Raw genomic sequence first — 57,671 nt, 5'->3', positions numbered from 1 at the left:
TTGTTCTCTGTTTATCATATTCCCGTTGTCCATGACTATGTGATGACGCACTTCGCCGTGCATCGTCTTTATTATTTGATTCTGCTAATCACGTCCTTTATGATGTGGTGGCAGATTACAGTTCCAGTTCCAGAGTGGGCTAGACTGACAGACTTGAAGCGAATGGCGTATGTATTCGCGAATGGCATGCTGCTTACACCTGCATGCGCGCTTATTATTTTCGCCAAAACGTCAATGTATGCGATTTATAGCGATCCCAACGTTTGGGTAACCGCGATGGGCTATTGCGTATCGGGTGATCCGACAAGGCTGCTGGACAGCTTTAGCGGACCGCAATTTTTCAATTTGATGGATGTCGTTGAGGACCAGCAGCTTGGCGGTATTGTGATGAAGTTCGTACAGGAAATTATGTACGGGGTAATTCTCGTCTATATTTTCAAGCAATGGTTCAAACGTGAGCATACAGAGGATGATTTGCCGAATACGAATACCGGTACGGCTTAGAACGTACTAATCATTTTGTTAATCATAGGTGGGGTAACGTTGAACAGTTATAATATTATGCCGACAATTAGTACTTTCTTCATCGTGCTGAGTGCCGTTCTAGTAGGGGTAGGATGGAGTCTTGCCATTAAACGCAGGCTGGAAGAGCATCAAAAGGTGATGTTCTATGCAGCGGTATCTGCGACGATCTTCTTCATCGTGTACGTGTCGCGGACGATATTCGTAGGCAATACATCATGGGGCGGGCCGGACGGCTTGAAGCCTTATTATCTGGTTTTCTTATTATTCCATATCGTGCTTGCTACGGTAGCTGCCGTATTCGGCATTACGACGCTAACGCTTGGTTACAAGAAGAAGTTTGCGAAGCATCGCAAATGGGGCAAGGTAACCTCGATGATTTGGTTTGTTACGGCAATTACAGGCACAATGGTTTATGTGCTGCTGTACCTCATGTACCCAGGTGGCCATACGAAGCCGGTTATTGATGCGATTTTTGGATAAGCCATAATGGGATATACCATAGAAGCTATGCATGCGAAAGAGTTATCTTTCGAGTGCATAGCTTTTTTTGTAATTAAGACTTTATATGTTTCACGCGATAAAGTATCTTCTATTTCTACGAGAAACGGATACCCTCCTCTTGCTGAGGATGGCGTAGCCGTTTCTTCTTGTTGGTAAGGGTTGACAACTGTGTATACAGTGAATATACTGTGTATAAGGATATATACAGTATAGAGAGTGAGCATTGAAAGGAGCGAGTGCAGTGGGATTATGGAAAGGCGCTTGGTTTCTAGCGAAGCATGAGCTTGTGAGAGACGGCTGGAAGAGCCTGTTCACGTTATTGTTTATCGGATATTTATTGTTATTTACGGTTCCGATGATGCATAGCGTCCTGAGTGGGGATAGCAACGAAATGATGAATTGGGCGACGGACTTTTTATATCTTACATTCTTGCCTATCCTTGGTTTTGTTATTAATCAAACGATGATGCGTTACTGGAAAGAAAACTCGTATACAAGAAAGATGGCATTATGGCGGATATTGCCGATCTCATCGAGGCAAATCGCGCTTGGCCGAATTATACAGTTGAGTGTCGTTTTGTTCTGTGCCCAGCTTGTATATTTTATCTTGCAGTTCGTATTCGTGCGAAGCATGGGAGCGGATATTTCGGTCATCACCTTTATCCAATACGCTGTGTTTTGGTTCGGTTACTCGCTTACCGTATCCCTTATTTATGTATACTGGGAGATCGGTCATTCAGGTAAAGTATATTTCTTCTCCAATCTCATCTATATTGCAATATTGCTAGCTGTCACCATATGCTTTACAACATTTAATGGCGGGACTATGGTTGCTGCTTCACTACACGCTATAGATGACGGCAGCTGGTGGATGCCGATCATAGCCATTGCTGTCAGTGTGGTAGCCATCTTGATTGGGGTCAATCGGATTGAGAGTCGATTGGAGAACCGCAGCTATCGTGCATAATTAATCGGGAATGGAAGAAGGTGAAGGTTATGCGGCTGCCAATACAGATTAATGATCAAAGTGCTGAGCCGCTTTACCATCAAATTGAAGTTCAACTGAGAGCTTTAATTGTAAGCGGACAGTTGGCGGAGGGTGTGCTGCTTCCGTCCATACGAGAGCTTGCGCAAACAGTCAAATGCAGCGTCATTACGGTGAAGCGCGTATATAACGATTTGGAAGCAGAGGGATTGCTTCGAACGAGGCAAGGAACAGGGACATACGTAGCACAGGTAGGCGATCAAGAGCGAGACCGGCACAGGCTTGCTGCAGTTGTTGAGGCATTGGAGCAGGCGGTCGTTGCCGCAAAGCGCGTGCAGTGTACGGAGGAAGAGCTGAGGATGATATTCCAGGAAGCAATAACGAAACATTACGAGTAACGGAGGGACATATTGATGAATGAGACGTTGGCTATTCAACTAGACGGTGTGGAGCAGAGCCGTTCGAACTTCAAGCTAGGTCCACTTCATATGAGTATTCCAAAAGGATATATTACGGCAATTGTGGGGCCGAACGGCTGTGGCAAAAGCTCGACGTTCCGCCTGATGCTTGATCTGGATAAACCGGATAAAGGGACAATCGAGCTGCTTGGCTGCAAAGTTAATCAAGGAATAGACACGGAGCTGAAGAAACGGATCGGGTATTTGCATGATCAATCCTCCTCCCATGAGAACAATATGACCGGAGCTGCGAAAGCCGAGTTCCACCGGTTCTGGTACGATGACTGGGATATTAATCGTTACCGCGAGCTGCTGCACGCCCTTGAGGTAGAGGATCATCTCATGCTTGGCAAAATGTCAAAAGGGATGCGGCGCAAATTTGAATTTGCGCTGGCGCTGGCGCATGGACCAGAGCTGCTCCTTCTGGATGAGCCTTCGTCTGGACTCGATCCGCTTGCCTGGAAAACGATGATCGAGCTGCTCCACCGTTACATGGATAGAGGAGATCGTACGATTCTGATGACTTCTCATATCATTGAAGAGGTAAAACGGCTTGCCGATTACATTGTTTTTATGGCGCAGGGCAGGGTGCTTGGGATGTATGAGAAGGATGAGCTGTTCAGCAGCTGGTTTACCTTGTTCGTTAGTGGAGCGGAGCTATCTTCGAAGAAAGCAGCCGAGCTGCCCGGTCAATGCGGAGTTGAGCATGCTGGTGCGACAACCTTTCGGATTACGACGAACAAAGCGGCCGAAGCTGAGGAATGGTGCGCCGCAGAGGGGTACCAGATTGTCAGCAGGCAGGCGCTGGAGCTTGATGAGATCATGAGTGCGTTGTTGCAGCAGGACAGAATGTATACAAGAAAGAACTAATAGAGGAGGAAGAATACAATGCAACCATTAAGAGTAGAAAAAGTCGTTAAACAATACGGGGATAAAACAGCGGTCAACGGCATCAGCTTCGAGGTAAGCGAAGGAGAGATTTATGGCTTGCTTGGCGCGAACGGAGCCGGCAAAACGACAACGATGCGGATGGTGCTAGGCCTCATCTACCCGGACGAAGGAAACATCCTGTACAACGGGAAAGCCTACAGCAAGGAGCAGCTTCGCAATCTTGGTTATTTGCCGGAGGAGAGAGGCTTGTATCCAAAGGTGCGCATTAGCGACCAGCTGATCTACTTGGGTCAGCTGCGGGGCATGTCCAAGAATGATGCGGATCAAAGCTTGAAGAAATGGTTAGATCGCTTTGATGTACCTGAGTATTATAACAAACGGGTGGAAGAGCTATCTAAAGGAAATCAGCAGAAGATTGGATTCATTGCAAGCGTGATCCACTCTCCCCAAATTGTTATTTTGGATGAAGCCTTCAGCGGTCTCGATCCGGTCAACGTGGAGCTGTTGAAATCAACGGTCAAAGAGCTGCGGGATTCAGGCAGCAGCATCCTGTTCTCGACGCATCGGATGGAGCATGTCGAGGAGCTATGCCGGAATATTACGATACTGCATCGCTCGAATGTCGTACTGAAAGGCAATTTGAAAGACATCAAAAAACAATTCCCCAAAGAGCGCGTTATTCTCAACACCGATAAGGAAGTGTCCGGTCTTGAGAGCATAAACGGTGTCACGCAGGTGACCCGTCATGAGAATGGCTACGAGGTAGGTATCGCAAATGAAGCGGCAGGTATGGACATCCTTCATCATGCGCTCAAGCAGTCAACGATTACGAGGTTTGAGGTCAAAGAACCGACATTAAACGAAATTTTTATAAAAACAGTAGGTGGTGATAACCATGAATAGTTTTTGGACCGTTGTTGGCTTTACGTTGAAAAATAAGTTCAGAGGCAAAGCATTTGTGATTACAACGCTTATCATTGCTCTCATTATTACTATCGGTATTAACCTGCCTTATATTTTCTCTCAATTCAGCAGTGGCGATAAAGTAACGAGCATCGGTTATGTTCAATCAGCGCAATCGGAAGGCTCGGCGACGGGCGACCAGCTCAAAGCTTACTTCGAAGCGCAGGAGAAGCCAGGCGTAAAGCTCGTTCCATATGAAGACAAAGGCTCCGAAGCCGAGAATGAGAAGCAGCTGAAGCAAGCGATTACAGATAAAGACATTAAAGGCTACTTGGCATTCGGCGAAATAACAGATAGCGGTTTTCCGGAAATAACGTATAAATCAGAGAAAATGCTCGCGTTCGAGCTCACAAGCTCCATTCAAAGCGGTTTACAAGTCATTCGCCAAGGAACCGTTCTAAAGGATGCAGGTTTAAGCTCCGAGCAGATGGCTTTGCTGAATGCGCCGATTGAGATTGCATCGGTACAAATTTCGGCAACGGAAGGTGCAGGCAGCCTCGGCGAAGGCAAAACACCGGAAGAGCAAGCCGTTAACATGGGACTCGTGTACTTCATCGTCATTCTGTTGTTCATGGCCATTATGATTACGGGCCAAATGATTGCGTCTGAAATTACGGCAGAAAAAAGCTCGCGTGTAATGGAGCTGCTCATTACGAGCGTATCTCCGCTTAAGCAAATGTTCGGCAAAATCGTCGGCATGTTTTTAGTTGGATTGATTCAAATCACGGTTTATGTACTTGTTATCATCATCAATATAAAATTGCCGCACAATAACGAAATGCTTGTGAAATTCAACATCGATCTATCGCAGATTGATCCGATGCTTCTTATGTACTCCGTGCTGTTCTATTTGACAGGTTATTTCCTGTTTGCAACCTTGTTCGCTGCTGTAGGTTCAATCGTCAGCCGTACCGAGGATCTAGGTCAAGCGGTATTGCCAATCACGATGCTATCGCTGGCTGGCTTCTACATCGCGATCTTTAGTATCTCAAGCCCGGACAGCATGCTGGTTCAGATATCATCGTTCATCCCATTCTTCTCGCCGTTCGTTATGCTGCTAAGATTGGGCTTGACCGATCCGCCAATGTGGCAGGTGCTTGGCTCGATCGGACTTCTGCTCGTAACGATTTACGCATCGGTATGGGTTTCCGCCAAAATCTATCGCACAGGCGTACTGATGTACGGCAAGCGTCCTACGTTTAAAGAGCTTCGCAAGGCGATGAAGGCTTATAAGATTTAAATGGTTGGGAATGAAATGTGAGCAACGGTTATAACTGAGACAGATGTAAGTAATAGCTGAGACAAATTACAATACATGTTTGAGACAAAATAAGACCCTTGATTTGTCAGAAATGCTGATAAATTAAGGGTTTTTCTTTTTCGGGCAATTGCTACTTTTTCCAGCAAACTATAGGCAGTGAAAGCCACTAGACCTCAAGGCGCACTGGGTTTTTTAAGTACAATGGTCAAAAGAGCCTAATCACTTATAAAAAGAGAGCGTCAGCATTTATTGTACTATCTACTTGATGGGGGCATATCAATTGCAGAGAGCCCCTTCGCTACATGTTTGAGTTTCATATCTATCCTCTCAACATCATCCGAATCGAAACCACGATTAGAAACACGGCTAAGATCTTTAGCAGCAGTTTGGCGGGTAAGCGTCGGGCTAGTCTAGCGCCGATCTGACCGCCAATAATAGCACCTGGAGCTAAACCAAGTACCATGAACCAGTCAATATTCAATAAGAAGGCGTGCGTTGACGTGCTTACGATAGCGGAAAGAAAAATTTGAAGCATCGATGTCGCGACAGCAATATGGGGCGAAAATCCGAGCAGCAGCGTCATCGTCGGAACCATAAGGCTGCCGCCGCCTACCCCAAACAGGCTTGCCATGAACCCCACCATAAAACTAATGACAATACCCGTAGGCATGTGATAAGCATAATCGAATCGCTCACCGCTGTTATCGATTAAACTGCGATTCACCGTTGGTTTGAAAGGCCAAAGGATTGGCTTATTCGGCTTATATAGGAGGATCAGAGCGATTATGATTAAGAAAAAACCGAAACTAACGAAAAACATTTTCCCTTCGATATGCTCTACAAACAACGCGCCAATAACCGATCCAGGAATCGAGGCGGCAGCGAACCGAGTCGCTGCCTGATAATCAATTCTCTTCTGCTTGGCATACACGTAAGTGCTTGAGATGGAATTAAACAAAAGCATCGCCATTGACGTACCCGCTAAATGAGAGGGGGGCATATCGGGAAATATAAAGGCCAATAAAGGTACGACGATGAATCCTCCGCCGAGACCGACCAATGAACCGGATATTCCCGCTAGCAGCCCGATTCCTAATAAAAGTATGAAAGTTGCCACATCGTATGTCCTTTCAGCTTATATGATCCAACGCTTATTCATTCTTTCCAGAAAAACCGGCCTGCAAATAGATACGTTCTAAGCCAATTTCGCTGTTCTTCTGACAAACGAACGTCTTCGTTCAGTCTAGACAGGATGGCTTCGGACGAAAGCTTCTGAACCAGTTGTATGGCAATTTTATCCACGCCAGCATCCAATGAGAGGATCTCGGCAGACCCAGAATCAGGGGTCCATTGTTTCCAAGCGGGGAGTCCTTCGCCATTTGGATTGCCATTTTTCAAGAAGCATTTTAAATAACTTTGCATAACTGTAGTAAGCGCCTTGCGTCCGGATTCGTTATGCTCGGTGTACATACCCGCAAAAAAACTTTGTACCGAAAAATCGCCCGTATAGAAGGGGATATCTGCGCCATGAGAAGCACCCAAAAGAAAACGGAAGGAAGGATCAATAACGCCTTCTTGCAACCCCCAGCCAAATCGGTATGCGAATATCGGAATTTGAGGGAGCATGACCGCTAATTTCTCAGCAACATCCTCTACATTGAATGCTCCATATATCTCGCTTCCATATTGAACGGCCATATCATAAAGCATCTTTTGTTCCGAATTGCCAATTAATTTCCCCTGCATCACTTGTGGCATGAAATGAGAGTCCGACAAAGCAAATGTGGAAAATTCACTGGCCGTGCTCCCAAGAACGATCGGAATGTTAAGATTCGTTCGGTTTGTAACATTGTCAAACCCCCCAATCGGAATGACAAAACCATCTTCGAACAAGTGTGGAAATGCAGTCATTCGAAGGCCGGTGTCTCCGATTAATTCAGCAAAGTGAATGGCTTGCTGACGATGCAGGTAATCGGAGATCGTATGTGCAGATTGCTTTGAAGTCCAATGGAGAGCCTCATCGCGATTAGTTGCTTCACCCGACTTGACGAGCAAAGACGTTAGGATATCGTTTGCTTTGGTTTCGCCTTGTTCTATTGAAGCGGTCGTGCAGCCTCCGCTCATTACATACAGCTTATGGAACAGTCCTTCACCTAGCGGAGATAGAAAAGCAGCCAATGCATTTCTCGCACCGGCGGACTGGCCTGCCAACGTTACATTTCCGGGATTGCCGCCAAAGGAAACGATGTTTTTTTGCACCCACTTCAAAGCATGTAAAATATCAAGGAGACCGTAGTTGCCCGAGTCATCCAAGGGATCTCCAGTCAGAAGTGCTTGATGTCGGAAAAACCCCATCGCACCTAGACGGTAGTTCACCGTGACAACGATACTGTTGGTCTCACGCGCTAATATGCTGCCCTGAAAATCCTTGCCCGAACCACCTATATTACCGCCCCCATGCAAAAATACGAACACGGGCAAATTCTCTTCTACATGAACTGGTCGCCAAATGTTTAAATATAAGCAGTCCTCGTTCCCATTAGGAGCACCTAGAACAAGCTGAACGCTGCTATGATTAAAATCATGTACGGACAATACGCCCGACCATGATTCAACCTCACGCGGCGCTTTCCACCTGAGGTTCTCCACTGGAGGCTTCGCATACGGAATCCCCAGCCAAGCGATTGCCCCGGTTTCTGGCAGACGCAGACCTTTAAGCTGACCGTTAGAAATAGTAATCGTTTCGTCCATTGTTTCATTTGCACTCATAACATGCCCCTCGTTTCTACTCCGTATGATCGCTAAGCTATCTAATCTTGCAAACGTTCTTTTCTTCATTATAAGGATTTGTTAAAATAAATAAAAATATATTGTTTTGTATAATATATATAACCTATTGGTTATGAAAGAGGTGGATTTTCGATGGATTTGCTTTCCCTGCGGTGCTTTCAAATCGTTGCTCGGCTGGAGAACATGACCAAAGCCGCCGAAATGCTGCAGGTCTCTCAGCCTGCAATCAGCAAATTGATAGGTAATCTTGAAAAAGAATTAACGATAAGATTGTTTGATCGCACAGGAAAATACATTCGATTAAATGAATACGGGAAGCGTTTTCTTGCGAAGGTCGATTTGGCCTTGCAAACGTTAGAGGATGGAAAAACGGAGCTCCTCGACATGGCTGAAAGGCCGACAGGAACCGTCGTAATCTTCATCCAGGTCGGATCCTATTTGCTTTCGGATATGATTGCACGATTTCGGCAGAAGTACCCGGAAGCTGAGTTCAAACTGCTTCAGCATGAGAATCACCGCAGTAATCAGGTCTTTGATCTTTGTATTTCCTCTTCTCCGTTCAGAATACCGGGAACGGAGTCTGTTCCAGTATTAACGGAAGAAATCATGCTTGCGGTCCCGAGCGGCCACAGGCTTGCAAACCGTAAAAGCATTCGTCTATCCGAGCTCTCGACAGACAGCTTTATTAGTTTAAAGCTCGGCAAGCAACTGCGCGAAACAACGGATTCCCTCTGTCGTGCAGCCGGATTTACGCCTCGAATCATTTATGAATGCGATGAGCCTTCGATGGTTCGAAGCTTAGTCCGTTCAGGGCTAGGCGTTTCTTTTATTCCAGCAGTTACTTGGGGCGGTTCTCAAGGCTCTTCCGTTGTTCTTCTTTCGATTGAAGAGCCAGTTAGTAGCCGAACGATTGAGATTTCATGGTATACGAACCGGTATATGACGAAAATTGCCCATAAGTTCAGAGGGTTTATTCAAGAATATTTCAAGGAGAGCACAACAAACAACTCCCTCTAGAGCTCTAGAGGGAGTTGTTGCTACAGGAGATAACGTTACTCCAAAATTTCCGGATGAGCCCATTGGACGGGAGTCACCTTGCCCGCATGCGAGCCGGCATCGATTACAATAGCCGAACCGCTAATGTAACGCGCCAAATCTGAGGCTAAGAACAAAGCCAAATGACCGATTTCTTTCGGGTCGCCAAGCTTGCCGCTTGGCGACAGTATTTTCGCGTATTGAGCAACGACTTCCTCGGGGGCTTGTCCCCAGATGGAGGTTCGGAACGTTCCCGGACAAATCGCATTGATGGAGATGTTGTACGGCGCGTAATCGAGGGCGGCACTCTTCGTAAGTCCGACTACGCCATGTTTAGCGGAAGCATAAGTAGCCATGGAACTGTTGCCTAGTATTCCAGCTTGGGAAGCAACGTTTATAATGAATCCCCCGGTCGACTTGGACTTCAGAATGGCTTCGACGGCGAACTTCATCCCGAGGAAGACGCCTCGCAAGTCGATAGCCATTAATCGATCGAACTCAGCCACCGAAAATTCATGCGTAGGCCTGCTTTCGGCAGCTATTCCGGCATTATTCACGAGACCGTCCAATCGGCCGTAAGTCGCGACGGCGAAATCGACGAGTTCTTTGACTTCATCTTCTTTGCTTACATCCGTTTTGAAGAAGACCGCATCTCCGCCCGCTGCTCTTATCTCCTCAGCGACCTTCGCTCCCTTGTCAGCGTTGATATCGGATACGACGACCTTCATGCCGTTCTCGGCATAACTCCACGCGATTGCTTTGCCGAGGCCGTCGGCAGCGCCTGTAACAATGGCAACTTTACCTTTTACGCTGGAAAAATCCGTCATTTCATGTCCTCCTGTTCATTCTGCAGCTCCTCCGTTTTCGCAACGGGGATTTTCTTAAGTTCTTGATTTAAATGATCAATTGCTTCTTCGGACAGAAGCCCGTCTCCGAAATGCAGGATCTTACAAAGGGGAACACCCATGGCACTCTTCAACTGCTGACTATCCTCAAAGACGGGTAAGGTCTTTTGGATGTTTGCTCTACATTCGGGATTCTCCCATAACATGCCAAGTTGTACGTCCAGATCATAGGCTTTGATATCTTCATTCAGAATGACACCTTTTTCCGATACGATGAAATCACCGGTATTCCTCCTCTATAGAACGTTTACCTGTCAACTCCACCTTAAAATAATCCGGTTAGTTTCTCTAACGTTTTTACGACTTTATTGATGGAATTTATACGACTTTTTATTAAAGAGATATGGTCGTCATAACGACAGCTAAAAAGTCGGCTAAGTGTTAGTCCGCGTATAATCCGAGATGGTATCGTGAAAAGGGAAAGAAACTACAGCGGAAATGATACAGGAGGTTACTAAATATGCTGGAAGCAGTGTCTTTGCGAACGGAATATCTGGAAAATCCATTGGGGTTGGATTCGGTCAAGCCGCGTCTGGGCTGGAAGCTTCAAAGCAACGCGGAGAATGTGCTACAATGCGCATATCATTTGCAAGCATCTGAAACCTTAAGTTTCGTTGACGTGACGTGGGACAGCGGAAAGATGGAGACGAGCCAGTCACAGCATGTTTTGTACGCCGGTCCTGAATTGAAATCGATGCAGCGCCTATATTGGCGGGTAAAGGTGTGGAGCAACAAGGGAGAGGAATCACCGTTTAGCGAGCCAGTGTACTTCGAATCCGGGCTGTTGCACAGAGCGGATTGGATGGCTCGCTGGATTGAACCGGAGAAAGAGATCGACATTGACGTCTATAAGCCGGCTCCATATATAAGGAAAGAGTTCGATGTGAAGAAGGGACTCGTTTCGGCAAGAGCCTACCTTACGGCGAGGGGTCTTTACAGCTTCTATTTGAACGGAATTGAAGGAACGGACCATTTGTTTACGCCGGGATTCACTTCTTATCATAAACGGCAGCAGGTCCAAGCTTACGATGTGACGAGCCTTCTACGCGAAGGTATGAATGCGCTGGGGGTTATTCTAGGGGACGGTTGGTGGAGAGGCACGACCGGCGGGGCAAGCCTGAAAAACAACTTCGGCTATAAAGTAGCCTTGTTAGGACAATTGGTATTGACCTACGAAGACGGAAGTCGCGAGATCATCGCCAGCGACGATTCCTTCAAGACGTCCCGCGGACCTTTGCTGAAGACGGACATGAAGGCGGGAGAGGCCTACGACGCCACGATCGATATCGATGGATGGAACAAGACCGGGTATGACGATTCCACATGGGAACATGTTTCCGTCACGGAGGATGGATATGACAATTTAATCGGGACGAACAGCGTGCCGGTACGCACGAAAGAACGTTTCACGCCTAAAGTGCTGCGGACGCCGAACGGGGAAACGGTATTGGACTTCGGGCAAAATATTGCCGGGTGGGTCGATATGAAGGTTCAAGGAGAGACGGGGACAAAGGTCGTTCTCGTCCATGGAGAGGCGTTGGACAAGCATGGAAACTTCACGTTGCAAAACCTTGCGGATCATGGACAATTGGAGGATTTCCAAGAAGTCCAATACATTTTGGCAGGCAACGGAGCTGAAAGCTACCGTCCGCGGTTTGCCATTTTCGGCTTCCGTTATGTCCTGCTGAAAAATTATCCAGGTACAATCGACCCGCATAACTTTACAGCAGTTGCGGTCTATTCCGATATGGAAGAGACGGGCAGGTTTACTTGCTCGAATCCGTCGCTCAATCAGCTCGTGTCCAACTCCATATGGAGTCAGAAGGGCAACTTTATGGAGGTTCCAACCGACTGCCCGACACGGGAGAGGGCGGGATGGACGGGGGATGCGCAGGTTTATGCCAGAACGTCGTCCGATTTCATGAATGTGTATCCTTTCTTCGAGAAGTGGATGGCCGATCTGGCAGTCGAGCAGTTCTCCGACGGATCGGTGCCAAGCACGGTACCTACTGTAATCGGATACCACAACTTAGCCGAATACGAGCGACTTTCCAAGACGAGCACCAATCCGATGATGGCGTTTCGCAAGCCGGGAGTGGCCAGCATGCTCGACGGTTCTTCGGGTTGGGGAGATGCGGCCGTCATTATCCCGTGGACCATGTACCTTTGCTATGGGGACAAGTCGATTCTGGAGAAACAGTTCGGATCCGCGAAGGCGTGGGTGGATTATATGGCCGCAAGCGCGAAAGTATCCAATCTACGATTTAAGGATACGCCGGTATATCAAAACGATACCGACGGGGAGCTTGACGCGAATTACGTCTGGGATACGAAGTTCCATTGGGGAGAATGGCTGGAAACCGACACGGAATTTACGGATCTGGCTGCGCTTTTGACGAAAACCGGCGGATGCTTCCCAGACGTATCGACGGCTTATTTTGCCTATTCGACCAGACTGCTTGCCGAAATGGCGCAGGTGCTTGGAGACGCCGAGGAGGAAACGAAATACAGGGAGCTCTACGGCAAAATCAAGCGTGTGTACAATCGGTATTTTATTAAAGAAGACGGTCAAATTGTGGAAGGCAGGCAAGCGCCGAACGTTCGTACGCTTGCATTTGATTTAGCGGATGACGATAAAAAACAAGCGGTTGCGGACAGCTTGGCGCATTTGGTCACGGAGCAAGATTATCATCTGAACACGGGATTCCTGTCGACGCCGTTCATTCTCCAAGTGCTGTCCGATTACGGTCATGCGGATATTGCTTTCAAGCTTTTGGAGCAACAATCGTGCCCATCGTGGCTGTATGCCGTCAGCAAGGGAGCAACGACGATCTGGGAAAGCTGGAGAGGAATGAAAGAGGACGGCGAGTTCTCGGGCTCGCTCAACCATTATTCGTACGGAGCCGTATGCGATTTCCTCTTCGCGGGCATAGCGGGAATCCGTCCGGTTTGGGAGGATCCGGGCTATAAGCACTTTATATTGAAACCGTTGCATGGAGGAACGCTTACGCAGGCGTCCGCTACGTTCGAATCCCTCTATGGGACTATTGGGTCGGGCTGGGAGAAGACGGGACAAGGGATCGTCTATCGATTCGAGGTGCCGGCCAATACGACGGCGACGATCATGCTTCCGGGCAATGAAGACGATCTGAAGAACGGATTCGAGAATTTCCCGGATGCGCGCTGCGAAGATGGACGAATCCTCTTTACGGTGGGAAGCGGCGAGCATCGCTTTGCCGTATCGTTGAAGGGAGATGGGTTGTAATGGTCAAACCGCTTCGATTATCGAGTCGGGTAGTATGGAGTTGGGTTATGGCAATATGTATCTTAAAGCGCTCGTGTCTGCGGCGATCAGTTACGGCGTGCAGGCCGTTATCCTGGAAACCCATACCAACTGGGTAGAGGATTCTCCGATCAAGTCCTTGCAGCTTAGCGCAAAATTCATGAATGAAAACACCGAGTAATTGAAGTATTGAACATCAAACAATTAAGGGCTTAATGGAACGCTTGGACGCATCGATTTGAAGCAATTTAATCGAAGCGCCGCTCGAAGCGTCATTCATTAGGCCCTATCTATTTCTATATACGAATGATTGAATAATTCGCTAAAGCGATACCAAAAGTCGTGAAAGAGGTATCAAAAAAGTCGTCAAAGCGTTAGTTAATTTCCAAATAAAGCGCTATCATAAATGTGAAAATGGACATAAACGAGGGGGATTTAAATGAAAAAGAAGCTGAAATTTATTGGTCTTACACTAGCAGCGACCATGTCGATGGGGTTAATCAGCGCGTGCGCGTCTAACAACGATAATAACGTTGCATCCAACACCGCATCAAGCACTCCATCGAGTACCGGCCAGCAGGATAGTGCGGCTCCGAACGAAGCAACGAAAGATCCTTTCGAATTAACGCTTGCATTGCCGATCATTGGAGCAACGCCGGCGGATCTACCGTTGGTTCAAGAAGAAATAAGCAAAATCACAAAAGAGAAAATAAACACAACCGTCAAAATTTTGCCGATTAGCATCGGGGCATGGAATCAACAAATGAATTTGATGTCATCCAGCGGCGAGAATCTGGACTTGTTGTTCGAATTCGGCCAAGGCTACAGCGCCGATATGGCGGCAGGCAAAATTATTCCGCTGGACGGTCTCTTGGACCAATACGGCGCCGGCATCAAACAAGCGATTGGAGCCGAATATTTGGCAAGCGCAAAGCTTAATGGAGAAACCTACGGCGTACCTGTGTACAAGGACTATACAACTGGAACAAATTCGATTCTTATGGATAAAGCATTGGTGGACAAACATAAGATCGATGTAACCTCCATTAAAGAATTCAATGACCTGGATCAAGTATTTAAGACGATTAAAGAAAACGAGCCTGGTATTGTACCGTTTTCGGTAGGCTTAGCCGTTCCTGCGGATAAGTATGGCGATTATGACAGACTGGGCAATCGATTTGGCGTGTTGCCTGGCTTCGATAACGGGCTTAAGGTTGAAAATATATTTGAGTCCAAAGCGTACGAAGACTATCTGAATACGATGCACAGCTGGTTTAAGGCTGGATATATTAACAAAGATGCAGCTACAAGCCAAGTCTCCGGTATGGAAATGGTGAAAGCGGGCAAAGCCTTTGCTTACTTCGATGGCCTCAAGGTCGGAGGAGCGGAAGTGCAAAGCGCAGCAGCAGGCAAAGAACTTATCGCTGTACCGATATCGGAGAACACCTATGCGACAACATCGGATGCAACGGCGGGATTGTGGGCAATCTCCAACAATTCCAGAAATCCTGAAAGAACGATGATGTTCTTGGACCTCATGTACAGCGATAAGAATCTTTCCAATTTGTTCGTATGGGGTATTGAAGGTAAGCACTATGTGGAGGTGTCGGATAATACGATTGATTATCCGAAAGGCATCGATGGGACTACGGTAGGATATACCATACAAACCTGGATGGCCCCTAACCCATCCATTGCCTATCTACGTGCATCTGACTTACCGGGAGCATGGGAATTGACGGCAGAAGCGAATAAAAACGCGATCAAATCAAAAGCGCTTGGCTTCGCATTCAACTCGGAACCGGTTAAGAACGAAATTACCGCGCTCCAAAATGTCATCGAACAATATAGAAAAGCGCTGGAGTCGGGAACGTTCGATCCGGCAGACAAACTTCCAGAGCTTAGAGAAAAGCTTAAGGCGTCCGGGATTGATAAAGTCATCGCGGAAAAGCAAAAGCAGCTGGACGAGTGGGCGGCGTCGAATAAATAATAAAGGCAAGAGGATACAACTGCTAAGGCATTGCAGGGCTTAATGTTAAGCGCTTGGGCGCATCGATCTGAAGCAACTTGATCGGATCGATGCGTCGCTCGAAGCGTTATTCATTAAGCCTTGTCTATTCTCACCCTTCTAATTGTGCAAGTCGCCAATACGGCATAAAAAAAGTCGGCAAAGTGTTAGTCGACTCCTGAGTAAAGCGTTAGTATAGAGGTGAAAGCTAACGCAAACGAGGGGGAAATGCAATGAAAAAGAAGTTGAAGTTTGTCAGTTTGACACTTGCAGCGATAATGTCGATGGGGCTGATCAGCGCATGCTCGTCTAATAACGACAATAATGCTGCATCGAACACACCGTCGGGTACGGGCAAGGAGGCAAACGCTAGTCCTAACGAAGCAACGAAAGATCCATTCGAAATAACACTAGCATTGCCGATCATAGGAGCAACGCCGGCGGATCTTCCGTTGGTTCAAGAAGAAATGAGCAAAATCACGAGAGAGAAGATTAACGCAACCGTCAAAATTTTGCCGATCAGCATTGGCACATGGACACAACAAATGAATTTGATGTCATCCAGCGGCGAGAAGCTGGACCTGATGTTCGAATTTGGACAGGGCTACAGCGCCGATACGGCGGCAGGAAAAATTATTCCGCTGGACGATCTCTTGGATCAATACGGCACGGGCATCAAAGGGGCAATTGGTCCAGATTATATGGCAAGCGCCAAGCTTAATGGAGAAACGTACGGCGTTCCTGTGTATAAGGACTATACAACCGGAACAAATTCGATTCTCATGGACAAAGCGCTAGTGGACAAACATAAGATCGATGTAACCTCAATTAAAGGACTTAATGACCTGGATCTGGCATTTCAGACAATAAAGGAAAACGAGCCCGGTATTGTGCCGTTTGCGGTAGGCTTAGTCGTTCCTGCGGATAAGTATGGCGATTATGACAGACTGGGCAATCGATTTGGCGTGTTGCCTGGCTTCGACAATGGACTTAAGGTTGAAAATATATTTGAGTCCAAAGCGTACGAAGACTATTTGAATACGATGCACAACTGGTTTAAGGCTGGATATATTAACAAAGATGCTGCAACAAGCCAAATCTCCGGTATGGAAATGGTGAAAGCGGGCAAAGCCTTTGCTTACTTCGATGGCCTTAAGGTCGGAGGAGCGGAAGTGCAAAGCGCGGCAGCAGGCAAAGAACTTATCGCTGTACCGATTTCGGCGAATACCTATGCGACAACATCGGATGCAACGGCGGGATTGTGGGCAATTTCCAACAATTCCAAAAATCCTGAAAGAACGATGATGTTCCTGGAACTCATGTATACGGATAAAGAGCTTGCTAATTTGTTCTTATGGGGAATTGAAGGCAAGCACTATGTGAAGGAATCGGATAACATCATTAAATATCCGGAAGGAATCTCAGCGACTACGGTAGGATACACGATTCAAACCTGGATGGTACCTAACCAATCCATCGGTTACATCCGGACAACTGACCTGCCGAATGTATGGGAATTAACGGCCGAAGCGAATAAAAACGCAATCAAATCGAAAGCGCTTGGCTTCGCATTCAATTCGGAGCCGGTTAAGAACGAAATTACCGCGCTTCAAAATGTCATCGAACAATATAGAAAAGCGCTGGAGTCGGGAACGTTCGATCCGGCAGACAAGCTGGAAGAGCTCAGAGACAAGCTTAAGGCGTCTGGGATTGATAAAGTCATCGCGGAAAAGCAAAAGCAGTTGGACGAGTGGGCGGCAACGAATAAATAATAAAGGCAAGAAGATTCGACCACTAAGACATTGCAGGGCTTAATGGGACGCTTGGACGCATCGATCTGAAGCAATTGAACGGATCGATGCGTCGCTCGGAGCGTCATTCATTAGGCCCTGTATCCTTTTCTGTACATGATTTTTAACAAAGAAGGGATATGAATGGGCTGCAGATCATCGACTTGAATGAAAACTGGATGTTTACTCCAACGGATCGCTCCGCTTATGCGATTGATCCTATCTATGAGGGGAAACCCGTTGCATTGCCTCATTCCTGGAATCATTCGGACGGGCAAGGGGAGCAAGAACAATATTTCCGGGGACAATGCTGGTACCAGCATAACCTGCAAATCTCTTCGGAACTTCTGGCTAAACGACTGTTCCTCGAGATTGGCGCAGCGGGGAATAGGGCAACGGTCTATGTCAACGGCCAACTAGCCGGAGAAAGCCGATGCGGGTATGCCATGTTCCGGGTCCGGCTTAATCGCTATTTGAAGGCAGGAGAAAACCTGATTTCTGTTGCCGTGGACAATCGACATGCACCCGATGTATTCCCCTTAATGGCCGACTTTACTTTTTACGGCGGTTTATATCGTGAAGTTAAGCTTCTCGCGATGGAGGATGTTTACTTTGACGTAGAGGATCTTAGTCGAGATGGCGTCTACTTGACTCCCAAGAAGATTGACAATGATTCATTCGAACTCGAGATTCGCGGGACACTGGTCAATGAATCGCCCAAGAAGATCAATGGAGTCCTTAAAGCTCAACTGCTGAGTCAGGATGGAAATATTGCATTTGAATTCAGTAGGAAGCTTGAGGTCGAGGCCGCAACCGAGTTTAACATTGTGGAAACCGAAACCGTTCGTAATCCCTTTCTGTGGGATGGAGTCGACCATCCGTATCTGTATAACGCCTGCATTTCGTTCACCTTGGACGGTCGCGTTTACGATTTGCGACATATAGAGATCGGGTTTAGGACCGTTGAAGTCACGCCGGATCGAGGCGTGCTTCTAAACGGAAAGCCGCTCAAGCTTAAAGGGGTTAGCCGTCATCAGGATTATGCCGGCGTAGGCAACGCCGTTACGAAAGAGCAGATGGAAGAGGATATGGCCATCATCCGGGACATGGGGGCGAACAGCATTCGTCTTGCCCATTACCAGCATGATGATTATTTTTACAAGTTATGCGATAGAAGCGGGATGTTGGTATGGGCTGAAATTCCGTTTATCAGCACCCCTTCTTCCCAAGACCCGGAAAACCGAAATGCAAAGGAACAATTGGAAAGGCTCATCAAGCAAGCCTATAATCATTGTTCGATATATTGCTGGGGCGTGCAAAACGAGATCACGATTGCCGTTGAAAACGAGCAAACCTATGAAACGATCAGGCAGCTCCATGCGATGGCGAAGCAGCTCGATCCCAATCGTTTGTCCGCGCAAGCCAACATCTATTCGGTTGAAAACGATAATTTGATCCATGATTTAACCGATATGGTCGGATATAACTTATATTACGGCTGGTATTACGGTGAATTGAATGGTTTAGGCAGCCGTCTGGACGAGTTTCATCGCGTTAATCCCCAAGTGCCTGTTCTCGTATCGGAGTATGGTGTCGATGCGAATCCGAGATTCCAATCCGATTCTCCGAAAGTGAAAGATTATTCGGAACAATATCAGATCGTATTCCATCATAATGCGATTAAAACGATACAAGATCGATCATTTATTATGGGCGGATATGTGTGGAATATGTTCGATTTCGGCAGCGCGAGCAGAAATGAAGGCGGTGATCGGGGAAAAAACATGAAGGGGCTCGTTACGCTGGACCGAAAATTAAAAAAAGATGCCTACTATTTATATAAGGCATATTGGTCCAAAGAACCGTTTGTTCACTTAGCCGGCCGTCGATTCGTCAATCGACACGAAGCAAATAACGACCTCCTTATTATGTCCAACTTATCCCGTCTGAAGGTTTACAATAACGATGTATGGCTTGACGAAATCAAGACGGTGGAGCCCGTTAATCGGTTGCGGGCCGTCACGTTGGCTTTGGGAGAGAATCGAATCAGGGTTGAGGGCATCGACGAGAATGGGAATATCTATACCGACGAAATGACCCTTCATTATGTGACGGAAATAGACAAGAGTTATACCTTAGTTGCACCGGAACAAAACAATCATGTCGTGAATTGGTTCGAGAAGTTTGATCTCTCCAATGTTCAAGAGGTCAATCTCCGCGACGGCTTTTATTCGACCTTCGATACGGTGGAAGAGCTTTGCCTTAACGAAGAGGCCAAAGCGGTATTCGAGAAATACTTCGGGAATATGGCCGACAATCCTCAATTTGCTGCGATGAAGGCCGTTATGTCGATTGAAAAACTGTCGAAAATATCCATGTTGAAGATTCCCAAAGAACTGCTTTCCGTTATTAACAAGGAACTGAACATCATTAAGAAATAAAAGAGGGGGAATTAGCGATGGCATCATTCAAAAATCCTGTTATCCCGGGCTTTCATCCCGATCCCAGCGTTTGCAGGGTAGGAGAAGATTACTATCTGGTCACGAGCTCCTTCGATTATTTTCCGGGCATTCCGATCTTTCATAGCAAGGATCTGGTCAATTGGCGTCAGTTGGGGCATGTGTTGACGCGCGAGAGTCAGCTTCCGCTTAAGGGAATGCTCCCGCAAGGATATTCGCAAGGGATTTATGCGCCAACGATTCGTTACCGCGACGGGCGCTTCTACGTCATTACGACGAACATTTCCATTCATAAAAGTTTCTACGTGTGGGCGGAAAGTCCGGAAGGGCCTTGGTCCGAGCCGATCTATCTTGAAGGATGGGGCGGCGTAGATCCGTCCTTGCTATTCGATGAGGATGGCAGCGTGTATTTGACGGGCACCGCTAACTTTTATGGGGAGAGCGCAGGCATTTACCAAGCGGAGATCGATATCGCAAGCGGGACCTTGTTGAGCGAGCGGCGCCTGATATGGGAAGGTACGGGTGGAAGCCATCCCGAAGGTCCGCATTTGTATCGGATTAACGGGTGGTATTATCTCATGGTGGCAGAGGGCGGAACGGAATACGGTCATATGGAAACGATCGCGCGGAGCCGCAGTCCGTACGGTCCTTTCGAGAGCAATCCGGCGAATCCGATTCTCTCCAATCGAAGCACGCCTAAGCCGATTCAGGGGACGGGGCATGCCGATCTCGTTCAAGCGGCGGACGGCAGCTGGTGGTGCGTGTTTCTAGGCATCCGGCCGGTCGCCAACGCGAAACGCCATATTCTGGGACGGGAGACGAATTTGGCGCCCGTCGCTTGGAACGAAGAAGGATGGCCGGTCGTCGGCAATGACGGCAGAGCCGAGCTTGAGCACGATGCCAGAAGCTTGCCGCTGGGAGCTCCTGCCGAGTGGGTAAGCCGGGATGATTTTGATTCGGACAAGCTGGGTTCGGCTTGGAATTTCTACCGGAACCCCGTCCCGGAGTCGTGGTCCCTGACGGACCGGCCGGGATGGTTGACGCTCAGGGGGCAGGCTTGCACCTTGAACGACAAAGAATCGCCGGCGTTTGTTGGCCGCAGACAGCAGCATCTCAATTGCGAGATCAAGACGCTGATCGATTTTGAACCGTCAGTAGAAGGCGAAGAGGCCGGACTTACCGTATTCATGAACGAGAAATTCCATTACGAGATTGCCAAGGCGTTGAAGGACGGCAAGTCTAAGCTTATCTTTAGGCGCCGCGTTGGAAGCATAACGATTATCGAAGCGGAAGTGGATTACGACGAAGCGACGGTTATTCTCGGCGTTCAAGCGAACGAAGTATTATATACGTTCACGTATGAGGCTCCCGGCAAGGAACCCGTGGTGATCGGCAAGGGAGAGACGGCTTTCCTTTCCAAGGAAGTCGCGGGCAGCTTTGCCGGCGTGTTCTTTGCGATGTATGCGACCGGGAATGGGAGAAACGTGCATGAACCGGCTCGTTTCGACTATTTCAACTATGCCCCTTTGGAAGATAAGCCTATGGATTTTTTCACGATTATGTCATTAGCTTAACGAGTAACATCGATTCCCGCTCTTCATGAGCGGGAATTTTTTTTGGTTTGCCGGAAGGACGTCTCGGCTCGGGAAGTCGTGAAACCGTTAGTGGATTAGTCGCGATAACGTTAGTTGGCCTTAAGGGAATTGAATATCATGAATGAGAGAGGATAGACATCACTTGAGAGGAGCAATTCCATATGACAAATCGTTTTCCCGACGATTTCTATTGGGGGGCCTCGACGGCCGCCCATCAGGTAGAAGGAAACAATACCCATTCCGATTTTTGGCTCATGGAAAATTTGGAGGGCTCGATTTTTAAGGAGCGTTCGGGCAGCGCCGTAGACCATTATCGGCTGTTCAAGGAAGACATTGCGCTGCTCTCCTCGTTCGGATTGAATTCGTACCGATTCTCCATCGAGTGGGCGAGGATTGAACCGGAAGAAGGACGTTTCGATCCGGCAGCCATCGAACATTATCGGGACGTATTGTTGGCATGCAAAAGCTCGAATGTAACGCCGATTGTCACGTTGCACCATTTCACGACACCGCAATGGCTTATTCGCGCGGGTGGCTGGGAGTCGGCTGAGACGCCTGCCCGTTTCGCCCGTTATTGCGCATATGTCATGAGGGAATTAGGTGAATTAATTCCTTACGTTTGCACGATCAATGAAGCTAATATCTCTATCGGAATAGCGAAAATCATAAAACGGCATCAATCCGGGGGTGGCCAAGCCCAAGTTGGCATCAACACGGATAGCATGAGCCAAATGCAAAAATATTTCATGGCTTTAGGACAAGCATTCGGCCTACATCCGCAAGAGGTGCACTCCTTCCTCGGTGCTCGTACGGAGAACGGACTGGAGGTCATCTTCAAGTCGCATACGGAGGCGAGAAGCGCGATTCGTCAGGTGAGTCCGAATACCCGGATCGGCTTGTCTTTGTCACTGTATGACATTCAATCGATCCCAGGGGGGGAACAGCAGGCGGCTGAAGCTTATCACGAAGAGTTTCTGCAGTTTCTTCCTTATCTGGAAGACGACGATTTCTTTGGCTTGCAAAATTATACCCGCATGGTATACGGGGCGGATGGTCTTCTGCCGGTTCCCGATGACGTTGAAAAGACGCAGATGGGGAACGAGTATTATCCGGAAGCGCTCGGAGGAGCCGTTCGTTTCGTCTCCAAGCATCTGAAGCAGCCGATTATGATTACGGAAAACGGGATCGGGACGGACAACGATGAACGCCGCGTTGCTTTTATTGACCAAGCATTGAAAGGCGTACAAGCTTGCATTACGGAAGGAATTCCGGTCATCGGTTACATGCACTGGTCTCTGCTCGATAACTTCGAATGGCAGCTCGGCTACTCGAAGACGTTCGGATTGGTCGAAGTGGACCGGTCAACGCAAGAGCGCAAGCCTAAGCCTAGCGCGTATCATCTTGGAAGCATTGCTAGAGATAATTCATTGAAATAAGAGCGGTCGAAGCCGGATCCTTAGAAAGGATTCGGCTTCAAAATTAAGCGGGGGAAAAGTCGTCAAACCGTTATCAAAAAAGTCGTCATTCCGTTAGTTGGCTGTACGGGCATCCCGTATGATAAGGATAGTCAGAAATAGAAAACAGATGAACAGGAAGGGGAACGACAATGGCACAAGCCTCCGCGGTAAATGCCCAAAAAGCAGTAAAGAAACCACTGAAAAGGAAAACCCAATATCGGAAATATGCGCCGCTTCTGATTATGATGATTCCAGGTCTTCTTTACATTCTAATCAACAACTATCTCCCAATGCTCGGAATCGTCATCGCATTTAAGGACGTGAACTTTGCCAAAGGCATTCTGCAGAGCGATTGGGTTGGATTCGCCAACTTCGAGTACCTCTTCAAAACTACGGATGCGTACATCATAACGCGCAATACGATTCTGTATAACCTTGTGTTCATTATTCTAGGAACGGTGCTTTCGCTGGCAGCCGCGATACTGCTAAATGAAATTAAGAGCAAGGTGCTGGTTAAGACGTACCAGAGCATCATCACACTGCCGCATCTGATTTCCATGGTTATCGTCGGCTATCTCGGCTTTGCTTTCTTAAGCCCGGATACGGGGTTTCTTAACAGGACGGTGCTGCCATGGCTCGGCATCGAGGAAGGGATTTCGTGGTATACGGAAAATAAGTATTGGCCTTGGATTCTGACCTTGGTCCACTTCTGGAAGGCCATCGGGTATTCCAGCATCGTATACTTCGCAGCGCTTCTTGGCATTGACGAAGAATATTACGAGGCGGCCAGACTTGACGGCGCTACACGTTGGCAGCAAATCCGCCACATCACGCTGCCGATTATCGTACCGGTCATCACCATGCTGACGCTGCTGAATATCGGACGAATTTTCTACTCCGACTTCGGATTGTTCTATCAGGTGCCGATGAATTCCGGGGCATTGTTCGAAACGACTTCCACGATCGACACTTACGTCTTCAGAGGACTGATGGGCTCAGGCGACATCGGAATGTCCACGGCGGCGGGCGTCTATCAATCCATCGTCGGCTTTATCCTCGTCATTGTGGCGAACCTTGTCGTAAGACGCTCCAACAAAGATAATGCACTGTTCTAAGGAGGTCCTAATATGAAAAACGAAGATAGATTTATTACCTGGTTCAGCCATGTTTCTATGTTTCTATTCGCTGCTGTATGTCTCATTCCGTTCTTGCTGCTCATTTCAGCATCCTTGACGGATCAGAATGCGATTACCGCGCACGGTTATTCCTTTATTCCTCAAGTGTTCAGTACGTCGGCTTATGAATATTTGCTGGACAGAGGTTCGGACATCGCCAGAGCTTACGGTATTACGATATTCGTTACGGTCTTTGGTACGGTGGTCGGGTTGGCCATCACGATATTGCTGGCATATCCGCTATCCAGAAGAGAAACACCGCACCGCAATTTGCTCATGTTCATTATTTTCTTTACGATGCTGTTCCATGGGGGGCTCGTTCCCTCGTACCTGGTGTACGCCCAATTGCTCGATTTAAAAAACTCGATTTGGGCGCTTATCGTACCGGGGCTGCTCACGAACGGTTTTTATATCATGATGATGCGAACGTTCTTCCAGTCGACCGTGCCGCCGGCATTAATCGAATCGGCACAGCTGGACGGAGCGAATGAGTACCGGACGCTTTGGTCCGTCGTCCTGCCGCTGTCGACGCCCGTCGTCGCGACAATCGGCTTGTTTACCACCATCATGTACTGGAACGATTGGCAGAACGGGATGATTTACATTACCAACCCCGAGCTGTTCAGCGTCCAAAATTTGCTTAACCGAATTATGCAGGATATTCAGTTTATTACGACCAATTTGACCGCTGACGCGGGAGAGGCTATGCAGCAGATGCCGACTGACTCGGTTAAGATGGCTATTGCGGTCATCGGCGTATTGCCGATCCTGGTCGCCTACCCGTTCTTCCAAAAGTACTTCATTAAAGGAATTATGATCGGTGCCGTAAAAGGGTAAGCTGATTGCATAAGAGGTCCAAACGCCGCAGCCTTGCACGAGGTTGTGGCGCTTGGACTTTCATTTCGTATAAGATGGAGGAAACGGATTAAGGAGCCAAGAGTATGAAGACACCCGGGTGGTTGAGGTTAAGAGGTTCCCTGAATTTTAAATTAATCTTAAGCGTGCTAATCATGACGGGACCGCTGCTTGGCATGCTGTTATACAACAACTTTTATGCGATTGATGTCGTTAGGGAGCAGGTCGCGGATTCCTATAAAAACATGCTGACTCTATACATGAACCAAATCGATTCTGGATTAAACGACGTGGATGTTTATTTGAACTCCATGTTATCGGGCATTGATTTGGTTTCTCTGGATCAGGCCGAAACGGATGCGGATTATTACAGCTCGAAGGTGTTTTTGTTCAATAAGCTGAGCAAGGACGTTCCTTTATATGATTCCTTAAGTTCATTTTTCGTTTACGCGGATAAAAGGCAGGAGCTTATGGACGTGAATAAGACTCAAAATTTAACGATTGAGGAAAAGGAGCTCATCCAACATTATATTTCCGATCTTATTCGATCCGGCGGGCTAACGGGCAACACACCGCAAGGATGGCAGTATGCACGTATTGGGAATATCGATTATCTATTCGATATCGTCCGATCCGGCAATGTATATTTGGGAGGCTGGGTGAGAACCGACCAATTGATGGCGCCGATCCAATCTCTTCAGATTGGGGAAGGGGGCAGCGTTTTACTCGCGAATGACCGGGGAGAACCGATTACGGATACAGAGCTTGTCGACGAGAACGGGATACAACTGCACCAAAGTGAAGGCGACTATTATTTGACCGGTTCCGAACGGAAATATTTGATTGTAGATTCACCCTCCGCCAAAGGCAATTTCAAGCTGGTTGCCGTCATACCGGATCACCATATCTTGGATCGGCTGCCGTATCTGCAGTCGATTATATGGCTCATTTCTGCTACTTCGCTTTTCTTTATCCCGATCGGGCTGTACTTCATCAGGCAGGCCATACTCGTGCCATTATACCGGGTCCTAATCTCGATGAAAAAGGTCCGAAGCGGGGATTGGAGCGTTAGGGTCGACATGCACAAAGGCGGTTCGGAGGAGTTCAAAATACTGGGAGAATCGTTCAACTCCATGATGTCGGAAATCGAAACGCTTCGCGTCAACGTTTATGAAGAACAGATAAATAAGCAGAAGGAAGAGCTGCAGCGGCTGCAATTGCAGGTTAACCCTCACTTTTTCCTCAATTCGCTTAATATCGTTTACAACTTGGCCAAGGTTAAAAATTATGAACTGACGATGAAATTGACGCGGTCATTGGTTCACTATTTCCGATACATGTTCAGAAGCAATACGACATTCGTCCCTTTGAAAGACGAGCTGGAGCACACCCGCAACTACTTGGGTATTCAAGCGTTGCGTTTTCCAGAGAAACTGAAGTGGTCCATCGAAGCTCCGGACTACTTGACGGATACGCCGATTCCTCCCCTCGCCATTCAGTCGTTCGTCGAGAATTCGATTAAACACGCGGTTACGATGGACAGGCTTGTCCATATTTCCGTTAGGATCGACTTTTTGGAAGAAGACAGCGGAACTTGGGTGAAGATCAGCATTAAGGACACGGGTAGCGGATTCGGCGATGAGGTGCTTCGCGAGCTGCAGTCGGGCAGAAGCGTCGAAAACGAACGAGGAGAGCATACCGGAATATGGAACGTTCAGCGACGGTTGAATTTATTGTATGGCGATTCCGTAACCATTCGTTTCGCCAACGATTCGGAAAGCGGAGGCGCTTCTGTATTCTATGTTATCCCGATTAATCCCCTAATGGAGGTCAAGCAATGAACGATCACTTGCTCATCGTCGACGACGAAATTCATGCCATTGAAGGCGTTAAAGCGGATCTCGATTTGCCAAAACTCGGGATCTCGGAATTGTATACCGCCAATAATATTAGGCAAGCGAAAGAATGGTTCGAAAGCGCAACAATCGATATTCTGTTATGCGATATCGAGATGCCGCAAGGAAACGGGCTGGAATTGCTGACCTGGGTAAAGGAACATTATCCGCACACGGTCACGATATTTCTAACGAGCCATGCCGACTTCAAATACGCGAGAGAAGCGCTGACGCTTGGCAGTCTTGACTATCTGCTTAAGCCGGTGCTGGCGGAGGAGCTGGAGAACGCGATTCGAAAGGCTCAGGCCGTCATCGTCAAGAACAGCGAAAACACCCGCAACGTTAAATTCCATCAATTGTGGCAGAAGCATCAATCGTTCATCATCGAACGATTCTGGATGGATTTGATCCATCATACGTTTCCCAGCCATCAGGCTGCGATTCGGGAGCAGGTCGAGCAGCATCATATCCCGATTACGGATGATTCAGTGTTCTTCCCCATCTTGATTTCCATCCAGCGCTGGAACAAGGAAATGAAGCGCAGAGACGAAAAGATTTTGGAATACGCGCTGAAAAATGCCGCAGAAGAGATGCTTATCGGAAGCCACGACAACGGAATCTGTTTCCAGCTCGACAGAGGGTTTCTGCTCGTGATCTTGATGTCGGAGAGGGACAGCCCTTGGAACGAGGAAAGAATCAGGGAAGCCGCCGGTCTTTACGTGGAGTCTTGCCATCGGTATTTTTACTGCAACCAATCCTGTTATTTGGGACGTTCCGCGGAAGCGCATGAGATAGCCGGAATGGTCGCGGCGCTGCGGGAGCGCGACCGGAATAACGTTGCGTACGTCAATCGAGTACTGCCACTCGACCATGTGGAGCAATCGGATACCCCGGCTGAACTGCCTGAACTCGGCGCTGTGTCTTCATTGCTGAAAACCGGTACGAAGGAAGCCGTCAAACACGAAGTAGAAAAATACCTCGACAAACTCGTTAGCAGTCATGATATCAATGCGGATACGCTGCATCGATTTAGTCAGAACTTTATCCAGGTTTTATATACGTTTCTGAACACGAATGGCATCCAGGCTCACCAGTTATTCGGGGATGAACTGTCAAGACGCTTATCGGAGCTGGCGGGGCGTTCCGTTACCGACATGATTGTCTGGGTTCATCATGCCGTTAACAAGGCCATGTATCAAGCGGAAGCGGTCAAGGAAAACGATACGGTCGTTCTAACCGTCAAACGGTTCATTGCGCTCAACATGGATCAAGACTTGTCCAGAGAGACAATCGCTGAACAGGTATATTTGAATCCTGATTATTTATCTAGAATTTTCAAGAAAGAAACGGGATACTCGATCTCGGATTATGTCCTATTGGAAAGAATCAATAAAGCGAAGGAGCTGCTGCTTCAAACGAACGTGTCCGTCAGCGCCGTCGCTTCTTCGGTCGGATACACGAACTTCTCTCACTTTGCCAAAATATTCAAAAAGTATGTAGGAACAGGGCCGACGGAATTTCGTAATCAGCCCGGTTAAACAGAGGAAGAGGCTGTCGCTTAATGCGGCAGCTTCTTTTTCTTTTAGTCGTGAAAGTGTTATTCATTACGTCGTCTAAGCGTTAGTCCGCCGGGGGGCAAGAAGCTATGATGAAACAAAGTACAAAAGGGGATGGATAAAAACATGAATGACAATCCGAGCGCAAGACGCCTGGTCACCGTTCTGACGGCTTCTTATTCTGGCATCGGAACGGAACTGAGCAAGCGGCCTGCCGCTCTTCCTCGTCTTGCAAGAGATACCGCCGTGCAGCAACAGTTGTTGGCGATTCTTCGCGAGATGGCGGAGTCTTAAAACACCACTAACATCATTTAAAAGGGGGATTTATTTATATGATGAATCAAGTGCAGCAAAGAAAACAACATCTGCTAATCGATCAAGGAAGACCGTTTATTATGCTTGCAGGAGAGGTCCACAACTCGAGCTCCTCTTCCGCCGAATATATGGAGCCGATCTGGGACAAGGCTGTCAAGCTTGGCTTGAACAGTTTATTGCTGCCCGTGACATGGGAAATGATTGAGCCCGAAGAAGACGTATTCAATTTCAGACTGGTGGACGAGCTGATTAGCCAGGCGAGAAGGCATGGGATGAGAATTGGCTTCTTGTGGTTTGGCGCTTGGAAGAACGCTCAGTGTTATTATGCGCCTTCATGGGTCAAGACGGACATGGAACGTTTCCAAAGAGCGGAAGTCGAGAAAGGCAAGAAAAAAACAAATTTAAAGGATTTCCATGGGATGCCTTATACGACATTGTCCTATCTTTGCGAAGCAACGAATGCGGCGGATGCCAAAGCTTTCCGGAAATTGATGCTGCATATCAAACAAGTGGATGAAAAAGAGCAAACGGTTATGTTGATTCAGGTGGAGAACGAACCGGGGCTGCAAGGGGCGGCAAGAGAGCACTCCGATGCGGCCGACGCCCTGTTCGAAGCGGACGTCCCGCAGTTGTTCGTCGATTATATGAATACGCAAATCGGGACCATGGCAGAGGATGTTCGCCAGGCCGTCGAGAATGGCGCTAAGAGCGGCAGCTGGCAGGCGGTGTTCGGAGATGCAGCGGAGGAGCTGTTCAGCGCGTATCACGTTGCAAGTTATATCGATAAAGTAGCGGCAGCCGGCAAGGAGATATATTTTCTGCCTATGATGGCCAACTGCTGGTTGGACAAAGGTCAGAAGGCCGGGAAGTATCCGAGCGGCGGTCCGGTGTCTCGGGTGATGGAAGTGTGGAAATACTGCGCGCCTCATGTGGATATAATCGCACCTGATATTTATGTTCCAAACTTCTGCGACGTGTGCGACGAGTATGTCAAGATGGACAACCCGCTCTTTATTCCAGAGACGGCGACCCATAGCTACGCGGGCCCGAGGCTGCTATATGTGGTAGGGCATTATCATGCGCTCGGATTTGCTCCGTTCGGTTTCGAGGATATGGGAGAGGCGTTCACGGCCATCGACAGCTATCTGTTCGGCGTGGATGTTTCCGATCCCAATTTGAAAACGCCTCAAAACGTAGAGGAATACGCATGGTATAACAAAACGATCAGCAGCATGATGCCGTTATTGACGGAAAAATATGGGACATCGGATTTGCAGGCCACGATCGTCGAGCGTCCGGAACAAGACATGATGACGTTCGGGGAGTATGGCTTCAAAGTGATGATGAATATGCCCCTTTTGACTCGGAAAGACGGGGTGTGCCTTGTGCTGAAGAAGACCGCGGACGAGTTTTATATCATTGCCAACGGCTGTGCCATCTTCCCGTTCTCCGCAAATCCGGCAAAGCCTAACGTAGATATTCTATCCCTGGAAGAAGGACGTTTTGAACAAGGGAATTGGCAAATGACTCGGAGGCTGAATGGGGACGAGGTTGCGATTATGCGGTATGAGAAGCCTACGTTGCTGAAAATCCAGTTGTTCGGCTACCAATAAAGAAGGCGCAGAAGTCGTGAAAGTGTCATTCGAGATGTCGTCTAACTGTTAGTCCGGCTTGGATCAAAGGGATATCATTATAGTTAGCAAGCAAACTATCGCATGACTTAAGGAGGTGAATACGACAATGAAATTCGATCAAAATTCCAAAGTAGGAGATTTGTTGGCGAATGATGCGGCGAAAGCCGTAGTGGACAAGCATCTCCCTGGATTTTCGACTAACCCGATGACCGGAATGGCTGGCGGCTTCTCGCTAAGCCAATTGGCAGCATTCCCGCAAGCTGGCGTGTCTGCGGAAACATTGGCGCTCATCGTTGCCGATTTGGCTGCTATTGAATAATAAATGATAAATAATCAGGTATTTCGATGTGTCGGAACTAAGGAGGTTGAACAGATGAAACTTAAGGGTAAAGTAGCGATCGTCACGGGAGCGGCATCGGGGATGGGCAAAGCAATCGCGGAGCTCTTCGCCGAAGAAGGCGCGAAAGTGGTCGTTTCCGATGTGAACGTCGATAACGCCGGTAAAGTGGTCGAGGGGATCGGAGCGAAAGGTGGAACGGCTATCGCGACGGCAACCAATGTCGCCGTCGAAGAAGACGTTCAGCGCTTGATCGACACCACGGTTCAAACGTACGGTACGGTGGACATTCTCGTCAACAATGCCGGCATCATGGACAATTTCGTTCCTGCGGGAGACTTGACGGACGAACTATGGGACAAGGTGTTCGCCGTGAACACGACCGGTCCAATGCGGACGACGCGGAAGGTTCTTCCTATCTTCATCGGTCAGAAGAAGGGCGTCATCGTGAATATCGCTTCGGCCGGTGGATTATTCGGTTCGCGGGCAGGCGCTGCCTATACCGCTTCGAAGCATGCCGTCGTCGGATTCACGAAGAATGTCGGCTTCCAGTATGCGACGCAAGGCATACGCTGCAATGCGATCGCGCCAGGCGCGGTCGCTACGAATATCGCAATGTCCTTAACGGCACCGAATCTATTCGGCGCGGAGCGCGCGCAGATCGGCATGGGCATCAACCCAGGCTTAGGTCAACCGGAAGACATCGCGAAGGTTGCGCTGTTCCTGGCTTCCGACGATTCCAGCGGATGCGGGCTGGACGGCCTATTAAACGAGGAACATCGTTCCCCTTAACGAAGGCAGGCGCGGGAATCCGCTCCTGTATCGTAAGGGGATTTTTTTCTAAATGGAACGTCTAATTTAATGGAGACAGAGTCTCTGAAGGAGCGAATAAAATGAGAAAGATCAGTCCGATCAATGAGGCATGGCGTTTTATACGCAGTAACGAGGAGCAGGCTGAAGCCGTATCTTACCAAGACGGCCATTGGGGCGAAGTGCGTCTCCCTCACACCTGGAATGCGGTCGACGGGGCTAACGGATATGAATATCATCAAGGCGCTTGCTGGTACAGAAAGGAGGTCACCCTTGATTCTTCCGAAGAGGGAAGGAAAGTGTTCATCGAATTTAACGGTTCCAATAGCATTACCGATGTCTATGTGAACGGTCGGCATGTGGGTCAGCACAAAGGCGGTTACTCCACCTTTAGGTTCGACATTACGGAGGACGTTGCTTTCGGATCGAAGAACGTGATCGCCGTTAAAGTCGATAATACGGTCGTGGACGACGTCTATCCTCAGAAAGCGGACTTTACTTTCTATGGCGGCATTTACCGCGATGTGAATATCCTTGTAACGAATCCGGTTCATTTCGACGCGATGGATTACGGCTCGAGCGGCGTTTACATCGTACAGGAGCAGATATCGAAAGAAAAGGCCGCTCTCAAAATCGATTCCCGATTGGTAAATGACGGCGACGAGGAGAAAAAGGTTAGACTTTGGGCAACCATTTCGGATGCCGACGGAGGTTCCGTAACTTATGCAGTCAAGGAAGTCGTCTTGGCCGCGGGCGAGACAAGAACAGAAACACTGGCATGCGTCATCGACAATCCGACCCTCTGGAACGGAAGAAATAATCCCTACATGTATACAGCCACCGTATCGATGACCAGCTTTAACGACACGGTGGACGAGATCGCGATTCCGTTCGGCGTCAGGTACTTCCATGTCGATACCGAGAAGGGTTTCTTCTTGAACGGGGAGCATTTGCCGTTATACGGCGTATCGAGACACCAGGACAGAAAAGATAGGGGCTGGGCAATAACGGAACAAGAGCAAGTCGAAGATATGGCATTGATCAAAGAAATTGGAGCGACATCCCTTCGACTCGCCCACTACCAGCACAGCCAAACCTTTTACGATTTGTGCGACAAAGAAGGGATGGTCGTATGGGCGGAAATACCTTTCATTTCGATCATGTCTCAGAACGAAGTGGAAGGGCTTAATGCCAAGCAGCAGATGCTGGAACTGATCAAACAAAATTTCAATCACCCTTCGATCATATTCTGGGGGCTGCAAAACGAAATTCAAATCGGCGGAGAACGTCCGGAGGTTAGAAGGCTCGTTAAAGAGTTGAACGATCTGACCAAAAAAGAAGATCCTACCCGACTGACAACGATGGCCAACGTTCTATTCGTCGACGAGAGAGACGAATTCAACCGCATGACGGACGTGGTCGGCTACAATAAGTATTACGGCTGGTATCACGGCAAGACGGAAGATTTCGATCCGTGGATCGACAAGTTCCATGAAATCAATCCCGACAGACCGCTTTGTATTTCCGAATACGGCGTAGAAGGGATCGTGCAATATCACAGCGCCGAGCCGAAGGTGAAAGACTACACCGAGGAATACCATGCGCTGTACCATGAAGTCGCTTGGAAAATTTTCGAGAAAAAACCGTTCCTTTGGGCAACGTACGTTTGGAATATGTTTGATTTCGGAGCCAATATCAGGGATGAAGGCGGAGTCAAAGGAAGGAACAACAAAGGGCTGGTCACCTACGATAGAAAGATTAAGAAGGATGCTTTCTATCTGTACAAAGCCCATTGGTCTGACGAGAAATTCGTCCATATTACGAGCAAGCGCTTTGTGGATCGAGCGGAGAACAGCATACAGGTTAAGGTCTATTCGAATTGCAATAAGGTTACGCTTTATTTGAACGGCGAAGAGCTGCAATCCAAGTCCAGCGAAGAGAAAGTTTTTATTTTCGAGAATATCGTGCTAGCTGAAGGCATGAATGAAATTCGTGCGGCGGCAAGCGACGCTCTTGCTGCTTATCATGATGTTGCATGGTTTAATAAAGCGGAACAGCCGAATGCAAGTTATGAGGCGCCGCAGGTTGCGGATCAAGGAAAAGAAGCCAAAAACTGGTTCGAGCTGCCCGAAACGAGCATAGAAGAGTTAGCAGAGTTACAGATTACAGACGATGTGTATTCCACCCGTTGCACGTTCAAGGATTTGTTTGCAAATAAAGATGCGGAAATCGTCCTGAATAAGTATATTGGAGAAGGTTTTAGGGACGTGCCGCAATATCCGATGATGCAAGGATTCACGATTGACATGTTGGCAGGCATGGCGCCGGAAAATTTCCCGGACAAGCTCTTATTCGCCATTAATAAAGAACTTACCTTAATTAAAAAAGATTAGTCAATCAAGAAGGCTTGAACTCCATCTGGGGCTCAAGCCTTTAATATTTCATTCTGGAGGAAGTCGTGAAAACGCTATCACGGAAGTCGTCAAAGTGTTAGTTGCCAAATTCTCCGAAAGCTATGATATGGAAGTAAACAAGCGTTATAGAGCTTGTCAAATCTAAGGAGGGTTTATATGAAACGAGTATCTAAAGCATTCGTATTGGCAATGGCGATTTTTAGCATGATGTTGTATGTGTCCGCGTTTGCGAGCGCAGCGTCTACGACCGGTCTGAAAGACGGCGTGTTTGTAGCGAGCGGCGAGACTGCAAAGGATGGCAGCAATTATAAAGTGATTTTGACAGTAGCCGATGGAAAGGTTAATAGCATTGATTTCGGAAAGTATAGCGGCGAAACGAAAATGAGAGCTTCGTTTGTGGACTATGTGGCTGAAGATCAACGGGATGCTTTCAAAGCTGAAGTGGCTGAAATCGATGAATACCAAGAACAATTGAACAGCACACTTGATGGATCGAAAGTCGTTAAGTCCTCCAAACCGGTTGAAGGGTTGAGCGTATATGAAGCCCTCGCAACTTTGTGGAAAAACGTAGTTAAAGATGCAGGCGGCAGCATCGGTGAAGACGGAGCGTCTTCCGCTGACAATTCCGGATCGAAAGAGACTGCTTCCGCAGAAGATTCGGTTACGAAAGCCGTATCGGAGAATCCAAAAACCGGCGACAGCAGTATGCTCGTGTATTTTGTCCTTGCAGGTATTGCTTTGATCGGCATGGTTGCAATGGGTCGGAAAAGACTTACGGCTTAAGCTTAGGCGGCCTCAAATAATGACTTGCGAGAAAGCCGGATCCCAGGCAAGGATTCGGTTTTCAGTGACTTGGCCTATTGATATACGAATATGATGTGCGAATCACTAAGAGGAGCTCGTGTGATGAGAATGACGAACACGCAGCGGGATATACCGCGAAGGAGCAAGATGTGGCACAGGTTGGTTTTCGGTTTGTTTATGATCATTTTCCTATTAGCTGTTTTTCAAATCGTGAGCAGGCTTTGGGAATATCGTTCATCCGACTTGACCTACCAGGTGCTTCATTCTCAAGTGGAGGCCTTGCAGTCATCTAAGCAATTGGCGGACACTTTCCAGCAAGAAGAACGGAAGAGTGAACCGGTACCGATCTCCCAGCTTACTGAGAAAGCAACGCTTCCTTACCAAGTGAGCTCCGGCAGTCGGGATCAGCTAAACGAACAAGGCATTCTGCAACAATACGGCAARCTCCACGCATTAAACGAAGATATGGTCGGTTGGGTCAGCATGCCCGGCTTTAAGAAGCCGATTGATTACCCGATCATGTGGTCGGGGGACAATGAATACTATTTGCACAATGATTTCTATAAAAATGCTTCCCTCGCGGGATCGATCTTCATGGAAGGCTTAAATGATCCGACGGCGTTGCAGAGCCACATCATTCTTTACGGTCATGCGATGCGCAATTTCTCGATGTTCGGCAATTTGCGAGACTATCATAGTACTCCGGATGATTACTTGAACAAAACGAAGATTTATGTGGATTTGCTCCATACGCGTCTGGAATATGAAGTGTTCTCCGTGTACACGGCGGACGCGAAAGATAATTACAGACAGACGCTGTTCGATAATGACGAGGAATTTGCCGCATTCTTGGACAAAATTCAGAGTGCTTCGTTGCATGATTATGGAGTGAAGCTCGGACCGCAGGAGAAGATTCTGACGTTATCCACTTGCGACGAGTCGCTCTACGAGGACGGCCGTTCCGTTATCCATGCCAGGCTGGTGAGTCAAGTCGTATACGACGGATCGGCGGTTCAGACGGAAGGAACGGATGCAGGCAATGAAGCGCAGAAGAGCGTTAAGGATCCTGTACTAGCGAATGTTTATCTGAAGCAGTTGAAGCTTTCCTATGCGGAGGACGGTTCTGTGGTGGAGAAAGCATTGATATCTTCTGCCGATAACCTCATCAAACAATTTTCGTTGGAAGTGCCTGCTGAAGCCATTACGGTATCATTATCCATGATAACGACAGACCCCGAAGCTACAATTCAGGCGGCGGTTAATCAAGTGAAGGCCGACCCTGCGGGCAAGCTGCAGCTTCAAGACGGAGAGAACGAAATTCGTTTGAAAATTATGTCGCGAGACTTGCAATATGCCCGCTATTATACGATCAAGATCATGCGATCGGCTTCTTAGGTCGCCCCCGGTCGTGCCTTTCCTTTCTGTAAAACTAATGTGAAAATAGGAGGCGATTTTTATGGAAAAAAGAGATGCTTTAATCGGAAGAGTAGTGGTAGATACTGTCCCAATGCCGGATAATGTCAATTTGTTGATAGGTACTTACACATACTCCGGAAAAGTATTGGTTTCGTATAAGACAAAGGAGGATATTCATACTGCCGATTTTTATAATCTGGCTGTTCTCAATGATGATGGAACGGACTTCAGGGCGATCTTCTCTGGCGTCATTCCACAAAAACCTAAGGCTAACGGGATTCGGTATATGCCCTATCAGGATAATACACGCGTGCTGCTGGGAGATTATGTGCTCGAATGCGTGCCCGATATTGACACCTGCACAAGCGCAACGTTGGTTCCCGTCGCATACCCGTCGATTCTCGTGGAAGCTGCGCGCACAACCCATCACTGGTCGGAAGTCATCATCGCGCCTGACAATAAGCATATGAGTTGGACGATACTCCGCGCAGATCTTAGTGCTGCAGTAGCGATAGGCGTGCTGGAACGGAGAGCGGATCACTATACGATCGAAAACATACAGCTTATTAACAACATAAATGCCTTTGAGCATGACCCCGCCAATCCTGGCTTTATCATTCCAAGCCCCTTACGGGGAGGGGAAGTGAAGCAGTTTGTTCAGGGAGGAAATGCCATATCCGTCGTTGGGGGGAAAGATAACAGTACCACCGATACCATCGTGCAGGATTTGAGTTCCAACAATCTTACGCAAATTACCAATACCCCCGGATATGATGAAACCACTATCTTTTCTCCCGATGAACGATTGGGAATTGTTATGAGCACTAGGTTCTCGAAGCATACGGATCCGGCTATATTCGGACTTCTGCCTAGGCCCTACGGAATCTATACCTCGTTGGGGATGATTAGTTTTCAATATATGTATGCAGTAGATGGAGTACGTAAATTCAGGCCAGGGAATATCGGTCCGGTATTGATTGACGTTCAACGTTCCATGCACGAAGAAGGCTATCAAGGGATACAGCTGACAACGGATGAGCAAAATTGGGTTTATGTCTCGCCTATGTCCTGGCATCCGGACGGGAAACGGGTCATGTGGCCGGAAATGGTTAGAGGCAGCGACGGCTCGCAAATGCGGCTCCAGACAGCGATGCTGCCGGATTATAAGCCGGAACCTCCTGTACCATTTACATTAACTACTGATCATATCCCGTATGGTATAATGGACTTGACCGTCTTGGATTCCGTTAATCCGAATATCGAAGGGAAAATTGCGGGTAAACACTCCGGATACATGAACTATTTCCGGTATGTCTCCGGTTACTCGGGCAAGACGGAGGCGCAGTTTGTCAACTTTAGTGATGACGGCGAAAATTTCTATAATGGATATGAGAAGAACCATTATAACGCAACCGAAGGTTGCCGCTATGAAACTGACCTTCAATTGATCGGCTCCAAGCAAGGAGAAATGAATTTCAGGGCGACATTCTCGGCGCTTATAGGATCTGAGCCAGTCAGACTGTTATTTGATGCTGATGCAGATGGAAAGCCCAAAAGCTACGGATATGCTACCTATAACGGTATCACACTAAATATTGCGGATCTGTTGGAGTAGACGTGATATTTCTGAAGTGAGGCGGGGGTTGCAATCGATCGGATTGTGTTGAGTTGAAATCGTTCAAAGGATTTGTCTGATTAAGCTAAAGCTAAAATTGCCTGATATGATCAAGATCATTGATCTTGACCATATTAGGCTTTCTTCGTTTAGTCTTAAATGGTGTAGAAGTATAAAAGTAGTTAGACATATGAGAAAGGAAGCTTCCCTATATGCAACCAATTAAAGCGATATATAGACAATTTTTAAGCGAACCGATTTGGTTCAAAGTAATCATCCTATCCGCTTTGCTTCTATCGATTGTATTTAGCAGCTCATATTTTTCAGACCAAGGTTATTATCAAAGCCTTTCCAAATTAGCCGCGGCAATCTTCTTCGGTTCATACGGAATAAAGATGCGAAGAAATAAGAAAGTATCTGGCGCCTTTTTCATTGTAGCGGTTGTATGCATGTATTTAGCGTGGAGCAGCTTAAGAAGTTAAGGTTTTTAAGCGAATGGATGTAGAATTTTTTGTATAATGACGTTTTTTTATAAAATTAGATAACATATTTAATAGAGCAGGCACTGTATGAACTGCACCCCATTTGTTAGACACGACTAACAATGGGGTGTAGATCACAGTTGCCTGCTTTTTTATTACCTTCATATAGCTGAATAATCATCCACATTCGAAATCAATCTCTAACAGGTATGAGCCACGGGTTGAGTTAGGCATTCAGATGAAAAGAAGATAGATAATTTTCGTAAGCGAATTTATTTTCGCATAATAATCGTCTACACTCGCAACCGTTCTCTACCTTGGAATCATTTTAGCAGTGATATATTTAAGAAGGAAATATATTCACCACGGGTTGTATGTAAATGTCGGTGATGAAGTGGGAGCATCACGATAATGCGGAAGTAATCGAATAGCCTCTTTTGAATGCGGTTACAACTGGCTATTTTTACGAGAGTGGTGATGTACATGGCACAGTATTTAAGCAACAGTCTACATTTTCCGTGAAATAGTATGCTGTGAAACGACCTTTTCACAAGTTATTTTTATTTGATCATTATCATTTTATCAATAAGGGGATTGAACATTTCCATGAAACGAACAAATCAACTGAACCGAAAACGTTTCCTTAGTCTGCTTCTCACTCTGGTGCTGATGGCCTCGGTCTTTGCCATGCCGACGGCCCAGGCTGAATCTTTAACGGATGTTTCGGTAACAGCAGCAGCCTCCACAGCGAGCAGCGCTATCCCGGAACGCATCCGGGATGGCGCTATACTGCACGCCTTTGACTGGAATTTAAGTGTCATAGAAGAAAACCTACAGGCCATCGCTGACGCCGGTTACACGGCGATACAGACTTCGCCCATCATGGGCAGCGCCTCTGGAACCAACTGGTATTTTGCCTATCAGCCCACCAACATGCTCGCTGGCGGCAACGGCAATAGATACGGTAACAGGGACGCGTTTGTCAGCCTGACCACCGCTGCCGAAGCACTCGGCATCAAGGTCATCGTCGATGTGGTACCTAACCACATGGGCAGCACCGGCAACTCAGATGCCCCGTGGAATGACAACACACATTTCCACGAGGTGAGCGGCAGCGTAGGTTATAATGACCGTTTTCTTCTGACCCAGCCGAACATGATCAGCGGGCTGAGGGATCTGAACACGCACTCCAAGTTTGTTCAAGATTCCTACATCGCTTACTTAAAGGATATGATCGACGCTGGCGCGAGCGGCTTCCGCTATGACGCCATCAAGCACATCGAGTTGGACGACGACATGCCTTCCCCAGCGAGCATTGCCGCTGGCGCAACGAATGTGAGATATCCCGAAGGGGAGTTCAAAAGCGATTATGTGAAAAATGTGACTGGCGCCGCCAAGGCCTACTTGGAGGAGAAAGGCAAAGTAAACTTCCAGTACGGCGAGGTGCTGCAAGGGGGAGACCCCAAGAACGACAGGATGGCCGGCTATGCGAAGTATATCGACATGACTGCTTCCAAGTACGGGCATGATGTACGTGGCGTCCTCGAGGTAGGGGACATCGGTCGTCTCGACAAGTGGGAGGATTACGCGGCCGAGGGCCTGACGGCCGACCGGCTGGTACCTTGGGTGGAATCCCACGACACCTACAACAACGAAGGAGAGTCCCTGAGCTTCAGCCCGAAGCAGATCAGGCAGGGCTGGGCCATGATTGCCGCCCGCAAGGACGCTTCCCCTCTCTTCTTTGCCCGTAACGTCAACGCCGACGGCAGCCAGAGAACAAGCGTACTTACCGCAAACAACGTAGACAATAACCGGCCTCAGTGGAGCCATCCCGAAGTCGTGGCCGTCAACAAGTTCCACAACGCGATGACGGGACGGGACGAGAATCTGGTAAGCCTCGGTAACAATGCCGTTATGATCGAGCGCGGCACACTTGCGGACGGCGGCGGCGCGGTGCTGCTCAACACCAGCACAACCGACCGTGTTCTAGGCAGTGTGCCTGTGAATTTCTTAAAGGATGGCTACTATGCTAACGCACTGAATCCGACCAACATCTTTACCGTATCAAACGGCAGGATCAGTGGGACCATCCCCGGCAACCCTGCAAAAGCCAACAACACAGACACCGGAAGTAACCCCGGCCTTGTTGTTCTAATGGAGAAAGAGGACGCAGCCTCCGCCGTTCTGGCCGCTTTGCCGAGCGATGACGATGTGCTTGCCGGCAACAGCTTTACCGGCAATCAGCTCAAGCTTAGAATGTCCGCCGTCAATGTGACCAATGCCAGATACGCTATTAATAACGGCGATGCTGTGAGCTTTGCTCATAATGATATCATCACTGTGAAAGGCAACTACAACGAGCCGATTACCGTCACGTTGGTGGGACGGGCAGTCGAAGGAGATTGGATCACCAAAGCGTTTACCTACACAAGAGTCGAGCCTGTAGGAGCGGTCACTCCGCCGGTCGCAGAGCCAACACATGTCAATGTTTATTTGTCGATCAATCGTAATGCGAACTTCCAAGCCTGGGGTACCCACACCTTCGGAGTGAGGACCTACACGTACAACCCTGAGTTGTTCGGCGGATGGCCTGGCGGTACGATGACGAGATTGAAATATAATGGTGTCGACACGCACTGGTACAAGATTAGTATGCCTCGGGCTGCCGTAGGCGGGATTATATTCAATACCCAAAACAACTCGGGCACTGGACAACAAAGCGGGCAACCGGCAATTACCGCTTCAATGCTGAATAATGAGCAATTATATTTTTATGGTACTGGAGCTTCAGGCTATGCTATCAACACTGGCGCCAACTGGGACACGGCCTATGCCGCAGGCAACAATATCGGCTTCGCAGGCAGCAACGTATTCCCACCGGGGCGCAATGGCGTGATTTTCAACACGTCGGGCGGCAGCTCGGTCGTCAATCAATATGTTCGTGAAGGGGAAAAAGCAACTCGGCCGACAACCGACCCGACTCGCAGCGGTTATCTCTTCGATGGAAAATGGTATACCGATGCGGCTTTCACGCAGGAGTATAGTTTCAACGCTCCTGTGGTCAACACTCTCGGCGACGGTCATATTTACGCTATGACTCTCTACGCCGGATGGATCCAGCTGGAAGCCGACAAATTCCTGGTCCAGTTCAACTCTCAGGGCGGCAGTTCGGTCATGTCCATTCCTAACGTAGCTGCCGGCAGCAGCATCATAGCGCCACAACAGCCCGTCAGAAACGGTTATACTTTCGCGGGATGGTACAAGGATTCGGCTTACAATAATGCATGGAGCTTTGGCTCTGATACCGTGACGGCGGCGACAACACTCTTCGCCAAGTGGGAGGCTGTATCCTACACGATCACCTATAAGGACGGTGGAGGATCAGCCGTTATGCCGGGCAGCCAACAGGTCGCCTATTCCTTTGAAACGCCGACATTTAACCTGGCCGAGCCGAGCCTCAAGGAGGGATATAGCTTCAATGGCTGGTATACTGATTCGGAATTCCTGCCGAGCTCAAGGCTCACCAGCGTTGCTATCAACTCCGTCGGCCATTTGACCCTCTACGCCCGCTTTACGGCGAATACCTACAGTATTGCGCTGGATCCTCAGAGTGGGTCAGGCGGTATGGAAAGTGTATCGGTCACCTACGGCGGCAAACTTCCGCTCGGAATCACCCGACCAGAAAGGACTGACTATTCTTTCCAAGGATTCTACGCAAACACTGGCGGAAATGGCGAGCAGTATTACAACAGTGGCGGCGTCAGAGTATTTGAGGGCAACTGGTCGACCGCGTCCGTCAGCAACTTATACGCTCACTGGATTCTCAAAGCTGATCTGGACATTGCCAGCGTGAAAGCGGCAGTGGCAGCCCTCGAGGTGGGTTACGCTGCAGGTAACGATGCAGCTAATGTCACACAAAACGTGACACTTCCAACAACAGGATTAAATGATGTCACCGTTTCATGGTCAAGTGACAATGCGGAGATCATTCGTACAAATGGTGCAGTTGTTCGTCCATTAGCAGATGCGGAAGACGCCACTGTTACCTTGACTGCAACATTAACGAAAGGTGAAGTAACGGATACGAAATCCTTTACGGTAATCGTCAGGTCGATGGAAATCGAGGCTACACCTGTTGAAACGATCCTTGTTAGCGGTAATGATGCGATCACAACAAAAGGTGGTACACTTCAACTAACAGCAGAGGTGCTGCCGGAAGATGCAACGAACAAAGCAGTCACCTGGTCTGCCCAGAATGGAACAGGAAGCGCAACGATCAATGAGTCGGGTCTGTTAACTGCTGTAAGTGACGGCACCGTAACGGTGACGGCGACGGCAGCCGACGGTTCGGGCATCGTGGGAACGAGGTCGATTGCGATTAGCGGCCAGACAACAAGCAACCCAGAGCCAACGAATCCTCCTAGCAACCCAGGACCATCGACTCCAGCGCCAACAGGTGTCATTAAGGTTGGAGACAAAGCGATTGTGGAGCTTGGCAGCGGCATCACATCGAAGTCCATTCCTGTACAGGATATCGGTGGACTATCCCTGCAAGTAAAAGCAACGAATGCAGTTCTAACGGTTCAAGCGGTTGCGCTGAAGCAATGGCTGACTTCGGCGGGGAATCCGTCCGGGGCTAGTATTGAAGTAACCGTTGCGCCAGTTACAACGGGTGATAGCGCGAATGCTCCAGCTGAAGGTGGTCAAGCGCGTGTGGAGGTTGCGGGCGTGGTTTACGACATCACAGTTAAGCTGAAGCACAACAACCAAGTCATCGACATCAGCTATGTAGGTGGCGGAGTTGAAATTTCCTTGCCGTATAACAATGAGGCTGATGAAGACCTTCTAGGCATTTATTATTACAATGAAGCAAGCGAAGAGTGGGAATATGTAGGAGGCAGCGTAGATGCTGCCAAGAATACAGTGACGGTTACTCTTGAGCATCTGAGCCAATATGCGGTGCTGGAATACTCGAAGTCATTCACCGATGTTCCTTCGAACCACTGGGCTGCTCGGACGCTGGAGATGTTAGCAGCGAAGCATATCATTAACGGCACAAGCGATACACTCTTCACACCAAACGGACATACAACTCGCGCTGAATTCACATCCTTGCTGGTGCGAGCTTTAGGCTTGACGGATGCTGCAAGCTCAGTTCCGTTCAATGATGTTCAAGCGGGCCAATGGTATGCGAAGGAAGTTGCCATTGCTTATGAAGCGGGGCTTGTCACGGGAGTATCGGAGACCAAATTCGATGCAAACGCGAAGATCACCCGTGAACAAATGGCGGTACTTCTCGTTCGCGCCTATGAGTACAAGAACAGCGCAATTGCAGCGACTATTCAAGAAACAGCCGGTCTCAAGGATGGCTCAAGCATCTCTTCATGGGCAGTAGAAGGAGTGAATAAAGCTATCGCTGCAGGACTTCTGCAAGGCAAAGGAAACGGGATTTTCGATCCTGCTTCCAACGCCAACCGCGCCGAAGCCGCGCAAGCCATCTTGAACTTGTTCAATAAGCTATAAGATGGAATAGAACGATGAAGAGCTTATTGATCCGCTTAGGCGAGTGGATAGGCTCTTCTGAAGCAACAAATGTGATTTCCAAGCTTTTGAATACCTAGCAGTTGTAACAATAATCCCATTACCGTAAGGTGGATGGGGTTATTGTTTTTCTATTATTAAATTTGAATCATACGTGATAAACTTTCAAGAGATTGGGGGGGGAGACATCATGAAGCTAAACTTCATACTAGAACGCTATAGACAACTTACTTTTAAAAACAGAATTATTACGATATTCACGCTCATTATTCTGGTTCCGTTTATTTGTCTGGGACTCGCATCGCTATTTACGATTAACTCCATACTTGTCAATAAAGTCGAAGGTTCCATTCAAAGCAATTTAAGACAAGACGTACTGACGATGGAAAATACATTAAATAACTTAAATCATGTTTTGCAACAAATCACTTTTGGTGGTGGAACTAACAAGCTGCTTGAGCAGCTGCAGTATGAAACCGAACCATTTGAGCGTATAAGAATTCGGAACGAGCTGAAGAGTGAGCTGAATGTGATCACCTTTTCGAATCCTAATATAGGTTTAACTATGTATTACTTCAAGAACACCAATGAGTATGATTTTGAAAATTTCCCGGTCAGAGATCCCTTTAATCCGGATGAACTGCCCGTTATGGCGATATATCCTGAGATTACTTATTTCGGCCCGCACAAAAGCAATAACAGGTCGATTAATCAGTTAGTATTTAGTACAATGCGAAAGGTCAATTGGCAGGATCAGGATGTTTATTTGTATATAGAAACGGGGTTTAATGCCACCGCCAAATTATTTAATTCCGACAATCCGTCCAATAAGTCACGACGGCTGCTCATTCTTGATAATGAAGGAAAAATTACGTTCAGCCAAGACCAAGAGCAATTCCCTTTAAACAGTATGTTTCCGACGGTAAATTCTGAGATCGTGTCAGGATCATATGGACATTATATTTGGCATAAAGAAACGAGCAATCAAGGCTGGAGCATCGTTTCCATATTGCCTAAAGAGGTATTGAATCAGGAAAAAAACCAATGGTATTTCCAAATAACCGTTTATTTCTTAATATTTGAGCTTGCGGCAGTCATTCTCGCTTTATTATTGTCAAGAATGGTATATAAACCGCTTGAGAAATTCAATATGGAAATTAAAACACTGGTGCAATCGAGCTCCAAGGAAAATACGGATTTAACCAATATACCTGAATTTGATTTTTTGCTGTTAAAGATCCGAGCCATGAAAAAAAAGATATGGGAATTATACGAAGAAATTGAACAGAAAGAAAAGAGGAGAGCGAACTTAGAGGTTGAAACGCTATTGTATCAGATTAATCCTCATTTCCTAATGAATACGCTAGACACTGTACATTGGCTTGCGATGATCAATGGACAGGAGGAGATCGACAAGCTGGCGCTTTCCTTGAATAAGCTTCTGCAATACAATCTGGGCAAATCGGGTGAGGCTACTACGATTGGCGGGGAAATAGATGCGCTAAAAGAATATTTGCAGCTTCAAAAAATCAGGTACGATTTTCAATTCGATGTGGATATCGATGTCGATGACGATGCGATGATGCTGCAGATTCCACGGTTTATTCTCCAGCCTTTAGTAGAGAATGCCCTTTATCACGGAGTAAGCGATGATGGATATATTCATGTGGATATCAGGTTAAACGATGAGCTTGAAATTACGATTGAGGATAACGGAGCCGGGATGCTGCCAGAAAAAATCGAGCAATTACTGAATGATGATTCCATGGACAGTCAGAAAGTAGGGATGGGCATCGGAATGAAATATGTCAAACGAATACTGGAAGCCAATTACGGAGAGCAAGCAACGTTTCATATTAAAAGCGTAATCGGTAAAGGGACTGTCGTTTCGTTGAGCTTGCCAGTCTTTAGAGGAGAACTAAAACGATGATAAAGGTTTTAATTGTAGATGATGAGAAAATCGTTCGCAAGGGATTAGTCAGCTTTATGCCCTGGCAGGACTTTGGGATGGTTGTGGTAGGGGAGGCCAACAATGGCGAGAACGCCCTGCAGTTTCTGGAAACGAACAAGGTAGACTTATTGCTAACAGATCTGTCCATGCCGGTCATGACCGGTATTGAGTTGATGAAGGAAGTTAGAAGGATACATCCGAATATCCAAATTGTCGTACTGACCCTGCATCAGGATTTCGAATATGTGCAGGAGGCGCTTCGGCTAGGAGCAATTGATTATATCGCTAAGACACAACTAGAGAAGGAACAATTTAAAGATGTACTGGGTAGAATTTCTTCGTTGTTCGATACCAAAAAATCCACGGGATACGACAGTCATCGGGATGATCTCGATCAAGTCGATGAACTATACGTTATCTACATCTTGAATCAACAAGGCGACGACTCGTCAATGGATATAACGTTGCCCAAAGGCGCTATAGAATTGGATGTGGGAGTATGGGGGATGACTTATTTGCCACCGGAATCGTTAACCTCATGTTCGGATAATGCCATAATCTTCTTTCGTGATTTGAAGGAGCTGGATCGGAAATCAATCGTGCAGCTTACTCGCGTCTACCGAAGGAACGAATTTTTTTATGAGTATCATCCCATGCAGTCCATTCCGATTGTTCATAATGGTTCAATTTCAACTTTGGGAGAGAATGCCGATAACGACTTAAATAAGCTGAAGCGGAAGTGGCTTTCACCGGATTGGATTTACGAGGATCAAGCTTTTGAAAAAATGCTTCAGGAGCTAATAGCAATAAAGCTTCCGCCAATTCGATTAACAAGACTATTCTTTTCCTTGTCAGATGAATGGAACAGATTGTATGAGCAAATATTGATGGATCCCATTGGAATGGATGATTCATTTGCATATTTTGCTCAATTTGAAAGCTGGTTACGCAACGTAAGGAATGCCATCCATCAGGCTAATAGTAAGCCCCAATACTCCAAGGAAATTCAGAATAGCATTGCAAAAGCTGCAAATATGGCTCAGTTAATGATGAATCAATCTCTATCGGCAGGAGAGATGGCGCAGATTGTCAATATGAGCAGCAGCTATTTCAGCCAGTGCTTCAAACAAATCGTAGGCAAAACCTATACGGATTATTTGCGGGATATTCGTCTGGAAAGAGCCAAGCATTATTTGACAAACACGACTAAAACCATACAGTGGATTGCCGAACAGGTAGGCTATAACGATGAAAAGTATTTTAGCCGCTTATTTAGAGAGCATATAGGCATTCTGCCAAGTGACTATAGACAGACTAACAAACAGGTATGATAAGGGCTATTTGCATAGGATTGCAGTCTAGGTAGAAATTCGTCCGAAAACAGGGTAGACAGTTTTCGGGCGTCTTTTTATTTTCATCGTATATTCAACCTATTCCCCTTGTATCCTCTAACACGCACCACACCTGCGAGGGATTATAATCAAGTAGTAGCAGAGAACAATCATTTAAATATGCAGTAGGGGGAAAGAAAATGAAAAAGAATTTCAAAACCTTGGCGGTCGGGCTTGTTGTTACGCTAAGTTTGAGTGCATGTGCTAGCAATACGCCAAATGATAATTCAAGCAACCAATCAAGCAACCAACCAAGCAACCAAGCAAGCAACAACGCAGAGACAGACGTGGCAGTTAACCCATTGGAGAAATTTCCAGAACCGATTGAAGTGGCAATAGGCAGGGGAATTGATCCGACTTACAAGTACGAAGGCGAAGATACAGCAGAAAACAACCTATATACGCGTTGGCTGAAGGATTCGTATAACATTGTAATCAAACACGAGTGGGAAGCAGCAACTGCCGATTATGCCCAAAAGATAAGCTTAGCCATTGGAAGCAATGATTTGCCTGATGCCATGCTGGTTAACGAAACACAGCTAAGACAAATGGTTAAAGCCGACCAGCTGGCGGATTTGACAGAAGTATACAATAAATTCGGGGCAGATCGACTGAAGCAAATCTATCAATCCAATGCAGGATTGCTCGAAGGCGTTACCTTTGACGGCAAATTGTATGCCCTGCCTGAAACAACATTGCCTTCGGCACCGATGACATGGATTCGTAAGGATTGGCTTGATAAGTTAGGCTTGGAAGCTCCTAAGACGTTAGAGGATCTTGAGAAAATCGCTAAGGCTTTTATTGATAACAAAATGGGTGGAGACAAAACGTTAGGCATAGTGGGCACCCAGCAAGGTGGATCTCTTTATTCTACCTTCCTTTCCTCTGGCGATCATTTCATGAACTTCTCACCGGTGTTCTTCTCTAATAATGCATATCCGGGTATCTGGGTTAAAGATAAGGACGGGAATGCCGTATACGGCTCTACGACTGCTGAGACGAAGGAATCTTTGGTCAAGCTGCGGGATTGGTACGCGAGCGGCATTCTAGATAAAGAGATTGGTTTGAGAAAAAGCACGCAAGAGGTAATAACCAGCGGTCAAGCAGGTATTTTCTTCGGTCCATGGTGGACACCGTACAATCTAACGGATTCAATGAAAAACGATCCGAAGGCCAACTGGAGACCATACACCGCGCCAGTGGATGAGTCGGGCAAATTTAACTCTAACCAAACTACCGGAAGTTCGTACATCGTTGTGAAGAAAAGCTACAAGCATCCAGAGGCTGTTGTGAAAATGCTCAATATTCATGTATCGGAAAAAGAAGAGAGCTATAAAACAGCGGTAGGCAAAGAATTGACATCTCAGGAGATTCCTTTGTTCCTCATCATGGGTCATGGCGATCAATTGGAGTATGCTGTGAAATCCACGCAAAAGGTTCTTACAGGAGAAATGAAGCTGGAAGAAGTGGATAAGCTCAATTACGGGTTTGCTTATGAGCTTGCTTCCCATGTTCAGAATGTGAAAACAGAGCCTTTTGACAACTATGACATTCAATATTGGGATCAACAAAAAGATCCGGACTTCTTCACTCATCTTTACTCGCATTTGAATGGCGGTTCAACATTTGTGGATGCGGACATCAATTATGTGAAGAGTCTTGCAACGGCACAGACCAAAACCATGCAAACAAAATGGACCAATTTAAAGAAAATTGAAGACGAAACCTTCTTGAAAATTATTATGGGCAGTGCCCCGATTGAAGAGTTCGATGCTTTTGTTGAAAAGTGGAATGATCAAGGTGGAGACCAAATCACTAAAGAAGTGAATGAGTTGAAATAAAGTAGAATGATCAAGGCGGGTGGATCGTTCACTCGCCTTGATTATCCTTTTAAGGAGATAGAGAGATGCTTAACCGAGGTATTTATAAACACTACTATTTGATGCTCCTGCCCGGATTGCTGTGGCTATTCTTTTTCAATTTACTTCCCATGTACGGGGTATTGATGGCATTCAAGGATTTCAACCCAGGCTTAGGCATATTTAAGTCCGAATGGATCGGCTTGGAAAACTTTAAGTATATGTTCGAGCTGGATGATAGTAAACAAGTGTTCCAAAATACAATATTCATAGCCTTGTTGAAAATGATTGGCAACTTGATCTTTCCTTTAATATTTGCGCTCATGTTAAATGAAGTAAAAAACAGGCTGTTTACCAGATCCGTTCAAACCATTGTGTATTTGCCGCATTTTTTGTCATGGGTTATTGTGGCAGGAATTATGCTGGATATCCTATCTTACTCAGGTCCCATTAACCAGATTCTTTCTTTATTTGGCGCAGAGCCAACCTTGTTTTTCGCTAATGCTAATATGTTTCCTTGGCTTGTTGTTTTTAGTGATGTTTGGAAGGAATTTGGTTTCGCAGCTATTATTTATTTTGCCGCACTAACATCCATTAACCCTGAAATGTACGAAGCAGCAGCAATAGACGGAGCTTCCCAGTTTAAAAGGTTGACGAGTATCACGCTCCCTAGCATTTTGCCGGTTGCGGTTTTACTTGGCACATTAAGCTTAGGAAATATTCTGAATGCTGGATTCGATCAAATATTCAATCTATACAATCCATCGGTATATTCAACAGGCGATATTATTGATACCTGGGTTTATCGAGCGGGCTTGCTTGATATGCAATATGGTCTTGCGACTGCCGTTGGTCTTCTGAAGTCAATTGTTGGTCTCGTTCTCATTTCAATATCTTATGGGCTTGCCTATCGATTTGCGAATTACAGAATTTTTTAACGGAAAGATGTGATGATGATGGTAGAAGAACGTTCGGTTCTATCCAGATTATTTAATGGCTTCAATATATTCTTGCTCATCATAATCACGCTGCTTTGCATACTGCCTGTTTGGTATACGCTTGTCGTTTCCTTGAGCGACAGAGCAGCAGTAGCGGCCGGCGAAGTATTTATTTGGCCGCAAGGCTTAACTTTTGGTTCCTATGAAACGATCATTGATGATGGTCAATTTTTCAAATCATTTTTCATATCCGTGCAGCGGGTGTTGTACGGTGCCGTTATTACTTTTTTCATCGTGCTATTGATGGCCTACCCGCTATCCAAAACGTCTAAAGAGTTCAAGCCGAGAAATATAATTATGTGGCTCCTCATTTTTTGTATGCTGTTCGGTGGCGGCTTGGTTCCATGGTACATGACTATGAAATCTCTTGGCTTAATCAATACGATCTGGGGACTCGTTCTGGGTGGAGGGCTGCCTGTTTTTAATGTCATATTGGTTATGAATTTTTTTAGAAACCTGCCGAAGGAAATGGAAGAGTCCGCATTAATCGATGGTGCAGGTCCATGGCGAATTCTTTTTGGTATCTTTTTGCCGCTTTCGACTCCGGTCTTGGCAACGATTCTCGTGTTTACAATCGTAGGGCATTGGAATGAGTTTTTCCAAGCACTCGTGCTCATGACCAAAAATGAGAACTATCCTTTGCAATCTTATATACGCCAAGTCACTCTTGTCATTGACCCATCCAAAGTAGATGCAGAATCGGCAAAAAGACTGACAAGCTTATCCAATCAGACGTTAAATGCCGCTAAAATTTTCATTTCTATGCTTCCGCTTTTAATTATTTATCCGTTTTTCCAAAAATATTTTGTCAAAGGAATAACGCTTGGTTCTGTTAAAGGTTGACATTATGGCAATGACAATCAAATCGATTGCAGAGCTCGCCGGCACATCAATAGCAACCGTGTCGAGAGTCATTTCCAATGATTCAAGAATAAGCGATAAAACACGTTTAAAGGTAATGAAGATCATAGATCAATACGGTTATCAACCCAATTTATTTGCAAAGGGCTTAGCATCAAAGATTAGTTATAACATTGGTGTCCTGCTACCTAATCCAGCTGCAAATTTGCATTTCTATTCTATTAAAGCTGTACGAGGAATCATAGCGCGAGCGCAACATTTCGGATATAATGTATTGCTTTTGACAGGGAATAGTGAACAAGATGTACTACAATCCATAGCATCTCGATACAAAGGAAGAAGCATGGATGGCCTAATCCTTCTATATTCTAGCGTTAGTGATCATGTTATAGCTTATTTGAATTTGAATGGGATCCCCTTTGTTCTTATTGGGAGTAATATGGAGTACGCAAATATCCATGCTGTCGATTACGATCAATTTCAGGCAGCATGGGATGCTACACATTTCCTGATTCAGCTGAACCATCACAATATTGCCATTCTTCATGTTCCAGATCACGTCGCTATCCAGTCAGATCGCATGAAAGGGTACCAAATGGCTCTACAAAGTTCGCGTATTGAACCGAATCCAGACTGGTGTACCGCAGTCGAGAAGGATGAGGAAGATATTATTGTTTGGACATGGATGAATTCGCCTGAAAGACCTACCGCAATCCTTGTTCAAGATGATGTCACAGCATTAAAGGTGGTACGTGCTTTGACAAGATTAAAGTTGAAGGTGCCTGATGATGTGAGCATTGTTAGTTTTAGTCAGGATAATACGGGAGAGCTAGTACCTCCAGCTTTAACAGCTGTTCATACGGATTCTTATTCTCTTGGCTGCGAAGCTGCTTCCATGCTGCTTCAATTACTGAAGGGAACAATGATCGAATCAAAGCGGATGATTTTACCGCATGGCATTAAGGTAAGAGAATCAACAAAGAAAATAGACTAAATAGCCTGTGCTTTAGCAATATGGTCTATTGCTGTTATTCTCGATCGCGTGCTGGCTTATCTTAAACAAGACGTGAAAACGAGCAGCTCGGTGCTAGCTAAATTCCGCGATCAGGCTTCCATATCCGAATATGCTTCACTATCTACTGAGCCTAGTAGAGTTTCTAAATGAATAGAGCAGACGGATAAGAATAGAGTTAAACAGATAAAGAGCAGGAAACGTCCGGTGGGGCGGTTCCTGCTCTTTTTCTTCATATGCGATATGTTTAGAAAATTTAAAATTTAACGTGAGCAGCTCTTACTTTGTGTAACAAAAAGGTATAATGATAGCTGGAGACGTATTTGAATTAAACGGACGTTGATAAATGGACAAAACTTCTGATATTACAATTTTATTATTTACGGACAATGTCCTACAGATTTAATGACAAAGCAATTAGAGAATGAACCTACTGAATTATATAATAAAAGGAGCATGAATATGGACAATAGCAGCCAAACGAACCTAGAAAGCGATTTTCCTAAAATAGGCCAGCCGGCGACTCGTGCGCTCTCACATGCGGGCTTATACAAGCTCGAACAACTGACCAAAGTGACGGAAGCAGACCTATTGAAGCTGCATGGACTGGGACCGAAGGCCATAAGGATTTTGAACGAGGTTCTCAAAGAGAAAGGGCTATCCTTCGCAAAAAAAGGATAACATGACATCCATAATCCAAATGATGAGCGCTTGTATACACGAAACGATAAGACGATACCAGAAGGGAGATTTATAATGAATGTATGAACCAAAAACAAAAGAAACCGACAATAGCGTAATCGAATTTCTTGATCTCATTGAGAATTCGAAGAAGCGCGAGGACGCCTATAAGCTGTTAGATATATTTACGGAAACGACGGGGTATCCAGCTAAAATGTGGGGTCCCAGCATTATTGGTTTTGGTACCTATCACTACCGATATGACACCGGTCACGAAGGGGATGCGCCGCTGGCGGGATTCTCGCCAAGAAAAGCAAAAATAAGCTTATATTTTGCAACCGGCGACACCGAAAGAGCTGCATTGCTGCAAAAGCTGGGAAAACATACTTCGGGAAAAGCATGCGTCTATGTCAATAAAGTAGCAGACATTGATGTTGATGTTCTGAAAGAATTGATCCTTCAATCGGTCGTCTTTCTGAAAGAGACTTATCCGACATCATGAAGGTGAGGACGAATGCTTAAAATAGGAATTGCTGTTCTTCTCTATGCGTCATTGATAGCAGTTCTTCTTGCTAATCAGGAGCTCCTATTTACATGGTTGGCACAGGGTGGGATAGAGCGTCTTCCTTGGATGATCGGAGCGGCTATTGTTACGGCAGCGATTCCGTTTTTCCCATTTGGACTTTTAGCGGCCATAATAGGCGCTCAATATGGCCCAATTTGGGGAAGCTTGATCAATGTGACCTGTTCTACAATAGCTGCGGCTCTTACGTTTTGGGCGGTACGCAGGCTTCTGCAAAATTGGGGACGTTCATTTATCGCGAAATCAAAAAGAATGGACCGATTCATGCTTTTCTTCGAGCGGAATGCGTTCATGGCCGTATTTATAGCGCGATTAATTCCTTTTGTGCCAGCCCAAGCAGTCAATGTGGCTTCGGCCATCAGCCAGATGCCTATTGGAAGCTTTGTTCTGGCTACTTTAATCGGAAAAATACCGGTCATGTTTGTATTTGCGTTCATGGGTGATCAGATATTTTCAAGTCTTTCCAATGTTTTAATCACAGGTTGTATCTATTTGCTCTTCTTATTAATGGTTTATGTTTGTTTTCGTTGGCGGAAGCACGCTTCGTGAATTCGTCTTATTTGGCAGAAACGAAGGGGAGAATTATGGACATGGACGGCGGTTATGCAACTGCACCGAAGGAAACGGAATCTAAAGGAAAGCTAAGGATGTTGCTGGAAATAGGCGCTGTTGCGACGAAGCTAGGGTTAACTTCTTTTGGAGGGCCAGTTGCTCACCTTCTCTATTTTCATGACGAATACATAAAGAAGAGAAAATGGATGGATGAACGCACCTATGCGGATCTCGTCGCTCTTTGTCAGTTTTTACCTGGTCCTTCGAGCAGCCAAGTAGGGATGGGGATTGGTATCCTGAGGGCAGGAATACTTGGAGGCGTGATTGCTTGGCTCGGTTTCACGCTTCCTTCCGTTATTGCGCTCGTCGTATTTGCGCTTTTGTTGAAAGGTTTTGATATTGGAAATGCAGGCTGGATACATGGTTTGAAGATCGTAGCCGTTGCGATCGTAGCCCAAGGTGTGTTTAGTATGGGTAAGAATTTAACACCTGATCGCAATAGAGCAAGCATTGCTATTATGACTATGATCATCACCCTTCTTTTACCAACAGCCTTAAGTCAGGTTATCCTCATTTTACTTGCTGCTTTGGCGGGTACGCTGCTTTATCGAAAGAAAGAAGCTCCAGCTGCTTCAGCATTAGTTGTTCCCGTGAGCCGCAGGGCAGCGATAGTTTGCTTATTCCTATTTGTTGGCTTATTATTCGGCCTTCCATTACTAACCCAATTCACCAACAACCCTTGGCTCGCCATAGCTGATAGTTTCTACAGGTCAGGTTCTCTTGTGTTTGGCGGAGGACATGTCGTGCTTCCACTTCTAGAAAGGGAGGTTGTACCCGTTGGATGGATCAGCCAGCAGGACTTTTTAGCTGGATACGGAGCGACGCAAGCCGTACCAGGCCCTTTGTTTACATTTGCCGGATATTTGGGGGCTATGATAAAAGGGGGGTGGGGAGCTGTTCTAGCTACCCTTGCTATTTTTCTGCCGTCTTTTCTTCTCATCGTCGGTGCTCTGCCATTCTGGAATCGCCTGCGTAAAAGTCCTGCTATGCAAGGAGCGCTCGTAGGGGTAAATGCAGCGGTCGTAGGTATTCTTCTTGCCGCCTTATACAATCCGATTTGGACTTCAGCAGTCCTGACGGTTGGAGATTTTGTGCTTGCTGCTCTTTTATTCGGCATGCTTCACTTTTGGAAATGGCCAGCTTGGGTAATCGTTATAATAGGGGTACTTGGCGGAATGATTATCCCTTATATGAATATCGGTATGTAATCGAAATAGAGAAGGCTACCAAGCATTTGCGCATGTTAGCTGCTATGTCCAAATTCATTTAATTACTTCGCTTGCATTCAAGATTCCAAACGCAACAATACTTTCGGCACGACCGCTTTCGGAGCGTATGCCTTCTTCTGGCTGGCAGTTGCCTGCAGCTGGATGGTTAAGCTTGGTGTGTTTGGCCCGATCCTGCAGGGTGATGCGGACAGCAAGCAGCTTGGTTTTGCTTTTCTGGGCTATTTGATTTTCACCCTCTTCATGACGCTTGGCGCTATGGAAACGAATAAAGTATTGTTTATTATATTTGTTCTCATCGATTTTCTGTTTCTTGGCTTAACCTTTGACGCATTTGGCGTCGCGCCGGACGTATTCCATACGATGGCTGCTTACGCCGAGCTCGGAATCGCAATCGTATCTTTTTACGGCAGCGGCGCTTCCGTACTCAATGTTCATTTCGGACGAACTTTTTTACCGGTAGGCGTGCCATTTGGCATTTTCAAGAAATAGGATATTGCATAGGCATCGGACTTTCACTGAGAAAAGGTAATTCCATGTTCATCTTAGATGACAGCGGGATTGCCTTTTCATTTTGCATAGGTGTAAGTATGAAGGAGTTTTTTGCTTTCGCCTAACCAAGAGCTGCAAATTGGACGAATGGGCTCGAAACTGGTATGTTTGCCTGAGAAGCTTTTGTTTCATGAATAGTATTGCCCCAATAGCTGATGTCGAATCTAATTCGATGTCAGCTTTGTGCATTCGGAGCCAACATTCATTTGAAATACACATGACGTACACAGGACATCACTATACTAAGGCTTAAGGAAGCGGCCAACAATGACCGACAACCTTCCTTTAGTCGTGGACGTCATTAGATCATAGACAAATCTGACGTCTGGATACGGAGGAATAACACGGATGAATCGAAGGATATTGCTCGTCGAGGATGACATGCTGCTGCGTGAATTAATAACGGACTATTTCGCAAAGGAGCAATGGGAGGTGCATGAGGCCGAAAACGGGAGGCTTGCGCTTGAGCTTTTTGAGCAGCATGCGTTTGACTTGATCGTTCTCGATATTATGATGCCGGAAATGGATGGATGGTCGGTATGCAGGCGCATTCGGAAGAAATCAGATATCCCGATCATTATGATTACGGCAAGGGCTGAGGATGACGACCAAATGATGGGGTTCGAGCTCGGTGCCGACGAATATGTGACTAAGCCGTTAAGCCCCCGGGTTCTCGTTGCCCGGGCCAACGCCTTGATGAAAAGAAAGGAAGGGACGGTCGGGCGAGAAGGGGCCGTGCTTGCCTATGGAGAGTTAGCGGTCAATCGCCAGTCATACGCGGTGACGGTTGCGGGAAGCGTAATTAATCTGTCACCGAAAGAATATGAATTGCTGCTCTTTCTGATGAAGCATTACGGCAAGGTGCTGACCCGTGATTTTATTCTGAACGGGGTATGGGGCTACGATTATTTGGGCGATTTGCGTACGGTGGATACCCATATTAAAAAATTAAGAGCCAAGCTTGGTTATGAGGGCCGATTGATAAGTACCGTTATCCGCGCAGGATATAAGTTCGAGATGGAAGCATGAGAAGGCGCGGTGTTGCCTTTAAGCTGTTCGTCGTCACGTCCCTTCTCATCATCGTCGTATTCAGCTTGCTCGTGCTTACAGCAGGCTTGTTCTTTGAGCATTTCTATCGGTCATCCAAAATTCATGTGTTAGAACGCAATATGAAGCAATTCGCTTCGCAGCTTGGGCCAGAGGGAAGCGGAAGCAAACAGGTTTCCAAGCTGCTCGGCGCATTCATGAACGATAACGACGCAAGCACCTCCATCTTGAATAGCCGATTGGAAAGAATAGCGATAGAGCCTTACTTCTTCCAGCTCCAAGCCGGAAACAAAACCGTTACGGTTCGAATTCCTACGGCTGGAACGACAACGGAGGATCTCCCTCAGCATTTGCATATCGGGTATAGGGTTGTAGTCGATGGCATCTTTATGGATGAGAAGGATTCGGTCCTTCATCCGTTGGATATCGAGCCAGACGGCCAATTGCCCGAAGAAGGGCTTGTGAGAGTGGAAGGAGTCATAACGGATCTCCTGCTTCCGGTGGACAGATCGAATAATCCTTTCTACCAGGACAGCCTGATCGAGGGTGCGCTCAGTGACTGGATAACGAAGGACGAGAAGCTGGAAATGCGTGTGAGGGAGGGATATTCCCTGCAGACGGAGTGGATCGATAAATGGAGCGGTGTCGAATACGCGGTTCTTATTCAAGCGCTGCCCGGAGATGGCAATGAGGATCGGTATTTGTTCGCGATGACCTCGCTGCAGCCTGTCGGTGAAGCAGTCGGCATTCTTAAGCGGTATGTGGTCTATATGGTGCCTATTATCGTCTTACTGGCAGTCATTCTCTCATCGATCTATTCCAGAATCGTGTCCCGCCCTTTGATTGCGCTCAGCCGGACTGCGGAACGGCTTGCCGAGCTGGACTTTACGGAGGCGAAGGAAATAAGCTCTAAGGATGAATTTGGGGATTTGTCGCGCTACATGATGGCATTGTCGCGTAATCTGGATGCGACCTTGACCGAGCTGACGCAAGCGAATCATCAAATGCAAGAGGATATTGCGGAAAAGCAGCGTTTGGAGCAGCTTCGCAAAGAGCTGGTCGCGAATATCTCCCATGAGCTGAAAACCCCGCTGGCAATCGTGAAAGGTTTCGCGGAGGGTTTGCAGGATGGGGTTGCGAACG

At 47.0% G+C, this 57,671-nt stretch carries 42 protein-coding genes and 2 pseudogenes (2 of these 44 cut by a window edge); 41 read left to right on the top strand and 3 right to left on the bottom strand.

What is annotated here, in order from left to right; translation table 11 throughout:
• From ctaG to AB4Z29_RS26065, 7 genes are all read left to right on the top strand, one after another.
• Nucleotides 1-504, top strand: partial view of a cytochrome c oxidase assembly factor CtaG gene (gene ctaG / locus AB4Z29_RS26095; protein WP_441945898.1) — the 3' portion only. The gene continues 393 nt to the left of window position 1, outside the view; only the last 504 of its 897 coding nucleotides appear in the window; its start codon lies beyond the left edge, outside the window; its stop codon occupies nucleotides 502-504.
• A 57-nt stretch (nucleotides 505-561) separates the two neighbouring features.
• Complete coding sequence (locus tag AB4Z29_RS26090) at nucleotides 562-1,005, top strand: DUF420 domain-containing protein (RefSeq protein WP_376769705.1); 444 nt, start codon at nucleotides 562-564, stop codon at nucleotides 1,003-1,005.
• Between the two features lie 262 nt (nucleotides 1,006-1,267).
• Nucleotides 1,268-1,993 carry a hypothetical protein gene (locus AB4Z29_RS26085; RefSeq protein ID WP_441945897.1) on the top strand — a complete coding sequence of 242 codons (726 nt, stop codon included), beginning with the start codon at nucleotides 1,268-1,270 and terminating at the stop codon, nucleotides 1,991-1,993.
• A 29-nt stretch (nucleotides 1,994-2,022) separates the two neighbouring features.
• A complete protein-coding gene (locus AB4Z29_RS26080; protein ID WP_441945896.1) occupies nucleotides 2,023-2,409 on the top strand; it encodes a GntR family transcriptional regulator in 387 nt (128 codons plus the stop codon).
• A 15-nt stretch (nucleotides 2,410-2,424) separates the two neighbouring features.
• The gene (locus tag AB4Z29_RS26075; RefSeq protein WP_441945895.1) at nucleotides 2,425-3,339 is read left to right on the top strand and encodes an ABC transporter ATP-binding protein; all 915 of its coding nucleotides are present in this window, start codon (nucleotides 2,425-2,427) and stop codon (nucleotides 3,337-3,339) included.
• A gap of 18 nt (nucleotides 3,340-3,357) precedes the next feature.
• Nucleotides 3,358-4,263 carry an ABC transporter ATP-binding protein gene (locus tag AB4Z29_RS26070; RefSeq protein ID WP_441945894.1) on the top strand — a complete coding sequence of 302 codons (906 nt, stop codon included), beginning with the start codon at nucleotides 3,358-3,360 and terminating at the stop codon, nucleotides 4,261-4,263.
• Nucleotides 4,256-5,563 (top strand): ABC transporter permease, encoded by a 1,308-nt coding sequence (locus tag AB4Z29_RS26065; protein WP_441945893.1) that lies wholly within the window; start codon nucleotides 4,256-4,258, stop codon nucleotides 5,561-5,563. The genes AB4Z29_RS26070 and AB4Z29_RS26065 overlap by 8 nt, the downstream gene beginning before the upstream one ends.
• 340 nt (nucleotides 5,564-5,903) lie before the next feature.
• Here the strand turns inward: AB4Z29_RS26065 and AB4Z29_RS26060 are convergent, their stop codons facing one another.
• Nucleotides 5,904-6,701, bottom strand: coding sequence for a sulfite exporter TauE/SafE family protein (locus AB4Z29_RS26060; protein WP_441945892.1), 798 nt, complete (start codon nucleotides 6,699-6,701; stop codon nucleotides 5,904-5,906).
• A gap of 38 nt (nucleotides 6,702-6,739) precedes the next feature.
• Complete coding sequence (locus AB4Z29_RS26055) at nucleotides 6,740-8,353, bottom strand: carboxylesterase family protein (protein WP_441945891.1); 1,614 nt, start codon at nucleotides 8,351-8,353, stop codon at nucleotides 6,740-6,742.
• Nucleotides 8,354-8,506: 153 nt separating this feature from the next.
• Here AB4Z29_RS26055 and AB4Z29_RS26050 point away from each other — a divergent pair, with 153 nt between their 5' ends.
• Nucleotides 8,507-9,391 (top strand): LysR family transcriptional regulator, encoded by an 885-nt coding sequence (locus tag AB4Z29_RS26050; protein ID WP_441945890.1) that lies wholly within the window; start codon nucleotides 8,507-8,509, stop codon nucleotides 9,389-9,391.
• Nucleotides 9,392-9,426: 35 nt separating this feature from the next.
• Here AB4Z29_RS26050 and AB4Z29_RS26045 read toward each other — a convergent pair whose 3' ends face one another.
• Nucleotides 9,427-10,236 (bottom strand): SDR family NAD(P)-dependent oxidoreductase, encoded by an 810-nt coding sequence (locus AB4Z29_RS26045; protein WP_441945889.1) that lies wholly within the window; start codon nucleotides 10,234-10,236, stop codon nucleotides 9,427-9,429.
• A 538-nt stretch (nucleotides 10,237-10,774) separates the two neighbouring features.
• On the opposite strand from AB4Z29_RS26045, the gene AB4Z29_RS26040 reads away from it, so the two are divergent.
• The 33 genes and pseudogenes from AB4Z29_RS26040 to AB4Z29_RS25880 form a co-directional block, all read left to right on the top strand.
• Nucleotides 10,775-13,579: a family 78 glycoside hydrolase catalytic domain gene (locus AB4Z29_RS26040; protein WP_441945888.1), complete on the top strand. Its 2,805-nt coding sequence runs from the start codon at nucleotides 10,775-10,777 to the stop codon at nucleotides 13,577-13,579.
• Nucleotides 13,569-13,778 (top strand): hypothetical protein, encoded by a 210-nt coding sequence (locus tag AB4Z29_RS26035; RefSeq protein WP_441945887.1) that lies wholly within the window; start codon nucleotides 13,569-13,571, stop codon nucleotides 13,776-13,778. Before AB4Z29_RS26040 ends, AB4Z29_RS26035 begins: the two co-directional genes overlap by 11 nt.
• 258 nt (nucleotides 13,779-14,036) lie before the next feature.
• Nucleotides 14,037-15,587 (top strand): ABC transporter substrate-binding protein, encoded by a 1,551-nt coding sequence (locus AB4Z29_RS26030; RefSeq protein ID WP_441945886.1) that lies wholly within the window; start codon nucleotides 14,037-14,039, stop codon nucleotides 15,585-15,587.
• 251 nt (nucleotides 15,588-15,838) lie between these two features.
• Complete coding sequence (locus AB4Z29_RS26025; protein ID WP_441945885.1) at nucleotides 15,839-17,377, top strand: ABC transporter substrate-binding protein; 1,539 nt, start codon at nucleotides 15,839-15,841, stop codon at nucleotides 17,375-17,377.
• A 158-nt stretch (nucleotides 17,378-17,535) separates the two neighbouring features.
• A complete protein-coding gene (locus AB4Z29_RS26020; protein WP_441945884.1) occupies nucleotides 17,536-19,836 on the top strand; it encodes a glycoside hydrolase family 2 protein in 2,301 nt (766 codons plus the stop codon).
• Nucleotides 19,837-19,853: 17 nt separating this feature from the next.
• Nucleotides 19,854-21,428, top strand: coding sequence for a glycoside hydrolase family 43 protein (locus tag AB4Z29_RS26015; RefSeq protein ID WP_441945883.1), 1,575 nt, complete (start codon nucleotides 19,854-19,856; stop codon nucleotides 21,426-21,428).
• 182 nt (nucleotides 21,429-21,610) lie between these two features.
• Nucleotides 21,611-22,885, top strand: coding sequence for a glycoside hydrolase family 1 protein (locus AB4Z29_RS26010; protein WP_441945882.1), 1,275 nt, complete (start codon nucleotides 21,611-21,613; stop codon nucleotides 22,883-22,885).
• Nucleotides 22,886-23,055: 170 nt separating this feature from the next.
• A complete protein-coding gene (locus AB4Z29_RS26005) occupies nucleotides 23,056-24,021 on the top strand; it encodes an ABC transporter permease (RefSeq protein ID WP_441945881.1) in 966 nt (321 codons plus the stop codon).
• Between the two features lie 12 nt (nucleotides 24,022-24,033).
• Nucleotides 24,034-24,918 carry a carbohydrate ABC transporter permease gene (locus tag AB4Z29_RS26000; protein WP_441945880.1) on the top strand — a complete coding sequence of 295 codons (885 nt, stop codon included), beginning with the start codon at nucleotides 24,034-24,036 and terminating at the stop codon, nucleotides 24,916-24,918.
• 104 nt (nucleotides 24,919-25,022) lie between these two features.
• Nucleotides 25,023-26,777, top strand: a complete 1,755-nt coding sequence (locus AB4Z29_RS25995; protein ID WP_441945879.1) for a histidine kinase — start codon at nucleotides 25,023-25,025, stop codon at nucleotides 26,775-26,777.
• Nucleotides 26,774-28,369, top strand: a complete 1,596-nt coding sequence (locus AB4Z29_RS25990) for a response regulator transcription factor (protein ID WP_441945878.1) — start codon at nucleotides 26,774-26,776, stop codon at nucleotides 28,367-28,369. Before AB4Z29_RS25995 ends, AB4Z29_RS25990 begins: the two co-directional genes overlap by 4 nt.
• Nucleotides 28,370-28,513: 144 nt before the next feature.
• Complete coding sequence (locus tag AB4Z29_RS25985) at nucleotides 28,514-28,681, top strand: hypothetical protein (protein ID WP_441945877.1); 168 nt, start codon at nucleotides 28,514-28,516, stop codon at nucleotides 28,679-28,681.
• A 38-nt stretch (nucleotides 28,682-28,719) separates the two neighbouring features.
• Complete coding sequence (locus AB4Z29_RS25980; protein ID WP_441945876.1) at nucleotides 28,720-30,315, top strand: GH35 family beta-galactosidase; 1,596 nt, start codon at nucleotides 28,720-28,722, stop codon at nucleotides 30,313-30,315.
• Between the two features lie 127 nt (nucleotides 30,316-30,442).
• Nucleotides 30,443-30,655, top strand: a complete 213-nt coding sequence (locus AB4Z29_RS25975; protein WP_441945875.1) for a hypothetical protein — start codon at nucleotides 30,443-30,445, stop codon at nucleotides 30,653-30,655.
• A 54-nt stretch (nucleotides 30,656-30,709) separates the two neighbouring features.
• Nucleotides 30,710-31,442: pseudogene (locus AB4Z29_RS25970) on the top strand (SDR family oxidoreductase).
• 124 nt (nucleotides 31,443-31,566) lie between these two features.
• Nucleotides 31,567-33,876: a glycoside hydrolase family 2 TIM barrel-domain containing protein gene (locus AB4Z29_RS25965; RefSeq protein ID WP_441945874.1), complete on the top strand. Its 2,310-nt coding sequence runs from the start codon at nucleotides 31,567-31,569 to the stop codon at nucleotides 33,874-33,876.
• Between the two features lie 177 nt (nucleotides 33,877-34,053).
• Nucleotides 34,054-34,680, top strand: a complete 627-nt coding sequence (locus AB4Z29_RS25960) for an LPXTG cell wall anchor domain-containing protein (protein ID WP_441945873.1) — start codon at nucleotides 34,054-34,056, stop codon at nucleotides 34,678-34,680.
• Nucleotides 34,681-34,803: 123 nt separating this feature from the next.
• Complete coding sequence (gene srtB / locus AB4Z29_RS25955; protein ID WP_441945872.1) at nucleotides 34,804-36,096, top strand: class B sortase; 1,293 nt, start codon at nucleotides 34,804-34,806, stop codon at nucleotides 36,094-36,096.
• Between the two features lie 61 nt (nucleotides 36,097-36,157).
• Nucleotides 36,158-37,732: a hypothetical protein gene (locus AB4Z29_RS25950; protein ID WP_441945871.1), complete on the top strand. Its 1,575-nt coding sequence runs from the start codon at nucleotides 36,158-36,160 to the stop codon at nucleotides 37,730-37,732.
• 1,088 nt (nucleotides 37,733-38,820) lie between these two features.
• Nucleotides 38,821-43,737, top strand: coding sequence for an InlB B-repeat-containing protein (locus AB4Z29_RS25945; protein ID WP_441945870.1), 4,917 nt, complete (start codon nucleotides 38,821-38,823; stop codon nucleotides 43,735-43,737).
• 208 nt (nucleotides 43,738-43,945) lie between these two features.
• Nucleotides 43,946-45,685 carry a sensor histidine kinase gene (locus AB4Z29_RS25940; RefSeq protein ID WP_441945869.1) on the top strand — a complete coding sequence of 580 codons (1,740 nt, stop codon included), beginning with the start codon at nucleotides 43,946-43,948 and terminating at the stop codon, nucleotides 45,683-45,685.
• Entirely contained in the window at nucleotides 45,682-47,037 is a 1,356-nt protein-coding gene (locus AB4Z29_RS25935; protein WP_441945868.1) for a response regulator transcription factor, read from the top strand. Before AB4Z29_RS25940 ends, AB4Z29_RS25935 begins: the two co-directional genes overlap by 4 nt.
• A 200-nt stretch (nucleotides 47,038-47,237) precedes the next feature.
• Entirely contained in the window at nucleotides 47,238-48,938 is a 1,701-nt protein-coding gene (locus AB4Z29_RS25930; RefSeq protein WP_441945867.1) for an extracellular solute-binding protein, read from the top strand.
• Between the two features lie 65 nt (nucleotides 48,939-49,003).
• Nucleotides 49,004-49,894: an ABC transporter permease gene (locus AB4Z29_RS25925; protein ID WP_441945866.1), complete on the top strand. Its 891-nt coding sequence runs from the start codon at nucleotides 49,004-49,006 to the stop codon at nucleotides 49,892-49,894.
• Between the two features lie 18 nt (nucleotides 49,895-49,912).
• The gene (locus AB4Z29_RS25920) at nucleotides 49,913-50,797 is read left to right on the top strand and encodes a carbohydrate ABC transporter permease (protein ID WP_441945915.1); all 885 of its coding nucleotides are present in this window, start codon (nucleotides 49,913-49,915) and stop codon (nucleotides 50,795-50,797) included.
• A 4-nt stretch (nucleotides 50,798-50,801) separates the two neighbouring features.
• Nucleotides 50,802-51,809, top strand: a complete 1,008-nt coding sequence (locus tag AB4Z29_RS25915; protein WP_441945865.1) for a LacI family DNA-binding transcriptional regulator — start codon at nucleotides 50,802-50,804, stop codon at nucleotides 51,807-51,809.
• Nucleotides 51,810-52,289: 480 nt separating this feature from the next.
• Nucleotides 52,290-52,508 carry a DNA-binding protein gene (locus AB4Z29_RS25910; RefSeq protein ID WP_441945864.1) on the top strand — a complete coding sequence of 73 codons (219 nt, stop codon included), beginning with the start codon at nucleotides 52,290-52,292 and terminating at the stop codon, nucleotides 52,506-52,508.
• A 79-nt stretch (nucleotides 52,509-52,587) separates the two neighbouring features.
• On the top strand, nucleotides 52,588-53,010 hold the full coding sequence (locus AB4Z29_RS25905; protein ID WP_441945863.1) for a DUF1801 domain-containing protein: 423 nt from the start codon (nucleotides 52,588-52,590) through the stop codon (nucleotides 53,008-53,010).
• Nucleotides 53,011-53,022: 12 nt separating this feature from the next.
• Complete coding sequence (locus AB4Z29_RS25900) at nucleotides 53,023-53,640, top strand: TVP38/TMEM64 family protein (RefSeq protein WP_441945862.1); 618 nt, start codon at nucleotides 53,023-53,025, stop codon at nucleotides 53,638-53,640.
• Nucleotides 53,641-53,681: 41 nt separating this feature from the next.
• Entirely contained in the window at nucleotides 53,682-54,911 is a 1,230-nt protein-coding gene (locus tag AB4Z29_RS25895; RefSeq protein WP_441945914.1) for a chromate transporter, read from the top strand.
• A gap of 66 nt (nucleotides 54,912-54,977) precedes the next feature.
• A pseudogene (locus AB4Z29_RS25890) lies at nucleotides 54,978-55,421 on the top strand (acetate uptake transporter); the annotation flags it as partial.
• 408 nt (nucleotides 55,422-55,829) lie between these two features.
• Nucleotides 55,830-56,510, top strand: coding sequence for a response regulator transcription factor (locus tag AB4Z29_RS25885; protein ID WP_441945861.1), 681 nt, complete (start codon nucleotides 55,830-55,832; stop codon nucleotides 56,508-56,510).
• On the top strand, nucleotides 56,507-57,671 hold the 5' portion of the coding sequence (locus AB4Z29_RS25880) for a sensor histidine kinase (RefSeq protein ID WP_441945860.1). It continues 593 nt past the right edge of the window; only the first 1,165 of its 1,758 coding nucleotides appear in the window; it begins with the start codon at nucleotides 56,507-56,509; its stop codon lies off the right edge, out of view. Before AB4Z29_RS25885 ends, AB4Z29_RS25880 begins: the two co-directional genes overlap by 4 nt.

This window comes from Paenibacillus sp. 2TAB23, assembly GCF_052115165.1.
GTDB lineage: Bacteria > Bacillota > Bacilli > Paenibacillales > Paenibacillaceae > Pristimantibacillus.
Note: the sequence above shows the minus strand (reverse complement) of the source record. Positions and strands in the feature narration are given on the sequence as shown.

Bases quoted from the DNA above. Each gene is read 5' to 3' on its own strand.
- AB4Z29_RS26090 (WP_376769705.1), top strand. From the start codon at position 562: ATGCCGACAATTAGTACTTTCTTCATCGTGCTGAGTGCCGTTCTAGTA.
- AB4Z29_RS26080 (WP_441945896.1), top strand. From the start codon at position 2,023: ATGCGGCTGCCAATACAGATTAATGATCAAAGTGCTGAGCCGCTTTAC.
- AB4Z29_RS26075 (WP_441945895.1), top strand. From the start codon at position 2,425: ATGAATGAGACGTTGGCTATTCAACTAGACGGTGTGGAGCAGAGCCGT.
- AB4Z29_RS26070 (WP_441945894.1), top strand. From the start codon at position 3,358: ATGCAACCATTAAGAGTAGAAAAAGTCGTTAAACAATACGGGGATAAA.
- AB4Z29_RS26065 (WP_441945893.1), top strand. From the start codon at position 4,256: ATGAATAGTTTTTGGACCGTTGTTGGCTTTACGTTGAAAAATAAGTTC.
- AB4Z29_RS26055 (WP_441945891.1), bottom strand. From the start codon at position 8,353: ATGAGTGCAAATGAAACAATGGACGAAACGATTACTATTTCTAACGGT.
- AB4Z29_RS26050 (WP_441945890.1), top strand. From the start codon at position 8,507: ATGGATTTGCTTTCCCTGCGGTGCTTTCAAATCGTTGCTCGGCTGGAG.
- AB4Z29_RS26045 (WP_441945889.1), bottom strand. From the start codon at position 10,236: ATGACGGATTTTTCCAGCGTAAAAGGTAAAGTTGCCATTGTTACAGGC.
- AB4Z29_RS26040 (WP_441945888.1), top strand. From the start codon at position 10,775: ATGCTGGAAGCAGTGTCTTTGCGAACGGAATATCTGGAAAATCCATTG.
- AB4Z29_RS26035 (WP_441945887.1), top strand. From the start codon at position 13,569: ATGGGTTGTAATGGTCAAACCGCTTCGATTATCGAGTCGGGTAGTATG.
- AB4Z29_RS26030 (WP_441945886.1), top strand. From the start codon at position 14,037: ATGAAAAAGAAGCTGAAATTTATTGGTCTTACACTAGCAGCGACCATG.
- AB4Z29_RS26025 (WP_441945885.1), top strand. From the start codon at position 15,839: ATGAAAAAGAAGTTGAAGTTTGTCAGTTTGACACTTGCAGCGATAATG.
- AB4Z29_RS26020 (WP_441945884.1), top strand. From the start codon at position 17,536: ATGAATGGGCTGCAGATCATCGACTTGAATGAAAACTGGATGTTTACT.
- AB4Z29_RS26015 (WP_441945883.1), top strand. From the start codon at position 19,854: ATGGCATCATTCAAAAATCCTGTTATCCCGGGCTTTCATCCCGATCCC.
- AB4Z29_RS26010 (WP_441945882.1), top strand. From the start codon at position 21,611: ATGACAAATCGTTTTCCCGACGATTTCTATTGGGGGGCCTCGACGGCC.
- AB4Z29_RS26005 (WP_441945881.1), top strand. From the start codon at position 23,056: ATGGCACAAGCCTCCGCGGTAAATGCCCAAAAAGCAGTAAAGAAACCA.
- AB4Z29_RS26000 (WP_441945880.1), top strand. From the start codon at position 24,034: ATGAAAAACGAAGATAGATTTATTACCTGGTTCAGCCATGTTTCTATG.
- AB4Z29_RS25995 (WP_441945879.1), top strand. From the start codon at position 25,023: ATGAAGACACCCGGGTGGTTGAGGTTAAGAGGTTCCCTGAATTTTAAA.
- AB4Z29_RS25990 (WP_441945878.1), top strand. From the start codon at position 26,774: ATGAACGATCACTTGCTCATCGTCGACGACGAAATTCATGCCATTGAA.
- AB4Z29_RS25985 (WP_441945877.1), top strand. From the start codon at position 28,514: ATGAATGACAATCCGAGCGCAAGACGCCTGGTCACCGTTCTGACGGCT.
- AB4Z29_RS25980 (WP_441945876.1), top strand. From the start codon at position 28,720: ATGATGAATCAAGTGCAGCAAAGAAAACAACATCTGCTAATCGATCAA.
- AB4Z29_RS25975 (WP_441945875.1), top strand. From the start codon at position 30,443: ATGAAATTCGATCAAAATTCCAAAGTAGGAGATTTGTTGGCGAATGAT.
- AB4Z29_RS25965 (WP_441945874.1), top strand. From the start codon at position 31,567: ATGAGAAAGATCAGTCCGATCAATGAGGCATGGCGTTTTATACGCAGT.
- AB4Z29_RS25960 (WP_441945873.1), top strand. From the start codon at position 34,054: ATGAAACGAGTATCTAAAGCATTCGTATTGGCAATGGCGATTTTTAGC.
- AB4Z29_RS25950 (WP_441945871.1), top strand. From the start codon at position 36,158: ATGGAAAAAAGAGATGCTTTAATCGGAAGAGTAGTGGTAGATACTGTC.
- AB4Z29_RS25945 (WP_441945870.1), top strand. From the start codon at position 38,821: ATGAAACGAACAAATCAACTGAACCGAAAACGTTTCCTTAGTCTGCTT.
- AB4Z29_RS25940 (WP_441945869.1), top strand. From the start codon at position 43,946: ATGAAGCTAAACTTCATACTAGAACGCTATAGACAACTTACTTTTAAA.
- AB4Z29_RS25935 (WP_441945868.1), top strand. From the start codon at position 45,682: ATGATAAAGGTTTTAATTGTAGATGATGAGAAAATCGTTCGCAAGGGA.
- AB4Z29_RS25930 (WP_441945867.1), top strand. From the start codon at position 47,238: ATGAAAAAGAATTTCAAAACCTTGGCGGTCGGGCTTGTTGTTACGCTA.
- AB4Z29_RS25925 (WP_441945866.1), top strand. From the start codon at position 49,004: ATGCTTAACCGAGGTATTTATAAACACTACTATTTGATGCTCCTGCCC.
- AB4Z29_RS25920 (WP_441945915.1), top strand. From the start codon at position 49,913: ATGGTAGAAGAACGTTCGGTTCTATCCAGATTATTTAATGGCTTCAAT.
- AB4Z29_RS25915 (WP_441945865.1), top strand. From the start codon at position 50,802: ATGGCAATGACAATCAAATCGATTGCAGAGCTCGCCGGCACATCAATA.
- AB4Z29_RS25910 (WP_441945864.1), top strand. From the start codon at position 52,290: ATGGACAATAGCAGCCAAACGAACCTAGAAAGCGATTTTCCTAAAATA.
- AB4Z29_RS25905 (WP_441945863.1), top strand. From the start codon at position 52,588: ATGTATGAACCAAAAACAAAAGAAACCGACAATAGCGTAATCGAATTT.
- AB4Z29_RS25900 (WP_441945862.1), top strand. From the start codon at position 53,023: ATGCTTAAAATAGGAATTGCTGTTCTTCTCTATGCGTCATTGATAGCA.
- AB4Z29_RS25895 (WP_441945914.1), top strand. From the start codon at position 53,682: ATGGACGGCGGTTATGCAACTGCACCGAAGGAAACGGAATCTAAAGGA.
- AB4Z29_RS25885 (WP_441945861.1), top strand. From the start codon at position 55,830: ATGAATCGAAGGATATTGCTCGTCGAGGATGACATGCTGCTGCGTGAA.